The sequence below is a fragment of the Novosphingobium sp. SG919 genome (genome assembly GCF_012932495.1).
GTDB classification, from domain to species: Bacteria; Pseudomonadota; Alphaproteobacteria; order Sphingomonadales; family Sphingomonadaceae; genus Novosphingobium; species Novosphingobium rhizosphaerae.
Genome location: NZ_JABCNG010000006.1, coordinates 112,308 through 168,575 on the forward strand (window position 1 = coordinate 112,308; position 56,268 = coordinate 168,575).

Annotated in this window: 55 protein-coding genes (2 of these 55 running past the window's edge); 24 read left to right on the plus strand and 31 right to left on the minus strand. The window is 65.3% G+C overall.

Annotated elements, in window-relative coordinates:
* Both FHT19_RS20635 and FHT19_RS20640 read left to right on the plus strand, forming a co-directional pair.
* On the plus strand, window positions 1-164 hold the 3' portion of the coding sequence (locus tag FHT19_RS20635; RefSeq protein ID WP_169476617.1) for a YggS family pyridoxal phosphate-dependent enzyme. The gene continues 517 nt to the left of window position 1, outside the view; only the last 164 of its 681 coding nucleotides appear in the window; its start codon lies off the left edge, out of view; the stop codon is at window positions 162-164.
* Between the two features lie 218 nt (window positions 165-382).
* Window positions 383-1,672 carry a GGDEF domain-containing protein gene (locus FHT19_RS20640; protein ID WP_169476618.1) on the plus strand — a complete coding sequence of 430 codons (1,290 nt, stop codon included), beginning with the start codon at window positions 383-385 and terminating at the stop codon, window positions 1,670-1,672.
* Between the two features lie 20 nt (window positions 1,673-1,692).
* Here FHT19_RS20640 and pyk read toward each other — a convergent pair whose 3' ends face one another.
* Window positions 1,693-3,150, minus strand: a complete 1,458-nt coding sequence (pyk, locus tag FHT19_RS20645; protein WP_168556439.1) for a pyruvate kinase — start codon at window positions 3,148-3,150, stop codon at window positions 1,693-1,695.
* Between the two features lie 94 nt (window positions 3,151-3,244).
* On the opposite strand from pyk, the gene FHT19_RS20650 reads away from it, so the two are divergent.
* Window positions 3,245-3,592 carry a DUF1244 domain-containing protein gene (locus tag FHT19_RS20650; RefSeq protein WP_168556438.1) on the plus strand — a complete coding sequence of 116 codons (348 nt, stop codon included), beginning with the start codon at window positions 3,245-3,247 and terminating at the stop codon, window positions 3,590-3,592.
* 130 nt (window positions 3,593-3,722) lie between these two features.
* Window positions 3,723-3,959 carry a DUF2312 domain-containing protein gene (locus FHT19_RS20655; protein WP_022675853.1) on the plus strand — a complete coding sequence of 79 codons (237 nt, stop codon included), beginning with the start codon at window positions 3,723-3,725 and terminating at the stop codon, window positions 3,957-3,959.
* Between the two features lie 63 nt (window positions 3,960-4,022).
* Here FHT19_RS20655 and FHT19_RS20660 read toward each other — a convergent pair whose 3' ends face one another.
* On the minus strand, window positions 4,023-4,718 hold the full coding sequence (locus FHT19_RS20660; protein WP_169476619.1) for a CPBP family glutamic-type intramembrane protease: 696 nt from the start codon (window positions 4,716-4,718) through the stop codon (window positions 4,023-4,025).
* Between the two features lie 192 nt (window positions 4,719-4,910).
* On the opposite strand from FHT19_RS20660, the gene FHT19_RS20665 reads away from it, so the two are divergent.
* The 6 genes from FHT19_RS20665 to FHT19_RS24475 all read left to right on the plus strand — a co-directional run bounded on the left by FHT19_RS20665 (window position 4,911) and on the right by FHT19_RS24475 (window position 9,828).
* Window positions 4,911-5,654: a YebC/PmpR family DNA-binding transcriptional regulator gene (locus tag FHT19_RS20665; RefSeq protein WP_168556436.1), complete on the plus strand. Its 744-nt coding sequence runs from the start codon at window positions 4,911-4,913 to the stop codon at window positions 5,652-5,654.
* 169 nt (window positions 5,655-5,823) lie between these two features.
* Entirely contained in the window at window positions 5,824-6,300 is a 477-nt protein-coding gene (ruvC, locus tag FHT19_RS20670; protein WP_169476620.1) for a crossover junction endodeoxyribonuclease RuvC, read from the plus strand.
* A gap of 48 nt (window positions 6,301-6,348) precedes the next feature.
* On the plus strand, window positions 6,349-6,849 hold the full coding sequence (locus FHT19_RS20675; RefSeq protein ID WP_246866131.1) for a nucleoside deaminase: 501 nt from the start codon (window positions 6,349-6,351) through the stop codon (window positions 6,847-6,849).
* Window positions 6,850-6,894: 45 nt separating this feature from the next.
* The gene (gene ruvA, locus FHT19_RS20680) at window positions 6,895-7,512 is read left to right on the plus strand and encodes a Holliday junction branch migration protein RuvA (RefSeq protein ID WP_169476621.1); all 618 of its coding nucleotides are present in this window, start codon (window positions 6,895-6,897) and stop codon (window positions 7,510-7,512) included.
* Between the two features lie 49 nt (window positions 7,513-7,561).
* Window positions 7,562-8,620: a Holliday junction branch migration DNA helicase RuvB gene (gene ruvB / locus FHT19_RS20685; protein WP_169476622.1), complete on the plus strand. Its 1,059-nt coding sequence runs from the start codon at window positions 7,562-7,564 to the stop codon at window positions 8,618-8,620.
* A gap of 1,127 nt (window positions 8,621-9,747) precedes the next feature.
* The gene (locus FHT19_RS24475) at window positions 9,748-9,828 is read left to right on the plus strand and encodes a hypothetical protein (protein ID WP_246866155.1); all 81 of its coding nucleotides are present in this window, start codon (window positions 9,748-9,750) and stop codon (window positions 9,826-9,828) included.
* A gap of 267 nt (window positions 9,829-10,095) precedes the next feature.
* On the opposite strand, the gene acnA is transcribed toward FHT19_RS24475, so the two are convergent.
* The 5 genes from acnA to FHT19_RS20710 form a co-directional block, all read right to left on the minus strand.
* On the minus strand, window positions 10,096-12,765 hold the full coding sequence (acnA, locus tag FHT19_RS20695; protein WP_169476624.1) for an aconitate hydratase AcnA: 2,670 nt from the start codon (window positions 12,763-12,765) through the stop codon (window positions 10,096-10,098).
* 704 nt (window positions 12,766-13,469) lie between these two features.
* The gene (locus FHT19_RS20700; RefSeq protein WP_169476625.1) at window positions 13,470-14,288 is read right to left on the minus strand and encodes a hypothetical protein; all 819 of its coding nucleotides are present in this window, start codon (window positions 14,286-14,288) and stop codon (window positions 13,470-13,472) included.
* Window positions 14,289-14,640: 352 nt separating this feature from the next.
* Entirely contained in the window at window positions 14,641-14,763 is a 123-nt protein-coding gene (locus tag FHT19_RS24685) for a hypothetical protein (protein WP_282436508.1), read from the minus strand.
* A complete protein-coding gene (locus FHT19_RS24480) occupies window positions 14,760-14,924 on the minus strand; it encodes a hypothetical protein (protein WP_248290585.1) in 165 nt (54 codons plus the stop codon). The genes FHT19_RS24685 and FHT19_RS24480 overlap by 4 nt, the downstream gene beginning before the upstream one ends.
* Window positions 14,921-15,154 carry a type II toxin-antitoxin system prevent-host-death family antitoxin gene (locus tag FHT19_RS20710; protein ID WP_169476626.1) on the minus strand — a complete coding sequence of 78 codons (234 nt, stop codon included), beginning with the start codon at window positions 15,152-15,154 and terminating at the stop codon, window positions 14,921-14,923. Before FHT19_RS20710 ends, FHT19_RS24480 begins: the two co-directional genes overlap by 4 nt.
* Before the next feature lie 161 nt (window positions 15,155-15,315).
* On the opposite strand from FHT19_RS20710, the gene FHT19_RS20715 reads away from it, so the two are divergent.
* Window positions 15,316-17,034 carry a transferrin-binding protein gene (locus tag FHT19_RS20715; protein WP_169476627.1) on the plus strand — a complete coding sequence of 573 codons (1,719 nt, stop codon included), beginning with the start codon at window positions 15,316-15,318 and terminating at the stop codon, window positions 17,032-17,034.
* On the opposite strand, the gene FHT19_RS20720 is transcribed toward FHT19_RS20715, so the two are convergent.
* A complete protein-coding gene (locus FHT19_RS20720) occupies window positions 17,031-17,942 on the minus strand; it encodes a DMT family transporter (protein WP_211185022.1) in 912 nt (303 codons plus the stop codon). The two genes, FHT19_RS20715 and FHT19_RS20720, sit on opposite strands and share 4 nt — an antisense overlap.
* Window positions 17,943-18,165: 223 nt before the next feature.
* Between FHT19_RS20720 and FHT19_RS20725 the strand changes: the two genes are divergently transcribed.
* Complete coding sequence (locus FHT19_RS20725) at window positions 18,166-19,674, plus strand: L,D-transpeptidase family protein (protein WP_246866130.1); 1,509 nt, start codon at window positions 18,166-18,168, stop codon at window positions 19,672-19,674.
* 89 nt (window positions 19,675-19,763) lie between these two features.
* On the opposite strand, the gene FHT19_RS20730 is transcribed toward FHT19_RS20725, so the two are convergent.
* The 7 genes from FHT19_RS20730 to FHT19_RS20760 form a co-directional block, all read right to left on the minus strand.
* Window positions 19,764-20,090, minus strand: coding sequence for a DUF1905 domain-containing protein (locus FHT19_RS20730; RefSeq protein ID WP_169476629.1), 327 nt, complete (start codon window positions 20,088-20,090; stop codon window positions 19,764-19,766).
* 342 nt (window positions 20,091-20,432) lie between these two features.
* Window positions 20,433-21,536, minus strand: a complete 1,104-nt coding sequence (locus FHT19_RS20735; RefSeq protein ID WP_169476630.1) for an XRE family transcriptional regulator — start codon at window positions 21,534-21,536, stop codon at window positions 20,433-20,435.
* 28 nt (window positions 21,537-21,564) lie between these two features.
* Complete coding sequence (locus FHT19_RS20740; protein WP_169476631.1) at window positions 21,565-22,344, minus strand: hypothetical protein; 780 nt, start codon at window positions 22,342-22,344, stop codon at window positions 21,565-21,567.
* 292 nt (window positions 22,345-22,636) lie between these two features.
* Window positions 22,637-23,686 (minus strand): winged helix DNA-binding protein, encoded by a 1,050-nt coding sequence (locus FHT19_RS20745; RefSeq protein WP_168556427.1) that lies wholly within the window; start codon window positions 23,684-23,686, stop codon window positions 22,637-22,639.
* A 100-nt stretch (window positions 23,687-23,786) separates the two neighbouring features.
* Window positions 23,787-24,311 carry a L,D-transpeptidase family protein gene (locus FHT19_RS20750; RefSeq protein ID WP_169476633.1) on the minus strand — a complete coding sequence of 175 codons (525 nt, stop codon included), beginning with the start codon at window positions 24,309-24,311 and terminating at the stop codon, window positions 23,787-23,789.
* A 31-nt stretch (window positions 24,312-24,342) separates the two neighbouring features.
* Entirely contained in the window at window positions 24,343-25,632 is a 1,290-nt protein-coding gene (locus tag FHT19_RS20755; RefSeq protein ID WP_169476634.1) for an adenylosuccinate synthase, read from the minus strand.
* 153 nt (window positions 25,633-25,785) lie between these two features.
* Entirely contained in the window at window positions 25,786-26,910 is a 1,125-nt protein-coding gene (locus FHT19_RS20760; protein ID WP_169476636.1) for an ATP phosphoribosyltransferase regulatory subunit, read from the minus strand.
* 231 nt (window positions 26,911-27,141) lie between these two features.
* On the opposite strand from FHT19_RS20760, the gene FHT19_RS20765 reads away from it, so the two are divergent.
* From FHT19_RS20765 to FHT19_RS20775, 3 genes are all read left to right on the plus strand, one after another.
* On the plus strand, window positions 27,142-29,535 hold the full coding sequence (locus FHT19_RS20765; RefSeq protein WP_169476637.1) for a TonB-dependent receptor: 2,394 nt from the start codon (window positions 27,142-27,144) through the stop codon (window positions 29,533-29,535).
* A gap of 152 nt (window positions 29,536-29,687) precedes the next feature.
* The gene (locus FHT19_RS20770; protein WP_169476638.1) at window positions 29,688-31,055 is read left to right on the plus strand and encodes an HD domain-containing phosphohydrolase; all 1,368 of its coding nucleotides are present in this window, start codon (window positions 29,688-29,690) and stop codon (window positions 31,053-31,055) included.
* 49 nt (window positions 31,056-31,104) lie between these two features.
* Window positions 31,105-31,281 carry a hypothetical protein gene (locus tag FHT19_RS20775; protein WP_169476639.1) on the plus strand — a complete coding sequence of 59 codons (177 nt, stop codon included), beginning with the start codon at window positions 31,105-31,107 and terminating at the stop codon, window positions 31,279-31,281.
* Window positions 31,282-31,379: 98 nt separating this feature from the next.
* Here FHT19_RS20775 and FHT19_RS20780 read toward each other — a convergent pair whose 3' ends face one another.
* The 3 genes from FHT19_RS20780 to FHT19_RS20790 are packed head-to-tail and all read right to left on the minus strand — an operon-like array spanning window position 31,380 to window position 32,654.
* Window positions 31,380-31,718, minus strand: coding sequence for a hypothetical protein (locus FHT19_RS20780; protein WP_211185023.1), 339 nt, complete (start codon window positions 31,716-31,718; stop codon window positions 31,380-31,382).
* 58 nt (window positions 31,719-31,776) lie between these two features.
* Complete coding sequence (locus tag FHT19_RS20785) at window positions 31,777-32,124, minus strand: YigZ family protein (protein ID WP_169476640.1); 348 nt, start codon at window positions 32,122-32,124, stop codon at window positions 31,777-31,779.
* Window positions 32,125-32,165: 41 nt separating this feature from the next.
* Window positions 32,166-32,654, minus strand: coding sequence for a hypothetical protein (locus FHT19_RS20790; RefSeq protein WP_169476641.1), 489 nt, complete (start codon window positions 32,652-32,654; stop codon window positions 32,166-32,168).
* Window positions 32,655-32,701: 47 nt separating this feature from the next.
* Between FHT19_RS20790 and FHT19_RS20795 the strand changes: the two genes are divergently transcribed.
* Entirely contained in the window at window positions 32,702-34,705 is a 2,004-nt protein-coding gene (locus FHT19_RS20795) for an energy transducer TonB (protein WP_169476642.1), read from the plus strand.
* Window positions 34,706-34,821: 116 nt separating this feature from the next.
* Here the strand turns inward: FHT19_RS20795 and serA are convergent, their stop codons facing one another.
* Entirely contained in the window at window positions 34,822-36,405 is a 1,584-nt protein-coding gene (serA, locus tag FHT19_RS20800) for a phosphoglycerate dehydrogenase (RefSeq protein WP_169476643.1), read from the minus strand.
* A gap of 138 nt (window positions 36,406-36,543) precedes the next feature.
* Window positions 36,544-37,680, minus strand: a complete 1,137-nt coding sequence (locus FHT19_RS20805) for a phosphoserine transaminase (RefSeq protein ID WP_169476644.1) — start codon at window positions 37,678-37,680, stop codon at window positions 36,544-36,546.
* Window positions 37,681-37,888: 208 nt separating this feature from the next.
* Between FHT19_RS20805 and FHT19_RS20810 the strand changes: the two genes are divergently transcribed.
* Together FHT19_RS20810 and FHT19_RS24300 are read left to right on the plus strand one after the other, a co-directional pair.
* Window positions 37,889-38,569 (plus strand): extensin family protein, encoded by a 681-nt coding sequence (locus tag FHT19_RS20810; RefSeq protein ID WP_169476645.1) that lies wholly within the window; start codon window positions 37,889-37,891, stop codon window positions 38,567-38,569.
* A gap of 113 nt (window positions 38,570-38,682) precedes the next feature.
* Complete coding sequence (locus FHT19_RS24300; protein WP_211185024.1) at window positions 38,683-39,339, plus strand: hypothetical protein; 657 nt, start codon at window positions 38,683-38,685, stop codon at window positions 39,337-39,339.
* Window positions 39,340-39,514: 175 nt separating this feature from the next.
* Here the strand turns inward: FHT19_RS24300 and FHT19_RS20820 are convergent, their stop codons facing one another.
* From FHT19_RS20820 to FHT19_RS20850, 7 genes are all read right to left on the minus strand, one after another.
* Window positions 39,515-40,132: a LuxR C-terminal-related transcriptional regulator gene (locus FHT19_RS20820; RefSeq protein ID WP_168556415.1), complete on the minus strand. Its 618-nt coding sequence runs from the start codon at window positions 40,130-40,132 to the stop codon at window positions 39,515-39,517.
* A 301-nt stretch (window positions 40,133-40,433) separates the two neighbouring features.
* Window positions 40,434-41,171 (minus strand): proteasome-type protease, encoded by a 738-nt coding sequence (locus FHT19_RS20825; RefSeq protein WP_168556414.1) that lies wholly within the window; start codon window positions 41,169-41,171, stop codon window positions 40,434-40,436.
* Window positions 41,172-41,280: 109 nt separating this feature from the next.
* Window positions 41,281-42,096, minus strand: coding sequence for a transglutaminase family protein (locus tag FHT19_RS20830; RefSeq protein ID WP_169476646.1), 816 nt, complete (start codon window positions 42,094-42,096; stop codon window positions 41,281-41,283).
* A 21-nt stretch (window positions 42,097-42,117) separates the two neighbouring features.
* Window positions 42,118-43,065: an alpha-E domain-containing protein gene (locus FHT19_RS20835; RefSeq protein ID WP_169476647.1), complete on the minus strand. Its 948-nt coding sequence runs from the start codon at window positions 43,063-43,065 to the stop codon at window positions 42,118-42,120.
* Between the two features lie 21 nt (window positions 43,066-43,086).
* Window positions 43,087-44,520 (minus strand): circularly permuted type 2 ATP-grasp protein, encoded by a 1,434-nt coding sequence (locus tag FHT19_RS20840; RefSeq protein WP_169476648.1) that lies wholly within the window; start codon window positions 44,518-44,520, stop codon window positions 43,087-43,089.
* A 195-nt stretch (window positions 44,521-44,715) separates the two neighbouring features.
* A complete protein-coding gene (locus FHT19_RS20845; protein WP_169476650.1) occupies window positions 44,716-45,504 on the minus strand; it encodes an alpha/beta hydrolase in 789 nt (262 codons plus the stop codon).
* A gap of 123 nt (window positions 45,505-45,627) precedes the next feature.
* Window positions 45,628-46,164: a TetR/AcrR family transcriptional regulator gene (locus FHT19_RS20850; protein ID WP_169476651.1), complete on the minus strand. Its 537-nt coding sequence runs from the start codon at window positions 46,162-46,164 to the stop codon at window positions 45,628-45,630.
* A 109-nt stretch (window positions 46,165-46,273) separates the two neighbouring features.
* Between FHT19_RS20850 and FHT19_RS20855 the strand changes: the two genes are divergently transcribed.
* Window positions 46,274-46,897: a glutathione S-transferase gene (locus tag FHT19_RS20855; RefSeq protein WP_169476652.1), complete on the plus strand. Its 624-nt coding sequence runs from the start codon at window positions 46,274-46,276 to the stop codon at window positions 46,895-46,897.
* On the opposite strand, the gene FHT19_RS20860 is transcribed toward FHT19_RS20855, so the two are convergent.
* Window positions 46,888-47,325: a hypothetical protein gene (locus FHT19_RS20860; RefSeq protein WP_169476654.1), complete on the minus strand. Its 438-nt coding sequence runs from the start codon at window positions 47,323-47,325 to the stop codon at window positions 46,888-46,890. The two genes, FHT19_RS20855 and FHT19_RS20860, sit on opposite strands and share 10 nt — an antisense overlap.
* Between FHT19_RS20860 and FHT19_RS20865 the strand changes: the two genes are divergently transcribed.
* Window positions 47,324-47,509 (plus strand): hypothetical protein, encoded by a 186-nt coding sequence (locus tag FHT19_RS20865; RefSeq protein WP_169476656.1) that lies wholly within the window; start codon window positions 47,324-47,326, stop codon window positions 47,507-47,509. The genes FHT19_RS20860 and FHT19_RS20865 overlap by 2 nt on opposite strands.
* Before the next feature lie 188 nt (window positions 47,510-47,697).
* Here FHT19_RS20865 and FHT19_RS20870 read toward each other — a convergent pair whose 3' ends face one another.
* A complete protein-coding gene (locus FHT19_RS20870; RefSeq protein WP_168556407.1) occupies window positions 47,698-48,291 on the minus strand; it encodes a DUF3617 domain-containing protein in 594 nt (197 codons plus the stop codon).
* Between the two features lie 116 nt (window positions 48,292-48,407).
* On the opposite strand from FHT19_RS20870, the gene uvrB reads away from it, so the two are divergent.
* Both uvrB and FHT19_RS20880 read left to right on the plus strand, forming a co-directional pair.
* Window positions 48,408-50,594, plus strand: a complete 2,187-nt coding sequence (gene uvrB, locus FHT19_RS20875) for an excinuclease ABC subunit UvrB (RefSeq protein WP_168556406.1) — start codon at window positions 48,408-48,410, stop codon at window positions 50,592-50,594.
* Window positions 50,595-50,747: 153 nt separating this feature from the next.
* On the plus strand, window positions 50,748-51,314 hold the full coding sequence (locus FHT19_RS20880) for a hypothetical protein (protein WP_169476657.1): 567 nt from the start codon (window positions 50,748-50,750) through the stop codon (window positions 51,312-51,314).
* Window positions 51,315-51,316: 2 nt separating this feature from the next.
* Here FHT19_RS20880 and FHT19_RS20885 read toward each other — a convergent pair whose 3' ends face one another.
* Window positions 51,317-51,793, minus strand: a complete 477-nt coding sequence (locus FHT19_RS20885; RefSeq protein ID WP_169476847.1) for a hypothetical protein — start codon at window positions 51,791-51,793, stop codon at window positions 51,317-51,319.
* A gap of 111 nt (window positions 51,794-51,904) precedes the next feature.
* Window positions 51,905-54,058: a malate synthase G gene (locus tag FHT19_RS20890; protein WP_169476658.1), complete on the minus strand. Its 2,154-nt coding sequence runs from the start codon at window positions 54,056-54,058 to the stop codon at window positions 51,905-51,907.
* 214 nt (window positions 54,059-54,272) lie between these two features.
* Here FHT19_RS20890 and FHT19_RS20895 point away from each other — a divergent pair, with 214 nt between their 5' ends.
* Window positions 54,273-55,493, plus strand: a complete 1,221-nt coding sequence (locus FHT19_RS20895; RefSeq protein WP_169476660.1) for a hydrolase — start codon at window positions 54,273-54,275, stop codon at window positions 55,491-55,493.
* Between the two features lie 4 nt (window positions 55,494-55,497).
* Window positions 55,498-56,268, plus strand: the 5' portion of a protein-coding gene (locus FHT19_RS20900) for an arginine N-succinyltransferase (RefSeq protein WP_169476662.1). Its footprint extends 267 nt past the window's final position; only the first 771 of its 1,038 coding nucleotides appear in the window; it begins with the start codon at window positions 55,498-55,500; its stop codon lies off the right edge, out of view.

Below are 56,268 nucleotides of genomic sequence, written 5' to 3' on the forward strand. Positions count from 1 at the left end.
CCGGCATCGAGGCCGCACCATTCTTTGCCCTGCTTGACAAGCTCGCCACCGACCATGGCCTGGCCGGCCGATCGATGGGCATGAGCGACGATTTCGAAACCGCGATCCAGCTTGGCGCCACGCATGTGCGGGTGGGATCGGCGCTGTTCGGCGCGCGGGGCTGAGCCAGCCCCACAATCCTTAGCGCTGGGCCGCCGTTACCCTAGGCATTCATGCGCAGGCACGCGTTCAGCCACTGCCACCAGCCAACCGACTAATGCTGCGCGATGGGGCCTGCATCCGCACGGATGCGGGCTGTTCGCCCGGGTATCCCCGTGGCCGATCCAGGTTGGAAGGGAGCCTCTCAGGCGTGGCGAAAGAGCGGCGGCATTGGTGGCGTCGATTGCGCATTCTGGAACAGCGCGGGTCAACGCTGCAGCGCCTTGGCCTGATGTACAATGGCGCGATTTTGCTGCAGTGCCTGTCGATCACGCTGGTCGCGATCCACGACCTGCTCGACCGGCTGAATGCCGACGACAGCGATCTCCTGCTGATCCTGGCACTGGGACTGCAAGTGACGGTCGTTGCGTCACTGCTGGGTTTTCGCACGATCCTGATGGCCAACCGCGATTACGAAGAGCACATGCGCGCCGATTCCGAAGCGGCGCGGCGGCGCACGGCCGAGCTTTTCGCGATGACCGACATGCTGCAGGCGGCCGAAACCAACGAGGAAGCGGGCGCGGTGCTGATGGTGACCGCGCGGCGCCTGCTCGGTGGCTATGGCGCGGCGCTATACGTGCTCAACAACTCGCGCGACCGGCTCGACCTGGCGCGCCACTGGGACCTGCCGGCGGGATACATCGCGCCGGATTCGCTGGCGGCCAACCATTGCTGGGCCTTGAAACGGGGCAAGGCCCACGTCAACGCACCGGAGGAAGGCGGGCTGTGCTGCGCACACCATGGCGGCGTCAACGCAGTGCTGGAAATCCCGATGATGGCGGGCGGCCAGGTACAGGGCCTGCTGATCCTGGCCCGCAGCGATGCCTTGATCCAACTGGATGGCGGGGAGGAACTGGCCAACTTGCGCCACCTGGGCTCGGCCCTGGCGGACTCGATGTCGCTGGCGCTGTCCAACATCGCGCTGCGTGATCGGCTGCGCACGCAATCGCTGCGCGATCCGCTGACCGGGCTCTACAACCGCCGCTACATGGAAGACACGCTGGAGCGGTTCCTGGCGCTATCCACCCGGTCGGGCAGTTCCACCGCCGTGATCATGATCGACCTGGATAACTTCAAGGATCTCAACGATCGCTATGGCCATGCCAAGGGCGACGCCGTCTTGCGCGACGTGGCGGCGCAGATCGTGGGCGCGCTGCGCCCGACCGACGTGGTGTGCCGTTATGGCGGCGAGGAAATCATCGCCATCCTGCCCGATTGCGCGCTGGCCGATGCCGTGGCCAAGGCAGAGCAGATTCGCCTGCGCATCCAGGGCGTGACCGATATCCAGGGCTGCCCGGTCAGCGCCTCATTGGGCGTTTCGGCCATGCCCGAAACATCGGTGCGAGGCGAGGAACTGGTGCCCGATGCCGATGCCTCGCTCTATCTGGCCAAGGCATCGGGCAAGAATTGCGTGTTCGCCGCAGAGCGCATCACCTCGGGCCTGACGGTGGCCCGGGTGAGCGACAAGGGTTAGTTGAAAAGGGGGGGTAGAGCTCAATCCCCCTGGTGGTGCTTGAGCTCGTCGCCCGTCAGCGTGACCACGTGGAGCAGGTTGGTGGCGCCCGGCGTGCCGAACGGCACCCCGGCCAGCGCAACCAGCTTGGACCCGGCGGTGCCGAAATCGTGGCGCAGCGCCATGCGCTTGCCCTTGGCGATCATTTCCTCGAAGCTGCCGATGTCCTTGGTGTTGACCGCGTGCGCGCCCCACAGCAGGCCGACCTTGCGCGCGGTCTTCTGGCTGGGCGTGAGCACCAGCATCGGCACGCCGGGGCGTTCACGCGCCACGCGGCGGGCGGTGGAGCCCGAACCGGTGAACACGATGATGCCCGAGATCGGCAGGGTTTCCGCGATCGAGGCGCAGGCCTGGGCCAGCGCATCGGCCGTGGTGGGATCGGGCAGGGTTTCGATGAAGTGGACGCGCGCGGCATAGCCGGGATCGCTTTCCACCTGCACCGCAATGCGGTTCATGATGCTCACCGCTTCTTCCGGCCAGGCGCCGGCGGCGGTTTCGGCCGACAGCATCACGGCGTCGGCGCCATCATAGACAGCGTTGGCCACGTCCGACACTTCGGCGCGGGTGGGCGTGGGCGTCTCGATCATCGATTCGAGCATCTGCGTGGCCACGACCACCGGCTTGCCCTGGCGGCGCGCGCTTTCGACGATGCGCTTCTGCAGCGGCGGCACTTCCTCGGGGTTGAGTTCCACGCCCAAGTCACCGCGGGCGACCATGATGCCATCGGACAGTTCGATGATCTCTTCCAGCCGCGAAATCGCCGCCGGCTTTTCGATCTTGGCCATCAGCGCGCCATAGCCGCCCATCAGGCGGCGGGCCTCGGCCACGTCCTCGGGGCGCTGCACGAACGACAGCGCGATCCAGTCCGCACCCTGTTCCACGGCAAAAGCCAGGTCGCGGCGGTCCTTCTCGGTAAGGGCGGGCACCGGCACCACGGCATCGGGCACGTTCACGCCCTTGCGGTCGGAAATCACCCCGCCCACTTCGGCCGAGCAGAGGATCTCGCTGTCGCTGGCGCGAATCACCCGCAGGCGCAGCTTGCCGTCGTCGATCAGCAGGCGCTGGCCCTTTTGCAGGATGCCGAACAGTTCGGGATGGGGCAGGCAGACGCGGGTTTCATCGCCCGGTTCGGGGTTGCGATCGAGCGTGAAGTGGCCCGAATGGCGGATGACCGCACGGCCTTCCTTGAACGTGCCCACGCGCAGCTTGGGGCCCTGGAGATCGGCCAGCACCGTGATCGGGCGCTTCACCTTGGCTTCGAGCGCGCGGATATTGGCGATGGTTTCGGCATGGATGGCGTGCTCGCCATGGCTCATATTGACGCGAAAGGCATCGGCGCCGGCACGAAACAGCTTTTCCAGCATTTCGGGCGAGCGGCTGGCCGGCCCCACCGTGGCGAGGATCTTGACCTTGCGTTCGCGCTTGTCAGGCTTGGCCATGGTGCAACAACTCCTCTTCCTATCAAACCTACGCAGGCTTTCAATCGCGCTGCCCTATGGCCTATGCTGTGGCAAAACCCAAGGGACGATAACCATGGATACGAATTCCCCCGCCGCGCAAAAGCCCCGTTCTGGTGCCGATCCGCTGGATAGCCTTGACGATGCGGTGGCCGCCGCCGCGTTCCGTCGCCTGGTGCGCCACTTGCGCCACCGCCACGACGCGCAGAACATCGAACTCATGGGCCTTGCCGGCTTTTGCCGCAATTGCCTGGCAGACTGGATCGTCGACGCCGGCGCCCCGCTCGACAAGGCCGCTGCGCGCGAGGCGATCCACGGCCTGCCGGCCGATGAATGGAAAAGCCGCTACCAGACGCCCGCCACGCCCGAGCAGCTGGCGCGGATGGAAGAAAGCATGAAACGCAACGCGCCTTCCCCCGCGTGATGACGCTGGCGAGAGCCGGTTCGGATCAATCTTTCCACAGGCACGGCTTTGCCAGGTTGGCCGCGGGCGGCTATTTGCCCGCGGCTGAAGGCCGCACCGGCCGCCCATAACCAGATTCGGAGCTTATCCCATGGCCGACGCCGCCGATGATCGCCTGCGCCTCTTGATCGAGCGCATCGAACGCCTGGAAGAAGAAAAGAAGGGCATCGGCGACGACATCAAGGATGTCTACAGCGAAGCCAAGTCCGCCGGCTATGACGCCAAGATCATGCGCCAGATCGTGCGCCTGCGGAAGATGAAGCCAGACGATCGCCGCGAGATGGAAGCGATCCTCGACGTGTACAAGAACGCGCTGGGCATCGACTGAGGCTTTCCGCCGCTCCCGCCGCATGACGGCGCCGGCCTGCCCGATGGGCGGGCCAGGGCGCCGTCAGCGCAGCAGAAAAGCGGCCGTCACTGCCACCAGATTGCCCAGGGCATGGGTCATCATCGCCGCGGGCAGGCTGATCCGCACGCGCACGAAGCCAAAGACCAGCCCCGCCCACAGTTGCGGCAGCACCATCGGCAGCAGCGCCGGCGTGATGCGCGGATAGTTGCCCAGGTGGAACAGCGCGAAAACCACTGCGTGAACCACGAACAGCGCCGGAAACGCCGCCGTAAACCAGCGCGGCGTTTCCCGCTTGCGCCAGGCCAGCCACAGCCCCCCTGCCCCGATCAAGGCCAGCGCCACGATCGCCCAGCCCAGCGGATGCGGCGCGCCATCGCGCATCGTCCACAGGCTGCCCCCGGCGATCACCAGGCCCACCAGCAGCGCCAGGGCGCGCGGCCGGCCCGATAGCCAGCCGCGAAATACGCATTCCTCGGCCACCGGGGCCAGCAGCGTGACCATCGGCAGCAACAGCGCGGGCGGCATCTTGCCAAAGGCATCGGCCGTCGGCAGCCCCAGGCTGCGCTGCCACAGCCCGAGCAGCGGCAGCAGCACGACCAGCCCGGCGAGGTAGAGGCCGGTCGCGCCCCGCCACAAGGCCCAGCTTTGCGCGGAAGCCAGCCCCATGGGGCGCGACCATCGCGGATGACGCAGGAATTCGAACAACGCCTGGGTGGCGGACAGGGAAAGGCGGACCATGGCACGTGGCTTACCGCAGCAGCGGTTAACACCATGTTTGCTGCGTGCGCCAAGGGCTGATGCCCCGTGCGCCGCGGGGCCGGTTTGGCCGGGCAGTGCCAGCCCGCCTCTGCCGGATTGCCGTTTTGCCGCGCTTGGTCTAGGGGCCGTGGCAAACCCGCATTCCCACCATCAGCCGCAAGAAGCAGATCCATGGCAGGCCATTCCAAATTCAAGAACATCATGCATCGCAAGGGCGCGCAGGACAAGAAGCGCTCGGCAATGTTCTCCAAGCTCAGCCGCGAAATCACCGTCGCGGCCAAGATGGGCATGCCCGACCCGGACATGAACCCGCGCCTGCGCGCCGCGATCAACGCCGCCAAGGCGCAATCGATGCCCAAGGACAACATCCAGCGCGCGGTCGACAAGGCCAGCAAGGGCGATGGCGAGAACTATGAAGAAGTGCGCTACGAAGGCTATGGCCCGGGCGGCGTGGCGATCATCGTCGAAGCGCTGACCGACAACCGCAACCGCACCGCCACCAACGTGCGCACCGCCTTTGCCAAGAATGGCGGCAACCTGGGCGCTTCGGGCGCGGTGAGCCACGGCTTCGAGCGCCTGGGCCTGATCGAATATCCCGCCAGCGTGGGTGACGAGGAAAAGGTGCTGGAAGCGGCGATCGAAGCCGGCGCCGACGACGTGGAATCGGATGAAGACACGCACCAGATCTGGACCGCGATCGACAACCTCCACCCCGTTTCGCGCGAGCTGGAAAAGGCGCTGGGCGAAGCCGAAGCGGTGAAGCTGGCGTGGAAGCCCAATCTCAAGACCACGGTTTCGGCCGATGACGCCGCCACGCTGCTCAAGCTGATCGACGTGCTGGACGACGACGATGACGTGCAGACCGTGTGGGGCAACTATGAAATCCCCGACGACGTGATGGAAAAGCTGGGCTGATCGGGAAGCCTCTCCCTCGCAAGCGGGAGGCGCAACCTAAACTCCCCTCCCGCTTGCGGGAGGGGTTGGGGGAGGGCATGTTGGGTCCGCTCCGACTTCCGAGCAACAGCGGGACCCCGGATCAAGTCCGGGGTGACGAGAAAAGAAGCCCTCTCTTGACCATCGCTTCATGATCATTCTGGGCATCGATCCCGGCCTCACCTGCACCGGATGGGGCGTGGTGGCCAAGGCGGGCAGCCGGTTGAGCCATGTTGCCAACGGCCAGATCCGCACCGATGCCAAGGCCACCATGGCCCAGCGCCTGGTGGAACTCGACGCTGCGCTGACCGATGTGATCCTCGCCCACCGTCCCGACGAAGGCGCGGTGGAGGAAGTCTTCGTCAACGTGAACCCGCAGTCCACGCTCAAGCTGGGCCAGGCGCGCGGCGTGGCCATGCTGAGCCTGGCGCGTTCGGGCATGCATGTGGCCGAATATCCCACCAAGGTGATCAAGAAGGCGCTGGTCGGCACCGGCGGCGCCGAAAAGCAGCAGATCCAGCACATGCTGAAAATCCTGCTGCCCGGCGTCAAGCTGGCCGGGGAAGACGCGTCCGACGCGCTGGCCGTGGCAATCACCCACGCCAACATGCTGGGCAGCCACCGCTGAACCTTCGGGCTGGCGGGAACACGTGCCCGCCCGCCGCGTAGCAAGTTCATGAACATTGCCGCCACAGACGACGCCTGGATGGCCCGCGCCATTGCTCTTGCCATCCGCGAAAAGGGTGACGACCCGGCCAACACGCCGATCGCCGCCCTCGTAGTGCGCGCAGGCAAGCTGGTGGGCGCGGGCGTGAACCGCACGGCGGAACATTGCGACGCCACGGCCCATGCCGAAGTGGAAGCGCTGCGCGCCGCCGGGCAGGAAGTGGGCGACATGAAAGTGGATGGCGCCACGCTTTATACCACGCTCCAGCCCTGCGGCATGTGCACGATGGCGGCCATCTGGGCAGGCATCAGCCGGATCGTCTATGGCGCGGGGCGCAGCCAGGTCCACGCCATGTATTTCGAGGACCGCCACCTATCGACGTTCGACTACATCCGCGATGCGTTCAAGGATGACCTGACGCTGGATGGGGGCGTGGCGGCCGAGGCTTGCGCCCGGCTCTATTACGGACCGCACGACGACGTGCCCGAGGATCAACAGGCCAATACCTGAACCCCGGTTGCGCGGCAAAAGGTTCCCTGCCATAGGGAACAAACCATGATCGCCAAATTGACCGGCATTCTCGACGACACCGGCCCGGATTGGGCCATCATCGACGTCAATGGCGTCGGGTACCTGGTCCATTGCTCGGCCAAGACGCTCAGCCACCTGGGCGTGCGCGGCGATGGAATCGTGCTCCACACCGAAATGCAGGTGAGCGAAACCGACCAGCGCCTGATCGGCTTTGCCAGCGCGGGCGAGCGCGCGTGGTTCCGCCTGCTCACCGCGGTGCAGGGCGTGGGCTCGAAAGTGGCGCTGGCCATCCTTTCGGCGCTGTCGGTGGACGAATTGCAGCGCGCCTGTGCCGGGGGCGATGCCGCGATGGTGGCGCGCGCCAATGGCGTGGGGCCGAAGCTGGCCAGCCGCATCGTCAACGAATTGAAGGACAAGGCCGGGGGCCTGGCCGGCCTTTCGGGCGGGCTGGGCGTGGCGGCAGAGGCCGATGTGGCGCTGCCCGCCGGCTCGGCCAGCGCCGACGCGATTTCCGCCTTGCAGAACCTGGGCTTCAAGCCCGCCGTGGCATCGAGCGCGGTGGCCTTTGCGATAAAGGCACTGGGCGAGGAAGCACGGCTGAACGACCTGGTGCGCGTGGCGCTCAAGCGGGCGACGGGGTGATGCCGGCCCTGCCCCGCCCCTTGCCCTCCCCGCTGTCAACGGCCCTCGCATGACCGACAACCCCCTGCTTTCCGCCCAGCCCCAGGCCGAAGACCTTGATGCTGCGCTGCGGCCCAAGACCCTGGCCGAATTCGTCGGCCAGGAAGCCGCGCGCGAGAATCTCAAGATCTTCATCGAAAGCGCCAAGCAGCGGCGCGAGGCGATGGACCACGTGCTGTTCTTCGGGCCGCCGGGGCTGGGCAAGACCACGCTGGCGCAGATCATCGCGCGCGAACTGGGGGTGAGTTTTCGCGCCACATCCGGCCCGGTGATTGCCAAGTCGGGCGATCTGGCCGCGCTGCTGACGAATCTGGAATCGGGCGATGTGCTGTTCATCGACGAGATTCACCGCCTCAATCCCGTGGTGGAGGAAGTGCTCTATCCCGCGATGGAAGACCGCGCGCTCGACCTGATCATCGGCGAAGGACCCTCGGCCCGCTCGGTGCGGATCGACCTGCCGCCGTTCACCCTGATCGGCGCGACCACGCGCCAGGGCCTGTTGCAGACGCCGCTGCGCGACCGCTTCGGCATTCCCGTGCGCCTGCAGTTCTATACCGTGGCCGAACTGGAGCGGGTGGTGACTCGCGGTGCCACGCTGATGGGCGTGGGCATCGATGCCCAGGGCGCGCGCGAGATTGCCCAGCGCGCGCGCGGCACCCCGCGCGTGGCCGGCCGCCTGCTGCGCCGGGTGCGCGATTTTGCGCAAGTGATGGGCGATGGCACGATCACCCGCACCCTGGCCGACGAGGCGCTGACCCGGCTGGAAGTCGATTCGCTGGGGCTCGACCTGCAGGATCGCCGCTACCTGATGATGATCGCCGATATCTACAAGGGGGGCCCGGTAGGCGTGGAAACGCTCGCTGCCGGCCTTTCGGAGCCGCGCGACACGATCGAAGAAGTGATCGAACCCTACCTGATCCAATTGGGCCTGGTGGCGCGCACCGCGCGCGGCCGCTGCCTGAACGACCGGGCCTGGCAGCATCTGGGAATCACCCCCCCCAGCGCGCAGATGCCAGCGCCACTGCCGGGTGCCTTGCCTGGCCTGTTCGACGCCGACGGCGGCAAATAGCCCGGCAAGGCTGTCGGAATCGGCAACACTAGCGCGGTCAAAAGTTCCAGTTTGGGACAGAGTTAACGCCGAGACCCGAAATGCGACGAAATATGGCCACGATCCATGTCGATTTCAGGTTAACGCGATGGACGCTGCGGCTATGATCTGCGTTGTTCATGGGAGGGAAAGCCTGGCAGCACCCTGTTAAGCCGTTTCTGCTAGGCCGCCCTGGGGTTCAAGCGAAAGCAACAATCATGTCGGTTCGGATGGCATTGGCAAAACTGGCGGCCTGCGCAGCAGGTGGCGCGGTGCTGGGCGGCGGGGCGGTACACGTTTCCGAGGCGCCCTCTTCCGGTGAGATCCATCACGTCAAGCCGATCAAGATCAAGCAGGCCAAGCCGCGCCGCGTGGTGCACCGCGCCGCGCCCCGCGTGGTCCATCGCCAGCGCAAGATCGTGACCACCGCCACGACCAAGTCGTGCATTCCCGCCCAGCAATATGCCATGGCTCCGGTGCCCTACATGGCCCCCTTGCCGCCGCAGGCGCAAGGCGGCGGTGGCGGCGGGGTGCCGGTGGTAATCGGCGGCGGGCCGGTGGGCGGCTTTGGCGGCGGCTTCTTTGGCGGATTCTTCGGCGGCAGCGGCGGGGGCGGCGGCAGCGTGGTGGTTTCTTCCACCAGCACCGGCTCCACCTCCACCTCGGGCGGCAGCACGTCCACCTCGGGCGGTTCGACCTCCACGTCTGGCGGGTCTACCTCGACTTCCAGCGGCAGCGTTTCCACCTCGAGCGGCAACGTCTCCACGTCGAGCGGTAGCGTCTCGACCTCGTCGGGCAACGTGAGCACGTCCTCGGGCAGCGTCAGCACCTCGTCCGGCAACGTTTCCACCAGTTCGTCGACATCCTCGGGCAACGTCTCCACCTCGTCCGGCAATGTCTCGACCAGTTCGTCCACGTCGACCTCGTCGGGGAACGTGTCGACCAGCTCGTCCACGTCAACCAGCAGCAGCACCTCGTCTTCCACGTCGAGCTCGACCAGTTCGTCCACCTCCTCCAGCACGTCGAGCAGCACGTCCTCCTCGTCGAGCGGGACGACATCGACCAGCAGCGGCACCACCAATGGCGGCACCGACGTGCCCGAGCCTTCGATGGTCCTGCTGTTTGGCACCGCCGCAGCGGCACTGGTGGCACGCCAGCGCTGGGGCCGGAGCCGCCGCAGGCCGGCTTGAGCATCCACGGTCAAGCCCGGTCCTGACGGGCTCCACGGAAGGGGCGGTCTTCGGGGGGAGGCCGCCCCTTTTTCGTGGGCTGCTTCGGCACAGACGCCCCTCCGTCAGCCGCTGCGCGCCTGCCACCTCCCCGCCAAGCGTGGAAGATCTTGATCCCCCCTGTCACGCAGCGATGGGGTGGAGGGGCCGCCCCCTTCCCCGCACACGAAAAAGGGCGGCTCCGGAGGGAGCCGCCCTTCTTGCGTCTGGCGGTGAAGCCGGTGGCGATCAGGCCGCCAGCTTGCGCAGCACGTAGTGCAGGATGCCGCCGTTGTTGAAGTATTCCAGCTCGTTGGCGGTATCGATGCGGCACAGCGCATCGAACGTGAACGTGCTGCCATCGGCGCGGGTGACCTTCACGGTCACGGTCTGGCGCGGCTGGAGATTGGCGACGCCTTCGATGGTGAACGCGTCGTCGCCGGTCAGGCCCAGGGTCTGGCGGGTCTGGCCTTCCAGGAACTGCAGCGGCAGCACGCCCATGCCGACCAGGTTCGAACGGTGGATACGCTCGAAGCTTTCGACGATCACGGCGCGCACGCCGAGCAGGTTGGTGCCCTTGGCCGCCCAGTCGCGCGAGGAGCCGGTGCCGTATTCCTTGCCGGCGATGACCACCATCGGCGTGCCATCGGCCTTGTACTTCTGCGCCACGTCATAGACCGCGCCCACTTCGTCGCCATAGCGCGAGAAGCCGCCTTCGGTGCCGGGGACCATTTCGTTCTTGATGCGGATATTGGCAAAAGTGCCGCGCATCATCACTTCGTGGTGGCCACGGCGCGCGCCGTAGGAGTTGAAGTCTGCCTTGGCGACTTGGTGATCCTGCAGCCACTTGCCCGCCGGGCTATCGGCCTTGATCGAGCCGGCCGGCGAGATGTGGTCGGTGGTGATCGAATCGCCCAGGATCAGCAGCGGCTTCGCGCCGACGATGTCGGACACCGGGGCCGGCGTCATGCTCATGCCTTCGAAGTACGGCGGATTGGCGACATAGGTCGATCCGGCGCGCCACGAATAGGTTTCCGAACCCGTGACGTTGATCGCCTGCCAGTGCTGGTCGCCCTTGTAGACGTCGGCATAGCGGGCCTGGAACATCTGGCGGTTCATCGCGCCGGCCATGACCGAAGCGACTTCGGCGTTGGTCGGCCAGATGTCCTTGAGATAGACCGCCGCGCCGTCCTTGCTCGTGCCGATCGGGGTGGTGGTGAAATCCTCGATCACCGTGCCCTTGAGCGCATAGGCCACGACCAGCGGCGGCGAAGCCAGGAAGTTGGCACGCACGTCGGGGCTGACACGGCCTTCGAAGTTGCGGTTGCCCGAGATCACCGAAGCGGCGACGATGCCGTTCTCGTTGATCGCCTTGCTGATCGGCTCGGCCAGCGGGCCGGAGTTGCCGATGCAGGTGGTGCAGCCATAACCCACCAGGTTGAACCCGATGTTGTCGAGGTGCGACTGGAGGCCGGCCTTGATCAGGTAATCGGTGACGACCTGCGAGCCCGGTGCCAGCGAGGTCTTGACCCAGGGCTTGGGCTTGAGGCCCAGCTCGTCGGCCTTCTTGGCGACGAGGCCGGCGGCGATCAGCACGCCGGGGTTCGACGTGTTGGTGCAGCTGGTGATCGCGGCGATCACCACGTCACCGTCGCCGATGTCATGGTCCTTGCCGTCGACGGCCACGCGCGACTGGGTCTTCTTGTAAAGGTCGCCGAGGTCCTTGTTGAACACGTCGTCCACGTCGGGAAGGTTGACCTTGTCCTGCGGGCGCTTGGGGCCGGCGAGCGAAGGCACGACGGTCGACAGGTCGAGTTCGAGAGTCGAGGTGAACACCGGCTCGACCGAGGGGTCGATCCAGAAGCCCTGCTCCTTGGCATAGGCTTCGACCAGGGCGATCTGGTCTTCTTCGCGCCCGGTCAGGCGCATGTAGTCCAGCGTCTTTTCGTCGATGCCGAAGAAGCCGCAGGTGGCGCCATATTCCGGCGCCATGTTGGCCAGCGTGGCGCGGTCGGCCAGGGTCAGGCCGGCGAGGCCGGGGCCGAAATATTCCACGAAGCGGCCGACCACGCCATGCTTGCGCAGCATGTTGGTGGCGGTCAGCACGAGATCGGTGGCGGTCACGCCTTCCTGAAGCTGGCCGGTGAACTTGAAGCCCACCACTTCGGGGATGAGCATCGAGACCGGCTGACCGAGCATGGCCGCTTCGGCTTCGATGCCGCCCACGCCCCAGCCCAGCACGCCCAGGCCGTTGACCATGGTGGTGTGGCTGTCGGTGCCGACGCAAGTGTCAGGGTAAGCCACCAGGTTGCCGTCCTGGTCTTCCGCGGTCCACACCGTCTGAGCGATGTGTTCCAGGTTCACCTGGTGGCAGATGCCGGTGCCCGGGGGCACGGCGTGGAAGTTCGACAGCGACTTGGAGCCCCACTTGAGGAAGTCGTAGCGTTCGCCGTTGCGATAATATTCGATCTCGACGTTCTGTTCGAACGCCTTGGGGTGGCCGAATTCATCGACCATGACCGAGTGGTCGATCACCAGGTGCACGGGCACCAGCGGGTTGATCTTGCTGGTATCGCCGCCGAGCTTGGCAATGGCGTCGCGCATCGCGGCAAGGTCGACCACGCAGGGCACGCCGGTGAAATCCTGCAGCAGCACGCGCGCGGGGCGGTACTGGATTTCGGCGCTGCTCGACGGGTTCTTCTGCCAATCGACTAGGGCCTTGACGTCGTCGGTCGAGACCGTGAAGCCGCCGTCTTCGAAACGGAGAAGGTTTTCCAGCAGCACCTTCATCGAGAAGGGCAACCGCGAGACATCGCCGAACTTTTCGGCGGCCTTCTTGAGGGAGTAATAGGCGACGTTCTTGCCGCCTACGGTAAGCGTGCTGCGCGTGCCGAGCGAGTCCTGTCCGACCTGGGTCATGGCTAAGCGAAATCCTCCTGCCGTTGGCGAGGGACCGCAGGGGCAAAGAACCGGTGCCTTTGCCGGGGGCCACGCCCATGTCCGGGGGCACCGATGGCCGAGCGGGCCTCTCGTGAACGGCGCCGCGATGCGCTGTTCGGGCCACCTCGTCAAGGGCGGGAAATCGCTAAATTTGCGCGATTTCGCTTATTGCGACGCAATAGCAGAAGTATTGTCTCATGCTGGGTGCAGTTGGTCGATTTGGGGTAGGTGTGGGTAAAACAGGCATCCGATCGGACAGACCCCGGCGCTGGACTGGCAGAGGGAAAGCCCGAGCGGTTGATCAGCATTGTGGATGACTTATCCTGACAGGAGCAGGACCAGCCTGTCCCTACGCGCAGATGGGGGCGCGCGGGCAAATGCAAGCGGGATGCGGGTGTGGTTCCAAGGCAATTAGGGTTTTTTTGCACCTGGCACAGTAAATGTCACAGTGAATCCACCTGTCACATTAAATCAGTAAATTGGGCACAGTAAATCGGAACGATGCCTTGCGGTGCTGCCAGATCGGTTTGCGGATCGTCTTTTGCGAGGCCGCCCGTTGATGTGGCGGCACGCACGTGGCCTTGGCCAGTCAACTGCATGTGAGACCGTGCATTTTTCCGAATATGCGATACCCGAGCTTAGAAAAAGGACTAATACCGAGTCAGCTAATAGGTTGCTCCCGACTATACCCGGGTGATTGAGCCCCAGTCAGCGATGAAGCGATCCCCTTCGCGTGTTTTCACGATTCGTCCTGTGACAGTGTATCGCCTATGTTGCCGGAGCTGTTTTGCCTGCTTTTCATCCATGTTGCGTATGATGATCGACCGTATTTTCGGCTTCTTCCCGTCGATTACGAACCATCTCGCGTCGCGATAGACGAGGGGGAAGCGGGTCGGCGGGCCGTCTCCCGTCCCGATCCCCATCTCGCGATCTTCTTCCTGCTCGAAATACTGTTCTGGCGTAAGGCCTTGCGGAAAGACTGGCTCGTCAGGCGGGGCGGTAGGTCGGTGTATCACAACCTCTCTCGCGATAGCCGCAATCTGTTCGGCGCTGAGCTTGCCCGTGATTTCAAGGAACGCTCCGTTCGCGCCCTTAACCTTGGCGGTGACGACGTTGGCCTCCCCCATTTTTATGGGGTCCGCAAGACGCCCGAGCGCTCGCCAAAGTTGCGTTCGGCCAGGCAGGGGTTGGCCACTAAGTGCTGATTGCGCCGAGGCAGCTAGCTGTTGGCAGAACAGCGTGAGATGGTGCCGGTGGGAAAGCGCCGTCTCGGCGAGCTCGTACGCCGCGCCAATTTTGTCGATGATATCGAACCAGAAGCTTATGCTTCCAGACGAAATTTGCCTAACAACGAGTTCGCGATCGGGATATCCGATTTCCTTGCTGAATTCATTGAAGCTATTAGAAAATGACTGCAGAAGTAGCGTCAGTTCACTGGCTTTCGGCGGCAAGTTATAGCCAATGTACAGGCGCAAAAGGCCGTCATCATCGATCAATTGCACTGAGACCCCTCGATTCGGCCCAACCCCTTTCTCCAGAGCGTAACGCAGCTAGGCCGGCCAATGAAAGGGCCGTTAGATCCATCCGAGCTGTGCATGTGCAAAGAGAGCTCAGGTTTTGACACACGGCATGTCGGACGCTGATCGGATCACTATGGGGAGTTACGGAAACATCGCGACCAAACACGGTGGAGCCAATTAGGCATACACGTGGGAAAACTACAAAATCCCTTTAATCGTCACGCCGTGATCAAATCCATCATCCATACATCAACCTGACGGAAATTCCGGGAGCAGTATATTGAATTGCCGCCATGGATCGAAACCCTTGGCATGGGCGAGAGCAAATTGCCGACTACCAGAGGCCCTTCACGGCAAAGTTATCGAAAAGCGCTTCGTTCGAAACCAGCGTCATGTCCTCGGCCTGGGCCTGGGCGATCAGCAGGCGGTCGAAGGGGTCTTTGTGGGGGATGTTCATGTCCCCGGCGAGCCGGGCGTGGCGCACGCTGATTGCCAGTTCGGAAAACCCTGCCCGGCGATGATCGCCTCGTCGGCAATGGCCTCGCGGGCGCGGTGGCTCAGTGCCTCGTCCCCTGCCAGCCACCAGATCAGCGCATGGGTATCGAGCAGCAGCCTCAAGCCAGGTTCCACCCGCCCAGTTCATCCTCGGGCAGTGGCTCGTCAAACCGCGCGTCCATGGCGATCTTGCCCTTGAGCGCGCCAAAGACACGGCGACCGCGCGGTTCGACCGGCACCAGACGCACCACCGGCACATTGCCGCGCGCGATCACCACGTCACCACCCGCCAGCGCTTCGGCGATCAGGCGAGAGAGATTGGTCTTGGCATCGTGAACCGAGAACTGCGCCATCGACCATCTCCTTAGCCAGAAATATAGCTAAGCGCGCCGGGCCAGACAAGGGATGCTCTTTCGCGGTGACGGTGTGGAAGATGCCCGGTAGTTTTTGCCCTGTAAATCCTTGCGCGAAAATGCGAAAGCAACCGCAGTATTACGCAACAAGGAAGTGGTCTATGCGGGGGCTCAAGTTCGCGGCACGGGCATCGGGGCTGGCGTCGGCCCTGGCTTTGGCCGGATGCGGCGGCGCGGGAGACGGGATTTCCAGCACGCCAACGCCCGCCAACGCTTCGCTCGATGCGCTCAAGGTGCCCCAGTCGTTCACCAATGATGCCGCCACGCAGACCGCGCGGTTCGATCTTGGTACGTCCAACACCGTTTCCGGCAGTTCTGCCAGCGCGCCGCTGACCATCACCTACAATCCGTCGGGTGGTACCTACACGATCACCACCGCCGGGCGCAGCCAGAGCTTTGCGAAAAGCGATATCACGTCAAGCGGACAGGGGATGGCGGCCTTTTCCAAAGCCGCGAACGGGGGCCATGATTACCTGACGCTCTGGGCACCAAGCTACGGCGGCAACGGCCCGCGCTATGTCGGCCGGGCCATGTGGCAGCACAACGCGGTCAGTGGGAATATTCAGGATACCACGCTGGATATGGTCACCTATGGCATCCCAAGCCCCGCTTCGGCCGTGCCGCATACCGGAACGGCAGTGTTCGACACTGATGTCTTCGGCATAACCACCAAGCCCGGGGCGCAGCCGCGCTCGTTCTCTGGGGCCGGGTCGCTGAATGTCGATTTCCTGACCGGAGGCTTTACCTCCGTCACCCCAGTGAGCGATACGGAGCTGGTTTCCGGCGCGGGCGTTTCAGGCGGCGGCATCGACGTGAGGCTGGCCGGAAAGCTTTCGGCCAGCGACGGCACGTTTTCCGGCTATGCCGCCTATGGCGGGGGCAACAGCGGGTCGCAGGGCAAGGTCACCGGGCGTTTCTACGGGCCCGGTGCCGGCGAACTGGGCGCCGTATTTTCCACCAGCGGGGCTGACGGTAGCTCTGCCACCGGGGCACTTCTGGGAACCAAGGCTGGCGACAAGGAAGAATACAACATTGCGCTTAGCAACTTCGTCGTCGATCAGTTGTTCTCCACGTCCAACGCCTGGATTGAACTGGTCAACAGTGGCCTGAATTCTTCCACGTCGACGGGTAATGGCCAGTTGACCAGGAATGTCGATGGCTCGTTCTCCTTCCCCGGGCCCAGCTCTGCCATGGCCTATGGCACGATCGCTACCTCCGACCAGATCGCAGCCAGCGCGCCCAACTTCACCACCTATCGCAAGACGCTTGGCCCGTTCGACGTGACGGCGGATTTCTATACCGCGGGCAGCACCAACACCGAACTGGCGCTGACTTATACCAGCTTTGCCCATTTCACCGAGCGCACCGGCTCTTTCGAATCTTATAATCTATACTCGGTCTATGGCATCGACACGATCCCCGGCATCATTGCGGCGCGCACCGGCACGGCCCACTATGCCGGCGTGGCCTATGGCACGGGCATAGATGCGGCGGCCAATGCCCGCTATGCAATCACCGGAACCTCCAGCTTCGATGCCGACTTCTCGGCCGCGACGCTGAGCGGCGTGCTCACCCTGGCGGGCCAGTCGGCATCGGGCAGCCAGAACTACGGTGCGCTCAGTTTCGCCACCAGCTTCGCCTACGGCTCTCCCGCCACGGCCGGGCTGGGCAAGGGCGGAACCGACTGGGGCACAATTTCACCGCGCTTCTACGGGCCAACGGGGCAGGAAATCGGCGCGACATTCCAGTTCACCGTGCCAGCCGGCCAAGCCGGCGCCGGCACGTCCGTCGCCGGTGCAGCGGTTGCCAAAGGGGGCTAAATCACCTCCGGTGGCGGATCGTCGCGCCGCGTCGCCAGCGCGCAGCCGGCCACGATCAGCGTGACACCCGCGATCGTGCCGCGTGTGACCGGTTCGGCAAAGGCCAGCCAGCCAACGATGGCGGCCCAGATGAAGGCGGTGTATTCCAGCGGGACCAGCACTTGCGCCTGGGCGCGGGCATAGGCCCAGGCGAGCAGCATCATGGCCATGGCCGCCAGTACGGCGCCGGCGAGGACCAGGCCCCACTCCTCCGGCGTGGGCCAGGGCGCCCAGACCGTGGCCAGGGGCGCGAGCAGCAGGGCGATGACGATGCTTTGGTAGAATGCCACTTCCACCGGCGTGGCCAGTTGCGCCTGGCGTCGTTGCAACACCAGGGTGACGGCATACAGCACCGAGGAAGTGAGGATTTCCACCAGCCCGCGCCAGGCATCGGGGCCGGGGGCGGCGCCCAGCTGGTCGGCCGCAATCACGGCCACGCCGACCAGTGCGAGCAGCGAGCCGGTCACCGCGCGGCGGCTGAGCGTTTCGCCCAGCGTCACTGCCGCCAGGTAAAGCGCGATGAGCGGCGCCACGAACGACAGGGCCATGCCTTGCGCCAGTGGCATGCGCACGACGCCATCGAAGAACAGGATGGCCATGCCGGCCGACACCACCCCGCGCAGCACGTGCACTTTCAGGCTGGCGGCGGGCGGCAGGCGTCCGCCACGCAGCACCATCGTTTCGCGCAACCACAAGGGCGCCATGACCAGCGCGCCCGCGGTGCTGCGCCAGAAGATCGCCGCAAAGGCGCCCAGCGCGAGCGAGGCGGCTTTCATCACCCCGTCCATCATGCTGAAACTGGCAAGGCCTGCCAGGGCGACAAGGATGGGCAGCAGCGGGCGCGGGGCAGGCACGTCTGAACCAGGCATGGCTGGGCCATAGCGCCGCCCTGCCGCACTGGCCATTGCAGATCGGGGCAAAATGCCGGAAACGATGCGGCGCCCCTTTCGTTTTCAATGAAAAGCGCCTTTGCCCATGTGCGGATTCAGCTTGGCGAAAGCCTCGCTGCTTGATTGGCAGGTAGGCATGGGGCAGTAGATGAACCGTGCACCACGTGCGTGCAACCGAATGGCAACAGGGAATTTCGAACCGATGACCCCCCGCAAGACCTGGCCGCAGCGCGGTTTCCGTGCGCGCCTTTCCGGCGCGACGACGCTGGCCATGGCTTCCATCGTTTCTGGCCTTGTTGCCGGATCAACGCTTGCCACCCCGGCCCTGGCGCGCACGCAGGACAGCAAGGGACCGGTGGACCTGACCGCCCAGGCCCAGCCCGCCACGCCGCAGACACCGCAGGCGCGCGCCAACTCCGGTCGGCCGGCAACGCCCGCCCAGGTGCCCCCTGCCCCCGCCGCCAGCCCCGCCGTGCCCCCCGCACCAGGCGCTGCTGTCGCCGTGCCAACTCCGCCCCCGGCCCTGCCCGAAGTGGAAGCGCCGCCGCCCGTGGCGGTGTGGACGCTGCAGGATGCCAAGGACCTGCTTTCGGCCATTCGCGGCATCGGCACCGAAGGGCTGTTCGCCCGCGATTACCAGCCCGCCGCCCTGGCAGCCGCGATTGCCAAGGGCGAAGGCGACGATCTGAACCAGTTGGCCAGCCGGCTGTTCGTGTGGCTGGCCGAAGACTTGCGCGACGGGCGCACGCCGATGACCGCGCGCGAGCAGTGGTTCGCGGTGGACCCGGACCAGGACTTGCACCCCAATTCCGCGCTGCTGGCCCAGGCCACCGAAAGCCACGACGTGAAAGGCACGCTGCGCGGCCTCTTGCCCACGCACCCCGATTACGCGCTGCTGCGCCAGTTGCTGCAGACCACCAAGGACCCGGCCAAGCTTGCCCTGGTGCGCGCCAACATGGACCGCTGGCGCTGGCTGGCGCGCGACCTTGGCCTGCAATATCTGATGATCAACGTGCCAGAGCAGATGCTGCGGCTGACGGTGAACAACCAGATCATCACCACCTATCGTGCCATCGTGGGCAAGCCGGGCAAGACCGCCACGCCGCAGCTGGCCGAAATGGTGGAGAACGTGGTGTTCAACCCCACGTGGACGGTGCCACAGTCGATCGTGAAGGGTGAAGGCCTGGGCGCGGACCTCTTGGCCCACCCGGCGAAAGCCAAGCGCATGAACTATGCCGTCAAGCAGTTGTCCGACGGCACGATCCAGGTGGTGCAGCAGCCGGGCGAGAACAATTCGCTGGGCCGCGTGAAGCTCGACATGCCCAACGAGTTTGCCATCTATATCCACGACACGCCCAACCGGAACCTGTTCGCGCAGGAAAACCGCGCGCTGTCGCACGGCTGCATCCGCGCCGAACGCGCCACCGAACTGGCGATGACCATGGCCATCCTGGGCGCCGACCTGCCCAAGGAAACGGCGGTGGAATACAACCTTTCCGGCAAGTACACCAAGGTGCCGATGACCAAGCCGTTTCCGGTCTACATCACCTATTTCACCGTGGCGCGTGACGTGAACGGCACCATGCGCAGCTTTACCGATATCTATGGCCGCGATCCCAAGGTGCTCGCCAGCTTTGCCCAGCCGCGCCAGCTGCACACCACGCAGCGCAAGAGCAACGAAGCGGTGATCAAGCTGGATAACCCGCTGTAAGCCGCGAGCACGAAGACAGGGATTTCGAAGGGGGCATAGCCCCCTTCACCGCATGATTCCGGCTGGGCACGCAGGTTCGCGTGTGGCGATCAGGCGCGATCGTTTTTCGCAACGACCGCCAGCCTCACGGCAATCCGGTCGCCCAAGTCGATCCCCGTCGCCTTGCGCACTGCAACCTTGAGCGGCAGCAGATAACCTCCCTCCCGCGGGAACAGCGAGGTGGTGAAGGCAACATCCCGCACCCACACGGCGACCGGGACGACGCCCCAACCATAGCTCGCCTCCCGCGCCGCGACGCGCACCGGCATGACCGTCTCGTCCGGCAAGGCAACGAACACATAAGGCGCTGGCCCGCGCCAGGCGATCACTTCGCCGGTGAAGGTGATTTCGGCAAGCGGAGGGGATGATCGTCGCATGGCGGCATTGACGCATGGGAAGGGCGGTTTGGCAACGGGGTTCCCGCTCCTGCCGCCGTGCGCCGCCACCCACGACAGGCGGTTCGCGGAACTTTGGTGTGAAGGACCGAGATTGGGACTGAGCTGGTTTTATTATTTGACGCGTCGAACGGCAGAGATTTGCAGTAGCAGACGTCCAGTGCTTTCCCAACCGGCAATCCGAGTGCGACTGCCGATGGGCCGAAGCCGGTCTGGCAGCTTCTGAAAGGCTGTGCCGTTAAAGCAGGCGTTCACTTAGCAGGTTACGCAGGATCCGATTCTGACCTAGCAGAGTGGCAATTCTCGAACAGAGCGCCTCAAATTTCAGCACCGCGTGATCGAGACCACATTAGTTGAATCCGATCCTGGCCCTTCCGGCAAACCAAGACCCGCAACGCTTTCGAACATGTCGTCCTCAAAGCCGGCGTCGGCAGCGATCCGACGCACGGCGCCGGGATAGGCGTGCTCCAGCGCCGCTATCGCGGACGATAGCAGCTCGGGCTCCTCTGCCACGATAACATCGTCATACCGTTCGAACTTGCGCTGGCCAGTCTTGCTCAGGTGAATATAGCCGGTCCGATACTGATCCGCGGTCAACATCTTCAGATCATAAGCACGCCGAAGGATCGCTGATGCCGACACTTTCCAGCGAAGTTTCATTTCGAAGATAGCGGTCCAGTTCAGCATGCGGCTGTGGGGGAATTCGTGGATGAACGCCGAACGGGGCAGGAGAAAAGCGCTGGCAAAGCGATTGGCTTGATCTTCGGTGACCTTGTCACCAGTCACTATACCCTTGTGCATCACCAAGTGCCCGCATTCGTGGGCCAGATCGAAGCGCAGTCGGCAAGCGGCTGGCTTGGCCTCGCTCCGAATGATCATGGGCCGCGGCCGATCAATGGATAGTGCGTCAACACGCTCCGACACTCCGCCGAAGAAGCTCACCACGGCCCCGGCATTTTCGACAACGCGCATCATATTAGATATCGGGCCAGTACCCAGCATCCACTGCTCGCGCGCTTGTTCAGCTGCGTCTTCGATATCGGCCGTGGACTTCACCGGAATGTCGGGGAATGACACTTTAGGCAGTTCCAACGCCCGGTCCAGACGGTCGACGAATCCATCGAGGAGCGTCCCACGCGCCAGTACCTGACTGACAACAGATATCGGCGTCGTTCTTTGCTTTCGGAAATGACACTGCTCGGCAGAGACCCCGCCCCGCGCCGACAACGTGAAGAAACGGACCGTCACTCCCAAGGCGGCCGCAAGCGCCTCCACCATCTCCTCGGTCGGCAGTTTTATACCCTGCTCAAGCTGGTTGAGATATTGCCGCGTCGCGCTGACACGGTTGCCCAGCTCGTCGAGCGTGAACCCCTTTGCCAAGCGCGCGAGTCGCAGGCGCTCGCCATCGAAGACTTGCGTTCCGACCATGGATCTCTTCCGATCAACCGTTCCGGCGTCAGATGCCCGCGGTGTCTTCCGCGATGTCGTCGTCGGTACGCAGACCAACGCTCGGGGGCGCGAGCTCGACACTCTCCGTCGCCGCACGACCGACCGATCCGGCGAAGCCAGACAAGCCATCTAGCGGCACATCCCAAATCAGCACGGCAGACTCGCCACGCAGGCCGACAAACTTCACCGCGAGCACGCTACCGTCTATGTCGGTCTCAACCGCAAAACGGTAGGCCAAGTCGCGGCCCTCATCATGCTCGTGGAACAGGATTTCAAGTTGGCGCCGTTCGCCGAAACTCTGCTTCAGCGTCCGATCAGTCGGCTCCTCGGCGTCGCCCCTATAAATCCGCACGGGCACGTCGCCGATCTTGAAGATTAGTTGGAGCGTCCGATCAATCGCTGTCAGCCAGACAAGCTCGCCGCTGTCGATCGCCTGGAGCACACGATGCCGACAAAACTGGAAGGCACGGCATCCATGAGTCCAGCCATTGTCCCCGGCCTCTTCATCGTACCGCTCGAGCGCGGCGTGACGACCATCGACCAGCATCGCAGCAACAATCTTAAGCCGCTCCTCGGTGAGGTCCGGGTGATACTCCCACGGATAAAACTTTGCCACTACGTACCCCAATCCTGCTCGCGCTGTCGGCACAATGGGCTTTTTTATATTTTTGTCAACCGCTGGGTTTTTTGTAAACCAAGTCATAGTCACGGTTACGGCCGTCACATCATGAGGGTCATGTGCTTCATCTGCATAGCGATGACCGCGTTTGTTGTCGCGCGAGATCACGCTGAATGCCCTGTAGCGGGGCGTCTTTCTGACGACCCGCTACAGGGCATTCCATTGGCAGCTTCTGTCAGGAGCTGACGTTTGAGTTGGCTGATTTGAACGATCGGCTCTGGTCGGTAGCCTCCATCACCATCGCCAGTATGGGATGACTGCCACCTAAAGGCGGATGCCCTGAGGCCGCAAGTCCGTTTGCTGCGAAGTCACGGCACAACAGCGCGCCGCCGTCTAGCGCAGCTCCCTATCTCGCACCACCCCCAACCCCTCGCTTTGAAGAGAAGGGGGCCTTTTGCTTTTACACCAGGGCGTTGGCGCTGGAGCCCAGTTCGGCGAAGTAGCGGGCCATGGCGTCGGCGGCTTTGTCAGTGAGGGTGATGAAAGCGCGGCGGCGGTCGGTTTCGTCGTCCACGCGCTGGAGCAGGCCGGCGTCGGTCATCTGGCCGATCCAGCGCAGGGCCGTTGTGGGGGGTACGCCCGAGGCGATGCACAGCGAGGTGACCGAGACGCGCACGTGTTCGACGCGGGCGGCGGTGAGATCGAGCAGCATGTCCCACGCCGGATCGGCGAACAGATCGCCTTCAAAGAAGCGGGCGCGCAACTGGCGCTGGCGGATGATCTTGCGCACCAGGCGGGGATCGGGCAGCGGCGGGCGCGCGGTGCGCACCAGGCGATCGGTGCCTTCGTCGAGCTTGGCCGGGCCGGCTTCGCCACTTTCACCGTTGAAGCGGAACGCCGAGGCGCTTTCCGCATCGACATTGTTGCCCGAAGACAGCTGTTCCAGCCGGGCGGCGATGTTGGTCACCTGCTCGGTCAGGCGCAGCAGGGTGAGGCGGTCTTCCTCCCCCAGTTCGCGCACGCGGTTGCCGGTGCGGGCCAGCACGCGGCCCATGGCGATCACCCGTTCGGCCCGGCTGGGCGTGACGAGAATCTGCGCTTCGGACTGGTCGAGGCAGCCATAGACATCGTCGAGCGAGCCGATGCTGGTGGATACCACCAGTTGCGAGCCGCTTTGCGCGGCGCGGCTGTCCAGGCGCGAAAGCGCCGCCAGTTCCAGACCGTCGATCACCGGGCAATCGACCAGCACGACATCGCCCAGCGCAGGCGAGGCGGCATCGGCCACCAGCCGTTCCAGATCGCTGGTCTGTGCGACCCGCAGGCCGGCGGCGGCGGCATCCTCTGCCATTTCGGCGCGCAGATAGCCGCGATCGGCGAAGATCGAAACCGCCAAGGGATTGATCCCGCGCCCTTCCTGGCCCCAACCGAGCGGGCGTTCCTGCACCCGGTCGTTTGCTGCCCCGCCATCGCCAGGAAGCCCATAATCGAAACGCGCTGCCGATTGCCCCATGTTTGCCCCCACTCCGTAAAACCGCGTATACGAACATCTGCGGAACAAAGCGGGATCAGGTCAACGCCAGATACCTCGGTTTTGGATCAAGCTGCGCGCCTCACGGCATCAGGTCGATCGGCGTTCCGTCGCCCACGCGCTGCCAGATTTCCTCGATTTCGGAGTTGGTGAGCGCGATGCAGCCTTCGGTCCAGTCCCCCGGTGCCCGCGCCGGCCCCATGAAATTGGGCTGGCCATGGAGGAAAATGTCGCCGCCCGGCGGCTTTCCCGCCGCCTGGGCAAAGGCCCGATCCGCCGCGTCGGGATAGGAGATGTGCAGCGAGAGGTGATAGGCGCTGCGTGGATTGCCGCGATCGATGGTGTAATGGCCTTCGGGCGTGCGGCCATCGCCCTGGAAATGCTTGGGGCCGATCGGGTTGGGGCCAAGCTGGATGCCGGTGAACACGCGCAAGGGCTGGTCGTTTTCATCGAGCAGGACCAGGCGCCGGGCCGCCTTTTCCACGCGCACCCGCGCCACCTCCCCCGCATCCTGGGCACGGGCTGGCGCGCGAAACAACAGCGGCGGCAAGGCCCACAGGCCTGCCGCCGCCAACAATCCGATCAGCAGGACAAGAGGGCGACGCATGGGCGCCATCCTATCGCCGCGTTTCGGGCGATCAATCCACGAAGGGATCGCGCACGAGGATGGTGTCTTCACGCTCGGGCGAGGTGCTGACCAGCGCCACGGGCGTTTCGATCAGTTCCTGCACGCGCTGGATGTACTTGATCGCCTGGGCGGGCAGATCGGCCCACGAGCGCGCACCGGCGGTGGTGCCGTGCCAGCCGTCCATTTCCTCGTAGATCGGTTCGACATTGGCCTGGTCGGCAGCATGGCTGGGGAAATAGTCCAGCACTTTGCCGTTGAGACGATAGCCGATGCAGATTTTCACCTTGTCGAAGCCATCGAGCACGTCGAGCTTGGTCAGCGCGATGCCGGTAACGCCGGAAATGGCGCAGGACTGGCGGGTGAGCACGGCGTCGAACCAGCCACAGCGGCGCTTGCGGCCAGTGACGGTGCCGAATTCATGGCCGCGTTCGCCCAGGCGCTGGCCCACGTCATCGGCCAGTTCGGTGGGGAACGGGCCGGAGCCGACGCGGGTGGTATAGGCCTTGACGATGCCCAGCACGAAGCCGGTGGCCGCCGGGCCCAGGCCCGAACCCGAAGCCGCCGTGCCCGACACGGTGTTGGACGAAGTGACGAACGGATAAGTGCCGTGGTCCACATCGAGCAGCACGCCCTGCGCGCCTTCGAACAGGATGCGCGCGCCGGCCTTGCGCACGGCATTCAGGCGCTTCCACACCGGCTGGGCAAATTGCAGCACATAGGGTGCGATCGCCTTGAGCTCTTCGAGCAGGGCGGCGCGATCGACCGGCGGCTGGCCAAAGCCGGCGCGCAGGGCATCGTGATGGGCACAGAGGCGATCGAGCTGCGCATCGAGCGCGCCGAGGTGCGCCAGGTCGCACACGCGGATGGCGCGGCGGCCGACCTTGTCTTCATAGGCCGGGCCGATGCCGCGCCCGGTGGTGCCGATCTTGCCGGCGCCCGCCGCCGCCTCGCGCAGGCCATCGAGATCGCGGTGCAGCGGCAGGATCAGTGGGCAATTGTCGGCAATGGCGAAATTGTCGGCGTTGATTTCCACGCCCTGCGCGGTCAGCTTTTCAATCTCGGCCTTGAGCGCCCAGGGATCGAGCACCACACCATTGCCGATGATCGACAGCGTGCCGGTGACGATGCCCGAGGGCAGCAGCGAAAGCTTGTAGACCTGTTCACCCACCACCAGCGTGTGGCCGGCGTTGTGCCCGCCCTGGAAGCGCACGACGGCGTCAGCCCGGCTGGCCAGCCAATCGACGATCTTGCCTTTGCCTTCATCGCCCCATTGGGCGCCGATCACGGTTACATTTGCCACAGATACACTCCTCCACCTGCCAGGTGGACCCGAACAGCGCCCTTCGACAGGACTCGGCGCAGCGGGTGGGTTGGGCGCGTAGACGCGCAAGGATGTGTGCGGGTGGCGCCCTAGTGGCACCGCCCCGCGCGAGTCAAGAGCAGGGCAGCCGCTTTACAGCGCCTGGGGCCCTTGCGAGCCAAGCACATGGGTACAGCCAAGCGACACGGCCTCGTCCGCCTCGCTGAGCGCCGCCACCGTGCGCCAGCCGATGGCGCGCAGCCGGTCGGCGGCAGCGCGATCGTGGCCTAGCGGCAGGAACAGCTTGTCGGCCGGGGGTTCGGCACTGGCGATCAGGTCGATCAGGGCATCGGGATAGAGCGAGAAGCCGGTGGCCACTTCCCCTTCCCCCCCATCCGGCGCGGCGATGCGATAGGTGCCGCCCCGGCCCAACGCGCCGCGCACGCCATCGGCATAGAGCACGAAACCGAACCACGACTGATATTCGAAGCCATGCCGTTCCGAGGGATCGAGCGTGAGGCGCGCGCGACCATCCAGGCGCAGGGCAATTTCGCGCAGGGCGGCGATGCGCCCGGCCAGCGCCCCACCGGCATCGATGGCAGCCAGTTTCTCGATCGCAGTATCGAAATCGCCGGTTGCGTAGAGTAGCGGCACATAGGCCTCGCCACCCGCCTCCACCAGGCCGCCGGCATCCTTGGTATCGAGTTCACGGCGCACGGCGTCGATCTGACCGGGCCCGAGCGGCAGGGCCTTTTCCGCCAGGGTATCGACCAGGTCGGGCAGGGTGAAATCGACGCTGACACCCTTGGCCCCGGCCGCCTGGAGCGCCTCGATCGCCACGGCAACCACTTCGGCGGCGGCGGCGACATTGTCGGCCCCGATCAGTTCGGCGCCGCACTGCAGCTTTTCGCGCGCGGGATCGAGCCCGGCGCCCTTGATCGTCACCACCTGCCCGGCATAGCACAGGCGCAACGGACGCGGCGCGGCGGCCAGGCGCGTGCCGGCGATGCGGCCGATCTGGGGCGTGATGTCGCTGCGCAGGGCCATCATCCGCAAGCTTTGCGGATCGACGAAACGGAACATGCGGCGCGAACTGATCCCGGCCATGCGGCTGGCCAGCGAGCGCTCGAACTCGATCATCGGGGGAAGCACACGGTCATAGCCGTGGCCTTCCATCACGCCGTGGATGGTGCGCATCACGCGCGTGGCGGCCGCCGCGCCACGCGGCAGGCGGTCTTCGAGGCCTTCTGGCAGGAGATCGGGATCGCTGGTGTCCATGGCCCGCGCCTTTAGCGGCATTGGCCCTTGGCGGGTAGGGAAAAAGCCACGCGCAAATCCACGGCGATGCCGGCCGCCGTTGCCCCGGCGCCACATGACATTCGAAATACCGGCACATGACAAATTTCAAATTGTCGTTGCCCCGATGGCGACCCTAGAGCGCCATTGACGCTGACCAAGGCCGCCAAAGAACGGAAAGATCAGCGCAAATTGTTCGTCACGGGGTTTTGCATGACTATTACCAATCGTTACGTCTTCCTGGCTGGTGCCGCGCTGGCCCTGCCGCTTGCCGCGGTACAGCCGGCCTTTGCCGCCGATGAAGGCCCAGCCGCAGAACAGGCCGCCGAGCAACCCGACACGCAGATCGTGGTGACCGGCACCCGCGCGCAGAACCGCACCAAGCTGGACACCGTCGCCCCGGTCGACGTGCTGACCGCCGAAGCCTTGACTCGCCAGGGCACCACCGAACTGGGCGCCGCGATTGCCAATATCGCCCCCTCGATCGATTTCCCCCGCTCCTCGGCGGTTGACGGTACCGACTCGATCCGTCCCGCGACGCTGCGTGGTCTTTCGCCCGACCAGACCCTGGTGCTGATCAACGGCGTGCGCGCCCATGCCTCGGCGCTGGTCAACCTGGGCGGCTCGATCGGCCGTGGCTCGGCCGCGGTCGATCTCAACACCATTCCCACGCTCGCGCTGGGCTCGGTCGAAGTGCTGCGCGATGGCGCATCGGCGCAATATGGGTCCGACGCGATTGCCGGCGTGGTCAACATGCGCCTGCGCGAAGCCGATCACGGCGGCGGCGCGGTGGTCAGCTATGGCCTTTATGATACGCAGTTCAACGGCGCGCGTTCCTCGCGCCACATCACCGATGGCGATACGCTGAACGTCAGCGCATGGCAGGGCCTGAAGCTGGGCAACAACGGCGGTTTCCTGACCGTGACGGGCGAATACCTCAACCGCCTGGCCACCAACCGTTCCGACCTCGACACCCGCGACACGCCCAACAAGGTGCGCTCGCGCCTGGGCGATCCCAAGGTGCAGCAGGGCACCGGCTATATCAACTCCTCGCTGCCGCTGGGCGACAGCGGGTGGAGCGCGTTCCTGTTCGGCGGCTACCAGTTCCGCGACAGCACCAGCGCCGCCTTTGCCCGCAACCCGTCGAACGTGAACAACGTGACCTCGGTCTATCCCGATGGGTTCCTGCCGCTGATCAACGTGCGGTCCAAGGACCTGACCGCGACCACCGGCCTCAAGGGCAAGTGGGGCGAATGGGATGCCACGATCAAGCTGTCCTATGGCCGCAACCGCCTGGACTTCCGCACGCTCAATTCGATCAATTCCACGCTGGGCGCCGCCTCGCCGACCAATTTCTATGACGGCGCGCTGATCTATGACCAGTGGGTGGGCGGCATCGATGCGAGCCGCGCCTATGACCTGGGTGGCACCAGCCTGAACGTGGCGTGGGGCGTGGAAGGCCGCCGCGAAGGCTATCGCATCAATGCCGGCGAGGAAGCCTCCTACATCCGCGCCGATGGCGCCTCGACCGCGCTGACCGGTGGCGCGCAGGGCTTCCCCGGCTTCCAGCCGGGCAATGCGCTGCGGGTGAGCCGGGTAAGCAATGCCGCCTACCTGGACCTTGAAGCCAAGCTGCCCAAGGTGCTGACCCTCGGCGCGGCGGTGCGCGGCGAACACTATTCCGACTTTGGCGACATCGCCACGGGCAAGGTTTCGGCCCGCGCCGATTTCACCCGTTGGTTCGCGCTGCGCGGCGCGGTGTCCACCGGGTTCCGCGCGCCTTCGCTGCAACAGCAGTATTTCACCTCCACCTCGTCGGTGCTGGTGGGCAGCAACATCGTCGAAACCGGCACCTTCCCGTCGACCAGCGCGGTGGCCAAGTCGCTGGGCGGCCAGGCGCTGCGCCCGGAAAAGTCGGTCAACTTCTCGGCCGGCGCGGTGGTGCGCGTGGGCGGGTTCGACCTGACGGTGGACGGCTACCTGATCAAGGTGCGCGATGGGCTGGGCCTTTCGGAAAACCTCAACCTGAGCGCGGCCGACCAGTTGCAGTATGACGTTTCCGCCGCGCGCTTCTTCGTCAATGGCATCCATACCACCGCGCAGGGGATCGACGCCGTGGCGCACTATCGCCATCGCACGGCTGCCATCGGCACGTTCGATTTCACCGTGGCCGGGAACATCAACAAGGTGACGGTGGACAGCGTGCCCGCCAACACGGTGGGCACTACGGCGCTGTTCGCACGCCAGCGCATCATCACCATCACCAACGGCACGCCGGGTGAAAAGGTGGTGGGCACGCTGGACTGGACGCTGGGCAAGCTGGGCGCCACCGCGCGCGTCAGCTATTACGGCAACATCATCGAACCGGCGAGCACGGCCGCGAGCGACCTGTTCACCGGCCAGCGCGCGATTGCCGACCTGGAACTGCGCTACAAGCTGCTGGACAAGGCGACGATCAGCCTGGGCGCCAACAACCTGTTCGACATCTACCCCGACAAGGTGCCTGCCAGCATCCTGGCCACCAATGGCGGGGTGGCGTTCCCGTTCTTCTCCCCGTTCGGGTTCGGCGGGCGCTATCTTTACGCGCGCCTGGGCGTGAACTGGTAAGCCGTCAATCATCGGCAAATCCAACGAGGGCGGCCCGGCCAGGGCCGCCCTTTTTCGTGGCCGCCATGCCCCAAAGACAGTGGGCCACGCAAACGCGGCTTTAACGCGAATCGTGCCACCAATCTGGCGACAACGATCAACGGGGGCCGCCCATGCGCCATGCTTTCGCGCAGGAATTCGATTTTGCCAGGCCCACGGTGGCCACAACTTCGCTCAGCGAAATCCTGGGGGCATTCTCCTATGCCCTCGACCTGACCGAAGGCCAGCCGGCGGGCCATTCGCTACGCGCCTGCTGGATCGCCAGCCAGGTAGCAATCGCCTTGGGCCTCGCCCCGGCGGAGCGGCGCACGATCTATTATGCCACCTTGCTCAAGGACCTGGGCTGTTCCAGCAATGCCGCGCGCATTGCCGAACTCTACCTGGCCGACGATCGCACGTTCAAACAGGAATTCAAGCTGATCGGCCAGGGGCTTGGCCCCACGCTCGGGTTTGTCTTCCGGCGCACGGGCGCCGGTGAGCCCCTATCGGCCCGGATGCGCGCGATCGCCACGATCCTGCGCGACGGCAGCCGCATCGCCACCGACCTGATCCAGACCCGCTGCACGCGTGGCGCGACGATCGCCCGGCAATTGCGCTTTCCCGAAAGCGTCGCCGCCGCCATCGCCGCTCTCGATGAACACTGGGACGGCGGCGGCAAGCCGCTGGGCGTGGCCGGGCAGGCCATTCCCCTGGCGGCCCGCCTGGCCTTGCTTGGCCAGATTGCCGACGTGTTCCAGAAGGCTGCCGGGCCCGAGGCGGCCGAGGCCGAAGTGCGCGCGCGGCGGGGCACCTGGCTCGATCCCGAACTGGTCGACGCGTTCCTGAAAGTGAGCACGCGGCCTGGCTTCTGGAGCCATTGCAACGACCCGGCACTGGAATTGCACGTCCGCGCGCTGGAACCCGAAGAGGCCCGCGTGGCGGTGGACGAGGACTACCTCGACGATATTGCCGATGCCTTTGGCGCCGTGATCGATGCCAAGAGCCCATATACCGGCGGGCATTCCTGCCGCGTGGGCCGCTATGCCACGGCGCTGGGCCGGGCGATGGGCGTGCGCGAGACGGACCTGCGGGCGCTGCGCCGGGCAGCCGTGCTGCACGACGTGGGAAAGCTCGCCGTGTCCAGCCGCGTGCTGGAAAAACCGGGCAAGCTCGACGATACCGAATGGGTGGAAATGCGCAGCCATGCCAGCCACACCACGGAAATCCTCTCGCGCATAGGCCCCTTGCGCGACATGGCGGCCGTGGCAGGCGCGCACCACGAACGGCTCGACGGCAAGGGCTATCCGCTCGGGCTGGACCAAAGCCTCATCGCCACCGAAGCGCGGATCATCAGTGTGGCCGATTTCTATGACGCGCTGACCGCCGATCGGCCCTATCGCGCCGCCATGCCAGTGGAACGCGCGCTCGACATCATGTCCGGTGAAGTGGGCAAGGCGATCGATGGCCCGTGCTTCGAAGCCTTGCGCGCGATGGTCAGCTGACACTTTCGGCTCAGCGGCGGTTCATCGCTGCGGGGGCATGGCACCGGCCATGGTTGCGATCGGTTGTCTTGCCCTGCTGCTGTTTCCCATCCTGGGCCTGATCGCGGGCGGCCTGCTTGGCGGGCGCGCGGGTGCGGAATGGGGGGCAGCCACCGGCCTTGCCCTCGCGCTCGCGTTGAGCGGCGCGATGGGGTGGGCCTTGGTCAAAGTGGCGCGAAAGCCTTAGAGTATGATGCCGTTTCGTTGAAACGCCTTCATACTCTAGATATTTGTTGTAGCGCGATTTTTTGACAAAAACCGGTGCCCGCTTTTTGTCATCGCGCTCTAAACCGGGCCCAGCCGCCGCAAGTTGGCGCGCACCTTGCGGCGATAGGTCTGTACCGCCCGACGCGCCTCGCCATGCGCGGTTGGCATCGCCTTGCCGCCTAGCAGCGCGCGCGACGGGGCCAAGGCCATGTCCCACCAGACTTTCGCCAGGGTTTCCACCTTTTCGGCCACCATTCGCTGGCTTTCGGCCGCGGCGCGCGGATCGGCGAGCGCCACCAGCCACATCCGCCGGGTAATGACCATGGCGGCCTCGCTGCCCAGCAGCATCTGCTGGTTCCACAGCGGGATCATCGGGGCCAGCCAGCCAGCGGGCGAAGTGGGGACATTGGTGGTCATGCGGTTTCCTTGATCGGGGTGTGGCGTCAACGGACCACGGGGCATAAAGGTCCGGCCATCACAGGCTGTCCAGATAGGCGCGAACCGCCGTCTGCACATGGCGAAAGCGATCGCCGCCCAGATGCTTGCCACCGTACCATCGCGTGACGATGACGAGATGGTCTTGCAATCCCGCGCGTTCCAGCATGCGTACGATCACCATGCCTGCGCCGTTTTCGCCGTCGTCGTGCTTGATCGGCCCCTGGGCGCAGAGCAGGCCCCAGGTGTTGTGCGTGGCCTTGGCAAACTTCTTGATCGTCTTGAGCTGGTCGAGCAGCGTGCGCGCTTCTTCGGCAGAGTGGCACGGCGCGCCCGACACCGCGTATTTCGAGCCGCGATCGGAAAGGATGTTGTCCAGCGTGCGCATGGCCGCAACGCGTGGCGCGGAAGGACGGGCAATGCAAGCGGTCAACGCGGCTGGCCCGCGCACGCCGCCCGCCACGCCGGCAGGTCGGCCGGGCGCAGCGGGCCGCGCCATGGCTGGCAGGCGCTTCCCGATGCCACCGCAGCTGGCAGGCCGAAACCCACGCCCAGCCGGCGCTCGGCGAGTTCGCGCGCGGCGGCCGGCGGCATCGTGTCCACCTGGCCTTGCAGGCCCGGTGGCGCCGCGATCGGGCGATCGATCCAGGCCAGCACGATGCGATCGGGCGCGGCTGCCCGCACCAGCGCAGGCAGGTTGGCATATTCGGCCATGCACGGCGCACACCATCGCGCCCCCAAAAGCACGATGCGGTTGGGCGCCTGCTCTGCAGGAGCCGGCGCCGCGCCCGCCCCGGGCGCAGACAGGCACCCGCCGGCAAGCAAGGCAAAGACAAGCCGCCCACAGGACACCCCGAAGCGGGCAATGGACGTGGACAGGTGTGTCATCAGTTCATAGTATTTGACGGCAATATTCATGTAAATGCCACGGGAGAACTGTGTTGCGCCATCGATCGACGTGGCTGTTGAGTGCCTTTGCCCCCGCCGCTGCGGCGCTTGCGCAACCGGCGCCGCAAAACACGCTGCAGCAGCGCTTTGACGCGGCAACCGCCGCCTATGACAAGGACGACTGCGCAACGGCACTGCCCCTGCTCGACGCGCTGGCCGCCGATCCGCACGTGAAGCCGGGCAGCCTGCCAGCCGTGGTGATTGCCGCACGGCGCGGCGCCTGCCAGGTCCGCACCGGCCACGCCGAACAGGGCGAGTCCCTGCTCCTGGCCGCGCTTGCCGCGATGCGCCCGCATGCCGACCAGCTGCCGATCGATATTGCCCAGGCAGAAATCATGCTGGGCACTCTGGCAGCCAGCCGCTGGGACCATGATGGGGCGCTCGCGCATTTTGATGCCGCGCTTGCCTTGCAACAGGACGGCGCGCGCAGCGTCGCGCTGCAGCGCATTGCCCTGCTGACGGCATTCGACAGCGACAACCGATCGATCGACGCGGCCAACGAAGGGCTGCGGCTGGAGACGGCCAAGCCGGCGCCCGACAAGATCATGCTGGCGCAATGGCACCTCCTGCTCGGCCGCACCTGGCTCAATCGCGGCCAGGTCAAGACGGGCAAGGCCGAACTTGAAACCGCGCTGAAGCTGGCCGGCGGCCTGCACGACCATATCAGCGCGTTCGACGCCGGCCTGCGCCAGGACTTGGCCCAGGCCGCCTTGCTCGACAACCAGATCGAAGACGCACGCCGCTACATGGCCTACTCCGGCGCCGGGCACGCCGGCAGTGCGAGCTTTGGCAGCGCGGCGGATATGGATTCGCCCGATTGCGGGCCGGAAACCGGCCTCGAGCCCGACGACATGGCCATCGTGCAATTGATGATCAGCGAGAGCGGCGACGTCCTGGGCAGCCAGACTCTCTACAGCACGGGCAGCTATGCCAAGGCCCAGGCCTTTGCCCGCGCCGCAGCCAGTTGGCGCTGGAAGCCCGAAGATGCGGCCAAGATGCCCGCGTTCTTTCGTTCCACGGCACGCGTGGAATTGCGTTGCAGCCGGGGTGGTGGCGGCCTTTCGCCAGCGGCACCGCTGAACGAGGCGATCACCGCATGGGCGCGCCAGGCTGCCCTGGCGCTGCCGATGAACCGCCAGACTTGGCCCGCATGGCTGGCCGCAACCGATGCCGCGCGGCAAAGCGGCGACAAGGCCAGCGAACTGGTGGCCCGGGTGGCCATGGCCGATATGGACCTGCGCACCGATGCCGACAGGCTCGCCTCGATCGATCGCGGCCTGGTGCTGGCCCAAGACGCGGCATTGCCGCAGGCCTTGCGCAACCAGGCGCGGGTGCTGTTGACGTGGCAGCGCGAGAGGATCGTGCGTTCGGACAAACCCGAAAACCGGGTGATCACGCGAAGCGGGCGGGGCTATCCCGCGCTGCAGACGCTGGCGGAGGAACCGGCCATCGCCGCCGATCCCTTGGCACGAAACGCCAGCCTGCTCCTTGCCTTGCCGGTGCGCCCGGTGGCCGCCGACCGAGCCAACGCCACGGCCGTGCTGCAACGCGTGGCCAGCGATACCGGCCTGCCCCCACGCCATCCGTTGCGGCAGTTCGCGCTGTTGCGTCTGGCCAATGACGCCGCCAGCAAAGGTCGCTTGGACGAGGCGCAGCGCCTGTTTGCCGACACCGGCCTGAGCGAGGAACAATGCGCATTGATCGGACCCAAGCCTGCGCTGACGGCCATCAACACCAGCGCCGGCGCTTTTCCCGCCGATGCGGCACGCTGGGGCTTTGAAGGCTGGGTGCGCAGTGAATACGATATCCAGGCCGATGGCCGCACGGCGGCCCTGCGGGCGGTGGCGTCTTATCCGCCATTCGTATTCGACAAAGCCGCGCAAACGATCCTGGGCAGGGCCCGCTATCAGGCGAGCTATCGTCCGGAAAACGGCGCGGCGTGCAGCGCCAACCGCGAAACGATCCGCTTCAACATTCCTGGCAACCTGATGGTCGCCAAGGAAATCAAGAAGAAGTCGTGATATTCCAGAAAGACCGCCGCACCACCATGGCGCGCAACAAAAAGGGCGGCGCCGCAAGGCACCGCCCTTTCCTGCCTTTCAGGCCAGGCCTGAAGTGATGTGAACGGCCGAGCCGATCAGAACTTGAGCGCCTTGATCACCCGCACGCCCTGGATTTCGCGCGCGGCGGCGAGCACGGCTTCGTTCACCGGACTGTCCACCGAAAGCAGCAGCACCGCTTCACCACCGGCTTCGCGGCGGCCCAGGTGGAACGTGCCGATGTTGATCCCAGACTGGCCCAGCAGCGTACCGATCGAACCGATGAAGCCCGGCGCGTCGGTGTTGACGATATAGAGCATGTCGCCATCGAGATCGGCTTCGATGCCGATGCCGAAGATTTCGACGAGGCGCGGCTGGCCGTTGCCGAACAGCGTGCCGGCCACCGAACGGTCGCCCTGGCTGGTCGAGACGGTGACGCGCACCAGCGTGCGGTATTCGCCTTCGCGATCGTGGCGCACTTCGCGCACGTCGAGCCCGCGCTCCTTGGCCAGGAACGGCGCGTTGACCATGTTCACGGTGTCGGAATACTGCTTCATCACGCCGGTCAGCACCGCCGCCGTGATCGGCTTCTGGTTGAGCTGGGCTGCGGCGCCTTCCACTTCGATGGCGATCTTGGCCAGGTTGTCGTGCGCCAGCTGGCCCACCAGCGTGCCGAGCTTTTCGGCCAGCGCCATGTAAGGCTTGAGCTTGGGCGCTTCTTCGGCCGAGAGCGAGGGCATGTTGAGCGCGTTGGTCACGCCGCCGGTCACCAGGAAATCGGCCATCTGTTCGGCCACCTGCAGCGCCACGTTGACCTGGGCTTCGGTGGTCGAAGCGCCCAGGTGCGGGGTGCAGATGAAGTTGGGGGTGCCGAACAGCGGGCTGTCCTTGGCCGGTTCGGTTTCGAACACGTCGAGCGCGGCGCCGGCGATGTGGCCGGAATCGAGCAGGTCCTTGAGCGCCTTTTCATCGACCAGGCCACCACGCGCGCAGTTGACGATGCGCACGCCCTTCTTGGTCTTGGCCAGATTTTCGGCCGAGAGGATGTTGCGCGTCTGGTCGGTCAGCGGGGTGTGCAGGGTGATGAAGTCCGCCTTGGCCAGCAGGGTTTCCAGGTCAGCCTTCTCCACGCCCATTTCCACCGCGCGCTCGGGGGTGAGGAACGGGTCGAACGCCACGACTTTCATCTTGAGGCCCAGTGCGCGGCTGGCAACGATCGAGCCGATGTTGCCCGCGCCGATCAGGCCGAGCGTCTTGCCGGTCACTTCCACGCCCATGAAGCGGTTCTTTTCCCACTTGCCGGCCTGCGTCGAAAGGTCGGCCTCGGGCAGCTGGCGGGCGAGCGCGAAGATCAGGGCGATGGCGTGTTCGGCGGTGGTGATCGAGTTGCCGAACGGGGTGTTCATCACCACCACGCCCTTGGCCGATGCGGCCGGAATGTCGACGTTGTCCACGCCGATGCCGGCGCGGCCGACAACCTTGAGGTTGGTGGCGGCTTCGAGGATTTCCTTGGTCACCTTGGTGGACGAGCGGATCGCCAGGCCATCGTACTGGCCGATGATTGCCTTCAATTCTTCCGGCGTCTTGCCGGTGATCACGTCCACGTCGCAGCCACGCTCCTGGAAAATGCGGGCGGCGTTGGGGTCCATCTTGTCGGAAATGAGAACCTTGGGCTTGGTCATGGTCTTTGCTCCATGGGTGCACGGCACGATAGCCGCGCGGCCGGTGTGCCGGCTGGAAATGGGGAGTGTGCGCCCCCTGCCCCGTCACCCCGGATTTGACCGGACGCGACGGGTGGTGGGAATGGCGCTAAATGCGGATCAGGCTTCGGCGGGCGTGGTCAGCTGGGCATAGGCCCAGTCGAGCCAGGGGCCGAGCGCCGCGATATCGGCCGTATCGACCGTGGCGCCACACCAGATGCGCAGGCCCGCCGGGGCATCGCGATAACCCGCGATGTCAAAGGCGGCGCCTTCCTTTTCGAGCAGGCCGGCAAACTTCTTGATGAAGTCGGCGTCCGCCCCTTCGACGGTGAGGCACACCGAGGTGCGCGAGCGGATGCCGCTGTCGACCGCCAGGTGGCCCAGCCACGAACGCTCGGCCACGATCTTGTCGAGCGCGTGGGCATTGGCGGTGCAACGCGCCTTGAGCCCTTCGAGCCCGCCGACCGACTTGGCCCATTCGAGCGCGAAGATCGCGTCTTCCACGGCCAGCATCGAGGGGGTGTTGATGGTTTCGCCCTTGAACACGCCTTCGGCCAGCTTGCCCTTGGACACCAGGCGGAACACCTTGGGCAGCGGCCAGGCCGGGGTGTAGGTTTCCAGGCGCTCGACCGCGCGGGGGCCAAGGATCAGCACGCCATGCGCGCCTTCGCCGCCCAGCACCTTCTGCCACGAGAAGGTGGCAACGTCGATCTTGTCCCACGGAATGTCATAGGCAAACACGGCGCTGGTCGCGTCGGCAAAGGTCAGGCCTTCACGGGTCTCGGGGATCCATTCGCCATCGGGCACGCGCACGCCGCTGGTGGTGCCGTTCCAGGTGAACAGCACGTCGTCGGCAAAATCCACCTTGGAAAGGTCGGGCAGCTGGCCGTAATCGGCGCGGAGCACGGTGGGCTCCAGCTTGAGCTGCTTGACCGCGTCGGTCACCCAGCCTTCGCCAAAGCTTTCCCAGGCCAGCGTGGTCACGCCGCGGGCGCCCAGCATCGTCCACATCGCCATCTCGAACGCGCCGGTATCCGAACCGGGCACGATGCCGATGCGGTGCGTGGCGGGCAGCTGCAGCACGTCGCGCATCAGGTCGATGGCGAGTTGCAGGCGCACCTTGCCGATCTTGGCACGGTGCGAACGGCCCAGCGATTCGGTTTGCAGCTTGTCGAGAGAATACCCCGGCGGCTTGGCGCACGGACCCGAGGAAAAGAAAGGACGCGCCGGCTTTGCGGCGGGAATACCAACAGTCATGTAGACTCTCCTCACAGAGAGCACGCGCGGCGTTGGGACCGCGTGGCCCGGAGCCGCTCATAAGGGCGTGGGCGGGCGTGTCAATCGACCTTCCGGCCAGGATGGCAAAAAATGCTGCGCAGCGGTTCGTCGCAAAAACACCCCCCAAGTGCATCTGCGGGCTTTCCATTTACCCTGGAGTAACCAAGACTGCGCCAGGCTTAAGTTTATGGCACGACGCATTCTTCTTGCCTGGGCCATGCTGCCGGTGATTGCCCTTGCCGGCTGTGTCGATGCTCCACGCGGCCCGCGCCGCCCGGCGCGCATGGTGTCGCGCCCGGTGGTGCAGCCCGTGCCCAATTCGGCGGCGACGCGCGCCTGCATGGTTTCGCTGCGCCAGAATGCCATCGGCTATGTGCCGGTGCCCGATCAGTATTACGGCGCGGGGTGCAGCACGATCGGCAGCGTGCGCCTGGCCTATCTGCGCAGCGACAGCGCGCAACTGGGCCTGGCCAATGCCGGCCCGGTGACCTGCCAACTGGCCAATGCCCTGCAAGGCTGGGCACGGTTCGGCGTGGACCGCGCCGCGCAGCAGATCCTGGGCAGCCCGCTGGTCAAGCTGGAGACGATGGGCAGCTACAACTGCCGCAACGTGGCCGGCACCGCGCGCCGCTCCGCCCACGCCACGGCCAATGCCATCGACATTTCCGGCTTCCTCCTGGCCGACGGCCGCCGCGTGACCGTGCTGCGCGACTGGAACGACCAGGACCCACAAATCCGCGCCTTCCTTCGGGCGGTGCACACCAGCGCCTGCAAGCGCTTTGGCACCGTGCTGAGCCCGGATTACAACGCCGCGCACCGCGATCACTTGCACCTCGAAGTGGGGAGCGGGCGACCGCTGTGCGGGTGAGATTGGTACGTGGCGTCATAGCGGGAGGATTAAAAGTGCCGCATTTGCCGCAGCCTCCACCATGCTGAAAATTGACGTTGCAATCGTGGAGATGAACAAATAATTTCAAATATATGGATTGCGTTTTTCTGCTTCATCATACACGCTCTGATGACGAATATGCCGATGATGCGAAATTAATTGGCGCCTATCGGTCCAGAGAGGCCGCTGCTGCCGCTATCGAGCGCTTGCACGATCAACCCGGATTCAGGGATCATCCCGAGGGTTGGGACATTCAGATGTCTAAATTGGACGAGGATAACTGGCGCGAGGGCTTTACGAGCTTACCGTGCTCAAATCTCGTTTTATTTCAATTCGAGCCCGACGAAGACGGTTGCGGCAAGCTTTTGGTCTCAATCGAAGTCAACGGCTTTAACGGTCACGGAGAAGCGTGGTTCTCAACGAAAGCGCTCTTCGAATTTGCAAAAGCATGCTCAGACTACCCCATAACGACTGAATCCGCCCCCAGTCTGCGGGGTGGTTTTTGGGATGATAATGCAACATCAATCAAGCAAGTTCATGTTTTTATTTCCGTTCAGCCCTATGATCTGAGGGGAACACTACAAGCGACGATTCATTTAGCCACCGAATTTTATAATAATGATGATCAGCCTTGTTCGGTTAAGGCGAAATTTTTGCTGACGTATGAGGATTTGAAGGCCTTTGCAGACCGCTTCCCTTTGCTCTTGTCTGGCAATGAAACGAAGGTTGCTCTGCGGTCTTCGCTCTGACCGATAGGCTTTCCCGCGCACACCCCCTCCGCCAGCCCTGCGGGCTGCCACCTCCCCCACGGTGTGGGGGAGGATCTTGGCGGGTCTGCCGGAATGCAGAAAGGCGGGAGGATCCCGCCTCCCGCCTTCCTGAAGGCCTCCCCCTAATGGCCGATGTCGTGTGTCGGTGATGGCGTCAGGCCACTTCGCCCAGGCCCGTTGCCTCGATGCGCAGGCGCACGGCTTCGGCGGCGTGGCGGGCGCCCAGCTTGCCCATCATTTTCATGCGGTGGATTTCCACGGTGCGCGGGCTGATATCGAGGTCACGGGCGATTGCCTTGTTGCTGCACCCTTCGGCCAGGCGATCGAGCACTTCGCGTTCGCGCAGCGAGAGGCGGGCGATGCGCTGGCGTGCTTCGGCGGCGCGGGCGCGTTGCACGCGGTGGGTTTCGGCCTCGTGCGCGGCGCGGGCGATGGCTTCGTTGAGCGGGGCGATCTGGCTGGGAATGGCCAGGTAATCCAGCGCCCCCGCCTTGATCGTGCGCACCACCGCCCAGGTATCGGGCGCATCGCCGATGGCGATCACCGGCAGCCAGTGCCCAGCCCGCATCATCGCGCCGATCAGCGCGGGCACCGCCTCTCCCGGCGGATCGTCATGTGCGAGCAGCAGACCCGTGCTGGGCGCGTGGGCCAACAGCTCGTCGGTGCTGCCGTATATCTCGGCATGATGCCCGGCGGCAAAAGCGAGGCGAGCGAGCTGTGCCCTGCGGGCAGAGTCGCTATCGAGGATGTGGAGTGTGACACGTTCGACCATGGGGCCGAAGTAACCACCCTCGGGCGTGTTCGCGCCATGCGCGAATGCTTCGTTCTGAACGCTTCCCTTAGGACTGGGGAGGATTACCGTCCCATATTCCTTAGGGATTTCGGCTCCGAAGCGGAGCCGATTATTCAGTCGAAGTTCATCAATATGTGTCGATTCCTGTCCCATGCCGACAATTTGCCGCAAGCACATGAGTCAAGTCTTGCGAAGCATGCCTGCCGGCCTTTGATCGACACATACGCGATCTCTCATAGTAAATCTGCTACGTATATTTACTATGAGCGCGATTTTGCCCTCAATCGAAACGATAATCGGGCAACTGGTGAAACGCGTTGCGCAGCGCCTCGCTCCAGCTTGAGGAGATCGCGTTGAAATAAGGATCGTCGGCGCGGATGCGGCGCTGGTGCAGCGGCTCGAAGCGATCGCGCTCGATCACGGTCAGGTCGAACGGCAGGCCCACCGACAGGTTGGCCGCGATCGTGGAATCGAACGAAACCATCAGCAGCTTGACCGCCTGTTCGAAATCCATGCCCTTGTCATAGCCGCGCAGCAGGATCGGCCGGCCATACTTGGTTTCACCGATCTGGAAAAACGGCGTGTCGAAATTGGCCTCGATGAAATTGCCTTCGGGGTAGACCATGAACAGGCGTGGTTCCATGTCCTTGATCTGGCCCGCCACGATCATCGTGGCGGTGAACCGCGCGCCCTCGCCCTGCACCGGGCCGGACTGGCGCCCTTCGATCACCTTGCGCAGCAGATTGCCAACGTGGGTGGCAACCTGGAACATCGTCGGTTCTTCCAGGATGGAAGGACGGCGCTCGCTGGGCGCCTTGTTGCGCTCTTCCAACTGGCTGATCACCGACTGGGTGGTCGCCAGGTTTCCCGCGGTCATGATCGTGATGACCCGTTCGCCCGGCACCGACCAGGTGAAGCTCTTGCGGAACACCGAAATGTTGTCCACGCCCGAGTTGGTGCGGGTGTCGCTCATCAGGACAAGCCCCTTGTCGAGCATCATCCCCACGCAATAGGTCATTGTCCGTCCCCGTCCGGCCGGGCATGTGCCAGGCCGGTTCCCCTTTGCCATACGCCAACGATCCTTGCCGCCGGCCCAACACGGGGCCTGCGGCGAATCCGGGCGCTTCTTATTGTTCCATACGCTGCTGTTCAACGGCAAGGCTGACGTGCATCGCCTCGTCGCGCGCGCCATAGCGAATGCCGGTGATCGGCGCGCATGCGGTATAATCGGCCCCGGTGGCCAGATGCACATAGCGCGCATCGGGGCAGATCGCATTGGCCACGTCAAAGCCCACCCAGCCCAGCCCCGGCACATGGGCCTGCGCCCAGGCATGGCCGGCATCCTGCTCCACCCGATCGTCCATCATCAGATAGCCGCTGGCATAGCGGGCCGGAATACCCAGCAGCCGCGCCGCACCAATGAAGACGTGGGCCTGATCCTGGCACACGCCGCGCCCGGCGGCGAGCACTTGTTCGGCGGTGGTGGCAACGTCCGTATGGCCCGGTTCATAGGCCACTGCCTCGCGCACCAGAGCGCAGAGCGCGTGGAGACGGGCCAATGTATCTTCCGATTCCACCGGCAAGGCATCGACCAGCGCTTGAAGCCGCGCGCCACCGCGGGTCAGCGCGGTCTGTTCGGTAAAGTGCCACAATGGCAGATAGCCCGGCTGCTTGCCCAGGACGCCCGCCGTGTCAGACGTCTGGACCACGCCCTGGCTGCGGATGACCACTTCGCGCGCGCCCGGCACGAACGAGATCAGGGTAACGCGGTTGCCGTTCTCGTCGTCATAGCTGACTTCGGGCTGCGCGCCCTCGAGCTCGATCTCCCAGAATTCGGTGGTTTGCCCCCGGCAGGCCAGCGGGGTGAGGCGCAGGCGCTGCAGCCCGTGGGCGACCGGCGTGGAAAAGGTGTAGCGCGTGGTGTGGCTGATCGCGAGGCGCATGGGCTGGCCTTTCCCCTTTCCTTATTCGGTGAAGCGGTAATCGCGCTGGATCTGCTGCGCGAGGTGGTTGTTGGCGGCGATGAACTGGCCGATCACCTGGTGCAGGCCCTGTTCGAACACCGCGTCGATGGTCTGGTGCTTGAGCTGCTGGTGGGTGCGCGCGACGATCTCGTGCGTTTCCAGCCGATCGCCATATTCATCGGAGAGCCGATCGAGATAGTCGCGCAACTGGGCATAGCAGAACGCCAGGCTGCGCGGGAAACGCCCGTCGAGCATCAGGAATTCGGCAATGCCCCGTGCCTCCATCCGCCCGGCATTCAGCCAGCGATAGGCACGATCCCCGGCCACGGCGCGCAGCACGTTGTCCCACTGCACGTTGTCCAGGCTGGACCCCACATAGGAAACCGAGGGCAGCAGCACGTAATACTTCACATCGAGCAGGCGGGCGGTGTTATCGGCCCGTTCGATGAAACTGCCGGCGCGGGCGAAGTAATAGATGTCGTTGCGCAACATCGTGCCTTCCATCGCCCCGCGCACCAGGGTGGACTGGCGGCGGACCAGGTCGAGCACGCCGCCCAGCCGGGTTTCGGTCACGGTGCGGGCCAGTTCCTCTTTCAGGACCATCCAGCTTTCGTTGACCGCTTCCCACACCTCGCGGGTGATGCCGGTGCGGACCATGCGCGCATTATGGCGCGCCTGTTCCACCATGCTCAGCACATTGCCGGGATTATCGCGATCGCGCAGGATGAAGTTGAACACGTTGCTGCCGGCATAGTCGCTGCCGAACTTGGCCTGGTAGGCGCCCTGCAGCCCCAGCGTGACGACGACCGAGCGCCATTCGTCGCTGGCATCGGCGGCATCGCGGGTGAGCGCCATGCGAAAGCCGGCCTCCACCAGCCGCGCGGTGTTTTCCGCGCGTTCGAGATAGCGGAACAGCCAGAAGATACCATTGGCGGAACGTCCAAGCATTTTATCGTTTTCCCTTCCGCCTCAATCGTCCAGCACCCAGCTGTCCTTGGTGCCGCCCCCTTGCGACGAATTGACCACCAGCGATCCCTTCTTGAGCGCCACGCGGGTGAGCCCGCCGGGCGTGATGTCGATCCCCTGGGGCGAAACCAGCACGAAGGGGCGCAAGTCCACATGGCGCGGGGCCAGCCCCGCCTTGGTGAAGATCGGCACGGTGGAGAGCGAAAGCGTGGGCTGCGCGATGTAATTTTCGGGGTTGGCGCGCAGCTTTTCTGCGAACATCGCGATTTCCCGCCGCGACGAGGTGGGCCCAATCAGCATGCCGTAGCCGCCCGAGCCATGGACTTCCTTGACCACCAGATCGGCCAGGTTGTCCATCACATAGGCCAGCGAATCGCTTTCGGCGCAGCGCCAGGTCGGCACGTTGGCCAGGATCGGCTTTTCACCGGTGTAGAATTCGACGATCTCGGGCATGAAGCTGTAGATCGCCTTGTCATCGGCAATGCCGGTGCCCGGCGCGTTGGCGATGGTGATGCCGCCGGCGCGATAGACGTCCATGATGCCCGAAACGCCCAGCACGCTTTCCGGCTTGAAGGTCAGCGGATCGAGGTAATCGTCGTCTACCCGGCGATAGAGCACGTCGATCGCTTCCCAGCCGCGCGTGGTGCGCATGGCGACGCGGCCGTTTTCCACTTTCAGGTCGCTGCCTTCGACCAGTTCGGCGCCCATCTGGTCGGCCAGGAATGCGTGCTCGTAATAGGCGCTGTTGAACGTGCCGGGGGTGAGCACCGCCACCACCGGCTTGTGCCCGTTGGCGGCCGGCGGGGCGCAGGCGGCCAGGCTGCGCGCCAGGCGGCGAGGATAGTCCGAAACCTCGCGCACCCGCACCTTGGTGAACAGTTCGGGGAACATGGCCATCATGGTTTCGCGGTTTTCGAGCATGTACGATACGCCCGATGGCGTGCGTGCATTGTCTTCGAGCACCATGAAATCCTCTTCGCCCGTGCGGACGAGGTCGATGCCGACGATGTGGGTGTAAACGCCGCCAGGCGGCGTGAACCCGGCCATCTGCGGCAGGAAGGCCTTGTTGGCCTTGAGCACGCGTTCGGGCAGGCGGCCAGCCCGAACGATTTCCTGGCGGTGATAGAGATCGTGAAGGAAAGCGTTGAGTGCGCGCACCCGCTGCTCGATCCCGCGCGACAGGCGCCGCCATTGCGCGGCGTTGATGATGCGGGGAACCATGTCGAAAGGGATGAGGCGCTCTTCGGCGTCCTCGTTGCCATATACGTTGAAAGTGATCCCGGTCTTGCGGAAAAAGGCTTCGGCTTCGCCCGATTTCCGCCGCAGCAATTCTGGTGGCTGTTGTTTCAGCCACTCGCAGTACCCGGCATAGGCAGGGCGCGTGAAGCCGTCGGCGTCAAGCATCTCGTCATAGGACGAGAGCGAGGAATTGGTCATGCAGAACCTCCCGTCTGACACATTGCTTGCACACGATTCGCACCGCCGCAAGCGCCGATGCTGCGCGTGCGAAACAATTGGTTCGATCGTGGCGCAGGGCCTTGCACCGGGCGATTTGGCGTGGCAGCATCCGCGCCGCGCTGGTTCGCGTCAGTTTTCGTCCGTTTACTGGCAGGAAAACCCCGCGCCACCCGGTCAGTGGCGCGCGACGAGGTCGACGAGCGTGCGTGCGACTTGCGGATGGGCGGCAAAACCCAGGTGGGTGACTCGCAGCGGCACGGCCAGGTCACGCTCGCCCGGCCACCCGGCCGCACTGCGCGGTGCCACGATGCCATCGCGCGGGCTCCACAACGCGATCGTGGGCACTGGGGGCTTGGTCGCCAGGTCTTGCGCCATCGGCGCTTCATCCACACTGTGCCCAGCCACGACCTGATATGCGCGCCAGGCATTGTTGGCACGCCGATCCCCCGAAAAGGGCGTACCCATCGTGATCACCAGGGCAACGTCATCCGGGCAGGTCTTGGCCAGCTGACGGGCAAACAGCCCGCCCAGGCTCCATCCCACCAGAACGAGGGGCTCGCCTTCGCGGCGGGCCATGGTTTCCACGCGCTCTGCCAAGCGGGCAAACCGATCCTCGCTGGATCCGAAATTGAACCCCAGGCCCCAGTCGCTTACCCGGTGCCCGGCACTTTCCAGCGCGGCGGCCAAAGGCTTCATCCGCACCGGATGGGTGCCGAAGCCGGGCAACAGCATGACCGGGCGCGAATGCGGCGCGGGCGGCGGCGGCGCAGCCAAATCGGCGCGGGCGGCCTGCCAGTGATCGATCGGCGTTGCCAGTTCACCCAGCAGGCGCGGCCAGGCCGGTCCGCGCACCCCTTGCGGCCGCGGCGCAAAGGCCAGCGCGCGCCGACGCGCCAGGGCAGCCCCGAGCGTCTCGAGCGTTTCCCAGGCAGTGCGGGGCGTGGAAGAAGGATGCGAAGCCATATGTGTCACCGGCCAAGAGCTATCTCATGCCGGAGATGAACGCCACAAAGACGGGATTGTTTCAAATTCATGTCACAAACCGCACTCTGCCGCATTCATCGGCCGATGCGGCGAGGCCGATCGTCAGCCGGCCGCCAGGCCGTGCATCACCACGGCAAGGGCCTGGCGCAGATCTTGGCGCGAGAGGGCCCCGCCGCGATCGAGTTGCAGCGTGGCCAGCCCGTGGACCAGCGCCCAACAGGCAAGCGCCGCACCAGGCGCCGGCCGGGGCAGCAGCGCGGTGATCCGCGCGGTCAGCACGCCATAGGCGTGGTCGCGCGATGCCGCGCCACCATCACGCCCGGCCAGCCCGAACATCAGGCGGAACAGGCCCGGCTGGGCCATGGCGAAATCCACGTAGGCCAGACCCTGGGCCATCAGCGCCTCGGCACCCGGCGCGGATTGGTCCGCCGCGCGCAACGCGGTCTCCAGCCGGGCAAAGCCTTCTGCCACCACGGCGCCAAGCAGGGCGGCCTTGCTGGGGAAATGGCGATAGGAGGCCATGGCCGAAACGCCGAGTTGGCGTGCCAGCGCGCGCAGGCTGGGTTCGCCTGCGCCATGGTCGAGCGCGGCGATCGCTTCGTCCAGCAGCCGTTGGCGCAGTCCCTGGGGTTCATTCACGCTTGTTTACACCGCCTTGCCGCCTCGCTATGTTTACAGTGTAAACTGCATGGATACGGCAGGCAAGGGGCGGCCGACAGCCGTCCCGCCAATTGCCCAAGGAGGCGTCATGATCATCGTCCACCATCTCAACAATTCCCGCTCGCAACGCGTGCTATGGCTGCTGGAAGAGCTGGGCCTGCCCTATGCGCTGCGTCGCTACGAGCGTGACGCCAAGACCATGTTCGCCCCGCCCGAGCTGCGCGCGGTGCATCCGCTGGGCAAATCGCCGGTGATCGAGGACGAGGGCCGCGTGCTGGCCGAAAGCGGCGCCATCGTGGAATACCTGGTGGCCAAGGCCGGCGGCTGGCTCGGTGCACCTGAAGACGAGGACGACGCGCTGCGTTACACCATGTTCCTGCACTATGCCGAGGGGTCGATGATGCCGCCGCTGCTGCTCAAGCTGGTGCTGTCGCGCGTGCCGATCATGGGCAAGATCGCGCTCAAGAAAATCCAGCCGCTGATCGACGTGCATCTCGATTTCGTGGAACGCGAACTCGCCAGCCGGCCGTGGTTCGCGGGCGAGCGCATGACCGCGGCCGACGTGATGATGAGCTTCCCCCTGGAAGCCGCCCGCGCCCGCGCCGGCCTGGACCAGACCCGCCCCCACACCATCGCCTGGCTGGACAAGATCCAGGCCCTACCCGCCTATCGCCGCGCGATCGAGGTGGGCGGGCCTTATGCTTATGATTGAGTGCCCGGCGCAGCGAGGCGAACCTGGCTCCGGTCGAGCGCCAGGGTGAACAGGCCACTGGCGGCAGCCGTCACACCCGCGGGTACGATTTCCAGCACCATGGCTTCGGGCGTGTCACCGGCGCTGGGGTGTTCGTCGATCACCTTGTAGCGGCGCTGGGCCGACAGCATGTAGCAGCGCGGGCCATCCCCATCGACGGTATCGAGATAGGACCGCATCTTGGTGGTGCGTCCGCTCTGGCGCAACGCGACGACCGCGTGCAGGTCCTCCTGCTCGCGACAGGCGATCCCCGCCTGGGGAAACGTCACCACGTTTTCCACGTCCACCCAGGGCTTCGCACGCTCCAGCCGCAACGGCATCGGACGGCGATCCTCGGGCGAGGCCACGGCGGCCGGAATCAGCCCAAGCACGGTGGCACAGCCAGCCATGAGCAACAATTCAGGACGCTTGCGCCCCGAACGCCTGCGCCTGTGCGGCAATGCGGCAGCTTTGCATATCAAAATCAGCAGGCACACCGCCAGCACCGCATCAACCACGGCAAGAACTTCGCCGATCATGAAGACCCCCGTATTCACAACCCCGGGGCATCATCCCATAAAATACAAGTCATGATCAATGGCATTGTGCCGTTTAAATGGCGCTTGCAGTACAAGTTCAGAAGTAAAGATTTTTACTTCTATTTAACTATAAATAGATAGGATGGCTGTGCCGCCACTGCCTTGCCACGGGCTTCGGGGACGGCGGCGCCCCTGGCAGGCACCGCCGGATTTAAAACCCACCGCCGTTGACCGCAAACACGCCTAGATCGCCGCCGCCTTCTCGTCGGCTTCGGCCTGGGCCTTTTCCTGCGGGGTGCATTCGCCCGCGTGGGTGGACTGCGTGGCCACGTGCATGCGCATCTGCTTGCCGGCCGGGCCGGTGCCGGTCATGTCCATGTCCATGGCGAAGTGCTGGGCATCGTACGTGCCCTTGAGGGTGATGGTCTGCGTCGCGCCGCCGCGCCCACAATTGAGCACGCCGTCGATCTTGCCGTCGGCCATGGCAAAGGTCTTGTACCGACAGGTCTTGTCTGCCTGCCCAAAGAAATCGCCATCCGGGCGCGCCGCCTTTTCCTTGGTCAGGCAGGATCGCTCGGCGCGGGCGCGGCCCAGGGCTTCCTTCATCTTGCCGACCATTTCGGGGGGCATGCCGGGCATGTCGATGTCGATCGCCTTGACCTGCGTAGTCCAGGCGCCGGGCTGAAACTTCACGCCGGCCTCGGCCACCTTGGCCGCCACTTCGCCCGCGTCGGCATCCTTGGCCACCACGGTGGGCTCTTTCTTGCAGCCTGGCAGCAACAGCGCCACAACCAGCAGGGCGGGCCCAAGCAAGGCGGATGGGGTCTTGGCAATCATCGTCACTCTCCCGATTGGGCGGGAGACGCTATCACGCCATGTCGGCCAAGGCCATGGCATGATCGGGCGCTTTGCCGCCGATTGCATCTGGCGACCATGTTCCCCATATGTTGCCCATGGCCGAAATCATCATCCGCAGGGGGCTGGAAGAGCCCGACACATCCGGCAACTTCGTGCCGCACAAGCCCCAGCGACCGGAAAAGCTGGAGCCGGGCCGCCCGTTCAAGGTGGTGTCGGACTATAGCCCGGCCGGCGACCAGCCCACTGCGATCGCCGATCTCGTGGCCAGCGCGCGCGAGGGGGAGCGCACGCAAGTGCTGCTCGGCGTCACCGGCTCGGGCAAGACCTTCACCATGGCCAAGGTGATCGAGGAATTGCAGCGCCCCGCCCTGATCCTGGCGCCCAACAAGATCCTGGCGGCGCAGCTCTATGGCGAAATGAAGAGCTTCTTCCCCGAAAACGCGGTGGAATATTTCGTCTCGTACTACGATTATTACCAGCCCGAAGCCTATGTGCCGCGGTCGGACACATACATCGAGAAGGAAAGCTCGGTGAACGAGGCGATCGACCGCATGCGCCACTCGGCCACGCGCGCGCTGCTCGAACGCGATGACGTGATCATCGTCGCTTCGGTCTCGTGCCTCTATGGCATTGGCTCGGTCGAAACCTATTCGGCCATGGTGTTCGACCTGAAGAAAGGCGAAAGCGTCGACCAGGGCGAGATCGTGCGCAAGCTGGTGGCCTTGCAGTACAAGCGCAACGACCATGCGTTCCAGCGCGGCACGTTCCGCGTGCGGGGCGACAACCTCGAGATCTTCCCCTCGCACTACGAGGACACCGCCTGGCGCATCAGCTTTTTCGGCGACGAAATCGAAGACATTGCCGAATTCGATCCACTGACCGGCAAGGCCGACACGCGGTTGTCACAAGTGCGCGTTTACGCCAACTCGCACCACGTCACGCCCGGTCCCACGCTGATGCAGGCGCGCGAGGCGATCAAGTTCGAACTGGCAGAGCGGCTCAAGGAGCTTCAGGCCGAGGGCAAGCTGCTGGAAGCGCAGCGGCTGGAGCAGCGCACCCATTTCGACCTGGAAATGATGGCCGCCACCGGATCGTGCGCGGGGATCGAAAACTATTCGCGCTTCCTCACCGGCCGCCTGCCGGGAGAACCGCCGCCGACCCTGTTCGAATACCTGCCCGACAATGCCCTGCTGTTCGTCGACGAAAGCCACCAGACCGTGCCGCAGATCGGCGCGATGGCGCGCGGGGACCACCGCCGCAAGATGACGCTGGCCGAATATGGCTTCCGCCTGCCCAGTTGCATCGACAACCGCCCACTGCGCTTCAACGAATGGGACGCGATGCGCCCGCAGACGTTTGCCGTTTCGGCAACGCCAGGCAATTGGGAGATGGAGCAATCGGGTGGCGTCTTTGCCGAGCAGGTGATCCGCCCCACCGGCCTGATCGATCCGCCGGTGCTGATCCGCCCGGTCGAAGACCAGGTACAGGACTGCATCAACGAATGCCGCCTCACCGCACAGAACGGCTATCGCACCCTGGTTACCACGCTGACCAAGCGCATGGCCGAGGACCTGACCGAGTTCATGCACGAAGCGGGCCTGCGCGTGCGCTACATGCACTCCGACGTGGAGACGCTGGAGCGCATCGAACTGATCCGCGACTTGCGCCTGGGCGTCTATGACGTGCTGGTGGGGATCAACCTGCTGCGCGAGGGGCTCGACATTCCCGAATGCGGGCTGGTCTGCATTCTCGACGCGGACAAGGAAGGTTTCCTGCGTTCGGAAACCTCACTGATCCAGACCATCGGCCGCGCCGCGCGCAACGTGGACGGGCGCGTGATCCTCTATGCCGACCGGATGACCGGCTCCATGGAACGCGCAATTGCCGAAACCGATCGCCGCCGTGAAAAGCAGAATGCCTACAACGAGTTACATGGCATCACCCCGGCCACGATCAAGCGCCAGATTGCCGACATCATCGCCGATACGGCCAGCCGCGACGGCGTGCTGGTGGATCTGGACGACGACACCACCAACAATCTCGTCGGCCACAACCTGCGCAGCCACATCGAAGACCTGGAAAAGCGCATGCGCAATGCCGCCGCCGATTTGGAATTCGAAGAAGCGGGCCGCCTGCGCGACGAGATCCGCCGCCTGGAAGCGACCGAACTCGGCCTGCCCGAAGGCGAGCACAAGGCGCCCATCGTGGGCCGCAGCAACGAAGGCAAGCCCGGCACCCGCAAGACCCGCTACGGCAAGTCTCAAAAGAAGTGGGGGAAGTAAGGAGAGGGTGACATGCCCTCCCCCAACCCCTCTCGCACGCGGGAGGGGCTTTGATCCTCCCTCCGCAACGCAGGGGGAGGTGGCGGCCGCAGGGCGTCGGACGGGGGACTCACATGGTTGCTTGCCGCGCCGGTCCGCGATAGCACCGAGGCCATGATCTTGCGCCGTCCGGTTTCGCTGCTCGCCCTGCTTGTCCTTGCCGCCTGTTCGCAAAAGGCGCCCGCGCCGCTCGATAGCGGAGCCCCGCTCAATGCCGTGCGCGTGCCGCTGCCCGAAAGCCAACCTTTGCCCGCAGCGCCGGCCGGCAACGAGAAGCCGATCTGGGCCGGTGCACCTGGCGGCGACAGCGTGCGCTATGGCGCGCCGGGCGCTGGGCCGGACCTGTCGCTTGCCTGCCGGCAGGGCGTGCTGGTGGTGACGCGACATGTGCCGGCCGAAGTGGGCGCGCAGGCGCTGTTCGCCCTGCAGGGGCGCAAGCGCATCGTGCGGCTGGCGGTGGATGCCACCGCCGTGCCGGGATCGCAGGGCTATCTTTGGCAGGGCAGCTTGCCTGCGGGCAATCCGGCAGCGGACGTGTTCGAAGGACCGTTCGTGGGCACGCTGCCCGATGCGGGCAAGATCAGCGTGCCTGGCAGCGATCTCGTGCGCGCGCTGATCCGCCGTTGCGGCGCGCGGCCTGCCACGGGGGCGGCGCCGGCCGCACCCCAGGCACAGGAATAGCGTTACAGCTTCCCGAACTTGTCTTCATAGGCGGCGGTGTCACCACTGCTCAGCAGCTTGGCCTGTTCCACCCAATTGTCCCGCGTGGGGCGGCCGGCAAAGGCGCCTAATTGCGCGTCGATCCGCGCCACGTCTTCGTCGCTCCATGCCGCGATCTGCTCGAACCGCGTCACGCCCAGGCCGGCCAGCAGCGTCTTGAGTTTGGGGCCAAGGCCCTTGATGCGGGTGAGGTCGTCACCCTCTGCAACTGGTGCGGGCTCCACCGGTGGCGGCGCAGGCGTGACGATCGCGGCCGCAGGCGGCGCATCGATCAGCGCGGTGTTGCGCTGCGCAGGCGCGGCCCCTTCAGACAGCACATCGTTGAATTCGCGGCGCTCGGGCGCCTTGCCGGCGCGGCGCAGCAGCAGGATTGCCACCACCAGCAGCAGCGCCACGGCGCCAGCCACCAACGGCCAATTGGCCTCGATCAGTTGCAGCATTGTCTTTCCAGGTTCCATGTCATCGGAAAAAGCGACTGGAACCGCCATGGCAACAAGCGCGCTGCGGGGCAAGCGGGGCGGCGCGCCAGAACACCCCGCCCCGCCGATCGTTCAGGCAGGTTCTGCCACCAAGGCCGCCGCCTTCTTGCGCCGGCGCCAGGCGTGGAGCAGCGGCTCGGTATAGCCGCTGGGCTGACTCACACCCTGGAACACCAGGTCGCAAGCGGCGCGGAACGCAAAGCTGGTTTCCCAGTTGTCGGCCATCGGTTCATAGGCCGGATCGCCGGCATTCTGCGCATCCACCTTGGCGGCCATGCGCTGCAACGCATCCATCACCTGCGCGCGCGTGCACACCCCATGCAGCAGCCAGTTGGCCAGATGTTGGCTGGAAATGCGCAAGGTGGCGCGGTCTTCCATCAGGCCCACGTCATCCAGATCGGGCACCTTGGAACAGCCCACGCCCTGGTCGATCCAACGCACGACGTAGCCCAGCAGGCCTTGCGCATTGTTGTCCAGCTCGGCGCGGATATCCGCTTCCGACCAGTTCGTCCCTTCGGCCAGCGGAATGGCCAGCAGAGCATCGAGCGATGGCACCGGCCGCGCGGCGATCTCGGGCCTCAGGCCGAACACGTCCACCTGGTGGTAATGGGTGGCGTGAAGCGTGGCCGCGGTGGGCGACGGGACCCAGGCGGTGTTGGCACCGGTTTGCGGATGGGCGATCTTTTCGGCCACCATCGCACGCATGCGATCGGGCGCGGCCCACATGCCCTTGCCGATCTGCGCCTTGCCCGAAAGCCCGCACGCCAGACCGATCCCCACGTTGCGCGCTTCATAGGCGGCGATCCAGCCCGATTGCTTCATCGCACCCTTGCGGATCATCGGTCCGGCCTGCATCGAGGTGTGGATTTCATCGCCCGTGCGATCGAGGAAGCCGGTGTTGATGAACACCACGCGGTCCTTCACCGCCGCGATGCAGGCGGCCAGGTTGGCGCTGGTGCGACGCTCCTCGTCCATCACGCCCACCTTGATGGTATGGCGCGGCAGGCACAGCAGGTCTTCCACCGCATCGAACAAGTCGTTGGTAAAGGCCACTTCCTCGGGCCCATGCATCTTGGGCTTGACGATGTAGATCGATCCCTCGCGGCTGTTGCGATAGCGGCCCTTCTGCATCACGTCGTGCATGGCGATGGCCGAGGTGATCACCGCGTCCATGATGCCTTCGGGAATCTCGGCACCATCGGCCAACAGGATCGCCGGGTTGGTCATCAGGTGGCCGACATTGCGCACGAACAGCAGGCTGCGCCCGGGCAACGTGAAGGCGGAGCCATCGGGCGCGGTCCAGGCGCGGTCGGGCTCGAGCGAGCGGCTCAGCGTCTTGCCGCCCTTGGCGAAATGGGCCGTCAGGTCCCCGCGCATCAGGCCCAGCCAGTGGCGATAGGCCACCAGCTTGTCTTCCGCATCCACCGCCGCGATCGAATCCTCCAGATCGACGATCGTGGTCAGCGCCGCTTCCAGCACGATGTCGGCGAGGCCGGCCTGGTCGGTGGCGCCCACGGGGTGTGCGCGATCGATCACCAGTTCGATGTGCAACCCGTTATGCACGAACAGCAGTCCGCCCGGCTTGTGGCCGACCCACTGCGCCGGATCGGCCAGCGCGGGCACGCCCTGCCCATCCCAATCGCCCCACGATCCGCCCGCCAAGGGCAGCGCGGCATCAAGGAACGCGCGCCCGGCCGCAATCACCGCCGCGCCGCGCGCCGGGTCATAGCCGCCGGGCAGCGCCGGCGCGGCATCGAGCGCATCGGTGCCGTACCACGCATCGTAAAGGCTGCCCCAGCGCGCATTGGCGGCATTGAGCAGGAAGCGATCGTTGAGCACGGGCACGACCAGTTGGGGGCCGGCCATCGTGGCAATCTCGGCATCGACGCCTTGCGTGCCCACGGCAAAGGGCGCCGGCTCGGCCACGATATAGCCGATTTCTTCCAGCAAGGCGCGATAGGCGGCCGGATCATGCGGCTGGCCGGCCCGGGCCAGATGCCAGGCATCAATCGCGGCCTGGATCGTGTCACGCGTGTCGAGCAGCGCGCGATTGACCGGGGCAAACCGGGCCACCAGCGCGGCAAAGCCCGTCCAGAACGCGCCCACGTCAAGCGCCAGGGGCGCCAGCACGTCGCTTTCCAGGAAGGCCGCCAGCGCGGCATCCACATGCAACCCGGCGCGCGTGGTGCGGGGGCGCAAGTCGGCAATTTCGGTAAACTCACCCATGGTCATCTGCCTTTGTCGTCAAAACGGGCACGGCAAGACCGGCTCGTGGCTCCGTATCGTGTCGATACCGAAACCCTGCCGACCTGCCTATTGAACCTGGGGAGGAACGCCCTTGTTTTGCCCGATTCGCTTCGGCTTGGCAACCGGGTTCCATTCGCTGCGGCTTAGGCAGGGGGTTCACCCCGGCCGCGGGAACCGCTAGGCGTGGTTTCCGATGCAACAGTTTTCCGCCCGCGAACTTTCAGGCTCCGAACAGGCCCTGCTTGCCCCGATCGAGGGCGCCGCCCTGCTGTCCCAGGTCCTGGCGTGGAGCGCGATCAACACGGGCACCCGCAACTTGTCCGGGCTGGCCGCGCAGGCCGGCCTCCTGGCCGATGCCTTTTCGGTTCTACCCGGCACGGTGCAGCTGGAACCGCCGGCCCCGGTGGAAACCGTGGGGCCGGATGGCACCTTGGGCCTTCTGGACCATGGCGCGCATCTGGTGGTGCGCGTGCGGCCAGATGCGCCGCGGCGCTATCTGCTGACGGGGCATATGGACACGGTGTTCCCAGCCAGCGATCCGTTCCAGACGGCCACCTGGCTTGACGAAGTGACGCTCAATGGGCCCGGCGTGGCCGACATGAAAGGTGGCATTGCCGTCATGCTGGCCGCCCTCCTCGCCTTCGAGCGCAGCCCGGCTGCGGCGCAAGTCGGCTACGACGTGATGATCAATGCCGACGAGGAAACCGGCAGCCTGTCCTCCGCCCCGCTGATCGCACGGCTGGCAGCGGGCAAGGCGGCGGCGCTGACTTATGAACCTTCGGCCCTGCCCGATGGCACCCTGGCCGGCGCGCGCGCGGGCAGCGGCAACTATTCCGCCGTGATCACCGGCCGATCCGCCCACGCCGGGCGCAACCCGGACGATGGCCGCAACGCCATCGTGGCCGCGGCAGACCTTGCCCTTCGCCTCAAGGCACTGCACCGCGCCGGTCTTTCGGTGAACCCCGCGCGGATCGACGGGGGCAGCGCCAACAACGTGGTGCCCGACAAGGCCGTGCTGCGCTGGAACATCCGCCCCGCCAGTACCGAGGATGCGCAAGGCTTTGCCGTGGCCCTGGGCCAGGCCGTGACCGAAGTGGAGCGCCTGCACGGGGTGGCCATCCACGTCCATGGCGGGATCAGCCGCCCGCCCAAGCCGCTCACCCCGCCAGCCCAGGCCCTGTTCCATCTGGTGCGGACGTGCGGCGCCGCGCTGGGCCAGACCATCGGCTGGAAAGACACCGGCGGCGTGTGCGATGGCAACAACATCGCCGCTTTGGGCGTACCGGTGGTCGATACCATGGGCGTGCGTGGCGGATCGATCCATTCGCCGCAGGAGTTCCTGATCGTGCCCTCGCTGGCCGAGCGCGCGGCGCTCTCGGCGCTGGTGCTCCATCGTCTCTCGGGCGGGGAATGAAACGATGACGTTCCGTATTCGCGCCGCGCGGCCCACCGACCTTGAAGCCATGTATGAAATGGCCAAGCTAGGCGGCAGCGGCTTTACCAACTTGCCGGCCGACCGCGCCTCGCTGCGCGCCAAGCTGGAACGCGCCGCCGCCGCCTTTGCCGAGCCGCGCGAGCGCCTGCCCGATGGGCCGGGCGACGAACTGTTCGTCATGGTGCTGGAAAACGTGGCCACCGGCGATCTGCGCGGCACGGCGCAGATCTTTGCCTGCGTCGGGCGCAGCGGGCCGTTCTATTCCTATCGCCTCACCACGCTGACCCAGCATTCCAAGGAACTGGACCGCACGTTCCGCGCCGAGATGCTCCATCTGGTCACCGACCTGGAAGGATCGAGCGAAGTGGGCGGCCTGTTCCTGCACCCAGGCGAGCGCGCGGGCGGGCTGGGGTTGCTGCTGGCGCGCAGCCGTTATCTGTTCATCGCCATGCACCGCGCCCGATTCGGCCCGCGCATCCTCGCCGAACTGCGCGGCGTGATCGACGAGCGCGGCGGATCGGCGTTCTGGGACGCGGTGGGCGGCAAATTCTTCGGCATGGGCTTTCAGGATGCCGACCATTTCAATGCCTTGAACGGCAACCAGTTCATTGCCGACCTGATGCCCAAGCATCCCGTCTACGTGGCGATGCTGCCGGAAAGCGCGCGCAGCGTGATCGGCATGCCCCACCCCAACGGCCGCCCCGCCATGCGCATGCTGGAGGCCGAAGGCTTTGCCTATGAAGGCTATGTCGAC

Coding starts and splice junctions, on each gene's coding strand:
- pyk (WP_168556439.1), bottom strand. CDS start 3,150: ATGGCCAAGCCTGACAAGCGCGAACGCAAGGTCAAGATCCTCGCCACG.
- FHT19_RS20650 (WP_168556438.1), top strand. CDS start 3,245: ATGGATACGAATTCCCCCGCCGCGCAAAAGCCCCGTTCTGGTGCCGAT.
- FHT19_RS20655 (WP_022675853.1), top strand. CDS start 3,723: ATGGCCGACGCCGCCGATGATCGCCTGCGCCTCTTGATCGAGCGCATC.
- FHT19_RS20660 (WP_169476619.1), bottom strand. CDS start 4,718: ATGGTCCGCCTTTCCCTGTCCGCCACCCAGGCGTTGTTCGAATTCCTG.
- FHT19_RS20665 (WP_168556436.1), top strand. CDS start 4,911: ATGGCAGGCCATTCCAAATTCAAGAACATCATGCATCGCAAGGGCGCG.
- ruvC (WP_169476620.1), top strand. CDS start 5,824: ATGATCATTCTGGGCATCGATCCCGGCCTCACCTGCACCGGATGGGGC.
- FHT19_RS20675 (WP_246866131.1), top strand. CDS start 6,349: ATGAACATTGCCGCCACAGACGACGCCTGGATGGCCCGCGCCATTGCT.
- ruvA (WP_169476621.1), top strand. CDS start 6,895: ATGATCGCCAAATTGACCGGCATTCTCGACGACACCGGCCCGGATTGG.
- ruvB (WP_169476622.1), top strand. CDS start 7,562: ATGACCGACAACCCCCTGCTTTCCGCCCAGCCCCAGGCCGAAGACCTT.
- FHT19_RS24475 (WP_246866155.1), top strand. CDS start 9,748: ATGGTCCTGCTGTTTGGCACCGCCGCAGCGGCACTGGTGGCACGCCAG.
- acnA (WP_169476624.1), bottom strand. CDS start 12,765: ATGACCCAGGTCGGACAGGACTCGCTCGGCACGCGCAGCACGCTTACC.
- FHT19_RS24685 (WP_282436508.1), bottom strand. CDS start 14,763: ATGAACATCCCCCACAAAGACCCCTTCGACCGCCTGCTGATCGCCCAG.
- FHT19_RS20710 (WP_169476626.1), bottom strand. CDS start 15,154: ATGGCGCAGTTCTCGGTTCACGATGCCAAGACCAATCTCTCTCGCCTG.
- FHT19_RS20715 (WP_169476627.1), top strand. CDS start 15,316: ATGCGGGGGCTCAAGTTCGCGGCACGGGCATCGGGGCTGGCGTCGGCC.
- FHT19_RS20720 (WP_211185022.1), bottom strand. CDS start 17,942: ATGCCTGGTTCAGACGTGCCTGCCCCGCGCCCGCTGCTGCCCATCCTT.
- FHT19_RS20725 (WP_246866130.1), top strand. CDS start 18,166: ATGACCCCCCGCAAGACCTGGCCGCAGCGCGGTTTCCGTGCGCGCCTT.
- FHT19_RS20730 (WP_169476629.1), bottom strand. CDS start 20,090: ATGCGACGATCATCCCCTCCGCTTGCCGAAATCACCTTCACCGGCGAA.
- FHT19_RS20735 (WP_169476630.1), bottom strand. CDS start 21,536: ATGGTCGGAACGCAAGTCTTCGATGGCGAGCGCCTGCGACTCGCGCGC.
- FHT19_RS20745 (WP_168556427.1), bottom strand. CDS start 23,686: ATGGGGCAATCGGCAGCGCGTTTCGATTATGGGCTTCCTGGCGATGGC.
- FHT19_RS20750 (WP_169476633.1), bottom strand. CDS start 24,311: ATGCGTCGCCCTCTTGTCCTGCTGATCGGATTGTTGGCGGCGGCAGGC.
- FHT19_RS20760 (WP_169476636.1), bottom strand. CDS start 26,910: ATGGACACCAGCGATCCCGATCTCCTGCCAGAAGGCCTCGAAGACCGC.
- FHT19_RS20765 (WP_169476637.1), top strand. CDS start 27,142: ATGACTATTACCAATCGTTACGTCTTCCTGGCTGGTGCCGCGCTGGCC.
- FHT19_RS20770 (WP_169476638.1), top strand. CDS start 29,688: ATGCGCCATGCTTTCGCGCAGGAATTCGATTTTGCCAGGCCCACGGTG.
- FHT19_RS20775 (WP_169476639.1), top strand. CDS start 31,105: ATGGTTGCGATCGGTTGTCTTGCCCTGCTGCTGTTTCCCATCCTGGGC.
- FHT19_RS20780 (WP_211185023.1), bottom strand. CDS start 31,718: ATGACCACCAATGTCCCCACTTCGCCCGCTGGCTGGCTGGCCCCGATG.
- FHT19_RS20785 (WP_169476640.1), bottom strand. CDS start 32,124: ATGCGCACGCTGGACAACATCCTTTCCGATCGCGGCTCGAAATACGCG.
- FHT19_RS20790 (WP_169476641.1), bottom strand. CDS start 32,654: ATGAATATTGCCGTCAAATACTATGAACTGATGACACACCTGTCCACG.
- serA (WP_169476643.1), bottom strand. CDS start 36,405: ATGACCAAGCCCAAGGTTCTCATTTCCGACAAGATGGACCCCAACGCC.
- FHT19_RS20805 (WP_169476644.1), bottom strand. CDS start 37,680: ATGACTGTTGGTATTCCCGCCGCAAAGCCGGCGCGTCCTTTCTTTTCC.
- FHT19_RS20810 (WP_169476645.1), top strand. CDS start 37,889: ATGGCACGACGCATTCTTCTTGCCTGGGCCATGCTGCCGGTGATTGCC.
- FHT19_RS24300 (WP_211185024.1), top strand. CDS start 38,683: ATGGATTGCGTTTTTCTGCTTCATCATACACGCTCTGATGACGAATAT.
- FHT19_RS20820 (WP_168556415.1), bottom strand. CDS start 40,132: ATGGTCGAACGTGTCACACTCCACATCCTCGATAGCGACTCTGCCCGC.
- FHT19_RS20825 (WP_168556414.1), bottom strand. CDS start 41,171: ATGACCTATTGCGTGGGGATGATGCTCGACAAGGGGCTTGTCCTGATG.
- FHT19_RS20830 (WP_169476646.1), bottom strand. CDS start 42,096: ATGCGCCTCGCGATCAGCCACACCACGCGCTACACCTTTTCCACGCCG.
- FHT19_RS20835 (WP_169476647.1), bottom strand. CDS start 43,065: ATGCTTGGACGTTCCGCCAATGGTATCTTCTGGCTGTTCCGCTATCTC.
- FHT19_RS20840 (WP_169476648.1), bottom strand. CDS start 44,520: ATGACCAATTCCTCGCTCTCGTCCTATGACGAGATGCTTGACGCCGAC.
- FHT19_RS20845 (WP_169476650.1), bottom strand. CDS start 45,504: ATGGCTTCGCATCCTTCTTCCACGCCCCGCACTGCCTGGGAAACGCTC.
- FHT19_RS20855 (WP_169476652.1), top strand. CDS start 46,274: ATGATCATCGTCCACCATCTCAACAATTCCCGCTCGCAACGCGTGCTA.
- FHT19_RS20865 (WP_169476656.1), top strand. CDS start 47,324: ATGAGCAACAATTCAGGACGCTTGCGCCCCGAACGCCTGCGCCTGTGC.
- FHT19_RS20860 (WP_169476654.1), bottom strand. CDS start 47,325: ATGGCTGGCTGTGCCACCGTGCTTGGGCTGATTCCGGCCGCCGTGGCC.
- FHT19_RS20870 (WP_168556407.1), bottom strand. CDS start 48,291: ATGATTGCCAAGACCCCATCCGCCTTGCTTGGGCCCGCCCTGCTGGTT.
- uvrB (WP_168556406.1), top strand. CDS start 48,408: ATGGCCGAAATCATCATCCGCAGGGGGCTGGAAGAGCCCGACACATCC.
- FHT19_RS20880 (WP_169476657.1), top strand. CDS start 50,748: ATGATCTTGCGCCGTCCGGTTTCGCTGCTCGCCCTGCTTGTCCTTGCC.
- FHT19_RS20885 (WP_169476847.1), bottom strand. CDS start 51,793: ATGCTGCAACTGATCGAGGCCAATTGGCCGTTGGTGGCTGGCGCCGTG.
- FHT19_RS20890 (WP_169476658.1), bottom strand. CDS start 54,058: ATGGGTGAGTTTACCGAAATTGCCGACTTGCGCCCCCGCACCACGCGC.
- FHT19_RS20895 (WP_169476660.1), top strand. CDS start 54,273: ATGCAACAGTTTTCCGCCCGCGAACTTTCAGGCTCCGAACAGGCCCTG.